This is a genomic window from Achromobacter sp. NFACC18-2 (genome assembly GCF_900108985.1).
Classification (GTDB): domain Bacteria; phylum Pseudomonadota; class Gammaproteobacteria; order Burkholderiales; family Burkholderiaceae_B; genus Achromobacter.
The window spans coordinates 57,672-112,256 of sequence record NZ_FNYM01000010.1; the positions used below are offsets into that span (position 1 = coordinate 57,672).

A 54,585-nucleotide genomic window follows, 5' to 3' on the forward strand; every position below is an offset into this window, starting at 1 on the left:
GGCGCTGGGCGGCGCGCTGGCTGCGCCCACCACCTCGCTGGTCCCGGGCGCGGGCACGGACATGACGGTGCTGTCGTTCGCCGTGGTCGCCACCGCCGGGCTGGGCCAGATCACCGGCGCGCTGATCGCGGCGCTTCTCATCGGCATCATCCGCGCCATCGCCGTGTACACCGCGCCCGAACTGGAAGTGGCGATTCCCTACATCATCATGGTGCTGGTGCTGATCATCCGTCCGCACGGCCTGTTCACCGTTGCCCAAGCGAGGACGATCTGATGAAAGTCCCCGTCCTCAGCCTCCTGGCCGCGCTGTTCACGCTGTTCCTCGGCTACACCTATTCCTGGACCATCACGCCCATCGTCATTGGGCTGACCTATGCCATCGCCGCGCTGGGCGTGTCGGTCATGGCGCGCGCCGGGCAGATTTCCTTCGGCCACGCCATGTTCGCCTGCATCTCGGCCTATACCGTGGCCTTCCTGGCCAAGGCCATGCCCGGCCTGGACGCGCTGGTTCTGATCCTGGCCGGCGTGGCCGCCAGCTTCGCCGCCGCTGTCGTCATCGGCCTGTTCGTGGTGCGCTACCGCGGCATCTTCTTCGGCATGCTGAATTTGGCGCTCAGCATGGTGCTGTTTGCGCTGCTGGGCAAGCTCTACACGCTGACGGGCGGCTCGGACGGCATGCGCATCGTGCGTCCGACCCTGGCCGGCATCGCCATGGAGCGCGAATCCTTCGAACGCGCGCTGCTGGTATTGACGCTCGTCCTGTCGCTGGCGCTGGGCTGGTGGGTGCAGCGTTACTTCCGCTCAGGCAGCGGCCAGGCGCTGTCGGCCATCAAGACCAACGAAACGCGCATCGAATACCTGGGGTTCTCCGCCTACTTCATCATGTGGAAGGGCTACCTGCTGTCGGCCGTGGTCGTGGGCTTCTCGGGCGCCATCCTGGCCCTGATGCAGGGGCTGGTCACGCCGGAAATCGGTTCGTGGCTGCGCTCCGGCGAGTTCGTCTTCATCACCATCCTGGGCGGCGCGGGCCATGCCGCCGGCGCATTCCTGGGCGCGGTGGGCTTTGAATCCGTCAAGCTGATCTCCGCCGCGTATTTCCCGGGACTGTGGCAGTTCCTGCTGGGCCTCACGCTCATCCTGGTGATTTTCATGTTCCCCACGGGCTTTGTCGGCCAGATCACCAAGCGCATCAAGTCGCGCGAGCGCGCGCAGCGCCGCGCCCAGGCTCCCGTGCAGGTCGCGGCAAGGAACTGACGATGAAACCCCTCATTCAAACCACCGACCTGTACCTGGCCTTCGGCGGCGTGGTGGCCGCCGACAACATCAACTTCGAACTGCACGAAGGCGAACGCCTGGCCGTGATCGGGCAGAACGGCGCGGGCAAGACCACCTTCATCAACATCTGCACGGGCTACCTCACGCCCTCCAAGGGCAAGGTGTACTTCGACGGCAAGGACGTCACCGCCATGGCGCCGCGCAAGATCGTGCGGCTGGGCATGGGGCGTTCGTTCCAGCTTCCGCAGCTCTTTACCGAGCACACCGTGCGCCAGTGCGTGCAGATCGCCGCCGCGCGCCGCAACAAGGAACTGAGCTGGTTCCGCTCGCTGGAAAGCACCATCGACGGGCGCGAGGTGGACGCCACCCTGGACCTGGTGGGCCTGTTGCCCGACGCCGACGAGGCCTGCATCGAGCTGCCCGAGGGCAAGCGCAAGCTGCTGGACGTGGCCATGGCGCTGGCGCTGCAGCCCAAGCTGCTGATCATGGACGAGCCCACCAGCGGCGTGGCGTCCGAAGACAAGTTCGGGCTGATGGAAACCGTGATGCATGCGCTGGACGAACGCCGCGTGACGAGCTGGTTCGTCGAACACGACGTGGACATCGTGTCGCGCTACGCCACGCGCGTGGCGGCCTGGATCGCGGGCAAGGTGGCCGCGGACGGATCGCCCGACGAGGTCTTGAACAATCCGCAGATCAGAAGCGAAGTGCTGGGGGCCTGAACCATGTTGAATCTATCGGCCATCAATGTCGACCTGGCGGGCAATCGCATCCTGCGCGACGTCAGCGCCAACTTCGAATCCTCGCGCACCATCGGCATCGTCGGGCGCAACGGCGCGGGCAAGACCACGCTGCTGCGCACCATCATGGGCCTGACGCGCATCCGCTCCGGCACGATCGCCTTCGACGGCGCCGACCTCACTGCCTTGCCCGGCCACAGGCGGGCTGCCATGAAAGTGGGCTACGCACCCGAAGACCGCGTCATCTTCCCGACCATGACGGTCGAGGAAAACCTGCATCTGCCCTGCGAGGTGCAGGGCCAGTCCAAGGCCGAGATCCAGGCGCGCATGGACACGGTGCTGAAAGTGGTGCCGCAGATCGAGCCCATGCTCAAGCGCTCGGGCTCCGCGCTGTCGGGCGGGCAGGGCAAGATGGTGGCGCTGGCGCGCGCGGTCATGGTCGGCACCCGGCTCCTGATGCTGGACGAGCCCTTCCAGGGCCTCGCGCCCAAGCTGGCGCGCGACTACACCGAGGCGCTGGGACGGCTGAAGGAGATGCAGCCCGACCTGTGCGTGGTGATCACCGAATCCAACGTCAAGTTGCTGGGCGACATTCCCGACCAGATATGGACGATCGAGCGCGGCTCGATCACGCTGAACTGAACTCCACGGAGACATTCCATGACGCAGATGATTATCGGCGGCCGCCAGGTCGACGCCCAGGACGGGCGCACGATCGAGGTCGTTTCCCCCGTAGACGGTGACGTGTTCACCACCATTCCGCGCGGCCAGCAGGCCGACGTTAATGCCGCGGTGCAGGCGGCGCGCGACGCGCTGGAGGGCGCCTGGGGCGACATGACGGCGCTGGAGCGCGGCCGGCTGCTGATGCGCCTGGGCGAAAGCGTGCTGGCGCATCACGAGGAACTGGCGCAGCTCGAATCGCGCGACACCGGCAAGCCCATGTCCACCGCACGCGGCGACATCACCGTGCTGGCGCGCTACTTCGAGTTCTACGGCGGCGCGGCGGACAAGGTGCACGGCCAGACCATTCCGTTCCAGAAAGACTATTCGGTGCAGTTGATCCGCGAGCCGCTGGGCGTCACCGCCCACATCATCCCGTGGAACTATCCCGCGCAGATGTTCGGCCGCAGCGTGGCGCCGGCGCTCGCCATGGGCAACGCCGCCGTCGTCAAGCCGGCCGAGGACGCCTGCCTGTCCATCATCCGCGTGGCGGAACTGGCGCTGGAAGTGGGCTTTCCGCCGGGCGCGCTGAACATCGTGACGGGTCTGGGCGAAGAGGCCGGCGCGGCGCTGTCGCGGCATCCGGGCATCAATTTCATCACCTTCACCGGTTCCAACGAGGTCGGCGTGCTGGTCCAGCAGGCCGCCGCGCTCAACGCGGTCAAGTGCGTGCTGGAACTGGGCGGAAAGTCGGCGCACATCGTCTTTGACGACGCCAACTACAAGCTGGCCATTCCCGCCATCGTCAAGGGGATCGTCCACAACACCGGGCAGACCTGCACGGCGGGCAGCCGCCTGCTGGTGCAGAAGGGCATCTACGCGGACTTCATGAAGGCGCTGGGTGAGGAGTTCTCCAAGGTGCGCGCCGGCACGCCGGACATGGACCTGACCTGCGGGCCCGTCGTCAACAAGGCGCAGTACGACCGCGTCAACGGCTACATCGCCAAGGGGCTGTCCGAGGGCCTGACGGTGGCGGCCGAGGGCGGCATCGCCGACGGCGTGCCCAAGGGCGGCTTCTTCGTCAAACCCACGCTCTTTGCCGCCACCAGCCACGACAGCGACCTACTGACGCAGGAGATCTTCGGGCCGGTGCTGGTCGCGCTGCCGTTCGCGGACGAGGCCGAGGCCATCCGCCTGGCCAACGCCACCGATTACGGCCTGCTGGGCGCGGTCTGGACCGAGAACGGCGGACGCCAGCAGCGCGTGGCGCGCGGCATCAAGTGCGGCCAGGTCTACATCAACGGCTTTGGCGCGGGCGGCGGCGTGGAACTGCCCTTCGGCGGCGTGAAGAAGAGCGGCCATGGCCGCGAGAAGGGCTTCATCGCGCTGGAAGAAATGAGCACGACCAAGACCCTGATTCAGTTCTATGGCGAGTGATCGCCGCGCATCATACGGAGACAGAAAATGAGCCAGTTGCAAGGCAAGGTTGCGATCGTCACGGGCGGGGGCAATGGTTTTGGCGAGGGCATCGTCAAGCTGTACGCCAAGGAAGGCGCCAAGGTGGTCATCGCCGACATCAATAAAGAAGCCGCCGACCGCGTGGCCGCGGACATCGGCGACGCCGCGCTGGCCGTGAAGGCCGACGTGTCCAGCCGCGCCGACATCGACAATGTCGTGCGCGCCGCGCTGGACAAGTTCGGGGCCGTCGACATCGTGGTCAACAACGCCGCCATCACCCATAAGAACCAGCCGATGCTGGACGTGGACGAGGCCACCTTCGACCGCATGTTCGACATCAACGTCAAGTCCATCTATCACATGGCGCAGGCCGTCGTGCCCGTCATGCGCAAGCAGAAGCGCGGCGTGATCCTGAACATCGGCTCCACTGCCGGCATCCGTCCGCGTCCGGGCCTCAGCTGGTACAACGCGTCCAAGGGCGCGGTCAACGTGCTGTCCAAGTCCATGGCCGTCGAACTGGGCGGCGAAGGCATCCGCGTCAACGCCATCTGCCCGGTCATGGGCGTCACCGGCATGTTCGAGCTCTTCATGGGCCTGCCGGACACCCCCGAGAACCGCGCGAAGTTCGTGTCGACGATTCCGCTGGGCCGCTTCTGCCAGCCGTCCGACGTGGCCGCGGCGGCGCTGTTCCTGGCGAGCGATGCGGCCGAGTTCATCACCGGCGTGGAATTCCCGGTCGATGGCGGCCGCACCGTCTAGGCAAGGGGCTGCGCATGAAAATCAAAGCGGCGCTATTGCGGAACGTGGGGGTCGAAGGCCCCTACGCGCAGACCCGGCCCCTGACCATCGCGGACATCGAACTGGACCCGCCCGGGTTCGGCGAAGTGCTCGTCAGGATCAAGGCGGCGGGGCTCTGCCACTCCGACCTGTCGGTCATCAACGGCGATCGGCCGCGCGGCGTGCCCATCGTGCTGGGCCATGAATCGTCGGGCGAAGTCGTCGAGACCGGTCCCGGCGTCACCGACCTGAAAGCCGGCGACCACGTCGCCATGGTCTTCGTGCCAAGCTGCGGCTGCTGCAACCCCTGCATGGAAGGCCGTCCCGCCCTGTGCGAGCCCGGCGCGGCCGCCAACACCCAGGGCACCTTGCTGGGCGGCGAACGGCGCCTGCACATCGGCGACGAATACATCAACCACCACACCGGCGTGTCGTGCTTTGCCGAGTACGCCGTGGTGTCTCGGCGCTCCTGCGTCAAGGTCAACGTCGAACTCAGCCACCGCGAGGCGGCGCTTTTCGGCTGCGCGGTGCTGACTGGCGCGGGCGCGGTCATCAACCGCGCGCGGATCAAGATGGGCGACACCGCCGCCATCGTCGGCCTGGGCGGCGTGGGCCTGAGCGCGCTGCTGGCCGCCGTGGCGGCGGGCGCGCGCCGCGTCGTCGCCATCGACCTCAGCGACGACAAGCTGGCGCTGGCCAGGGAACTGGGCGCCACCCACATCGTCAACCCGAAACAGGTCAAGACCGACGACGACCTCATGGACCTGGCGGGCGGGCGCGTGGACTTCGGCTTCGACATGGCCGGCGCGGTGCCTGCCTTTGAAACCGCCTACAAGCTGACGCGCCGCGGCGGCGCAACCGTCACCTCCGGCCTGCCCAATCCCAAGTTCAGCTTCCCGCTGTCGCTGTCGCAGATGGTGGGCGAAGAGCGCGAGATTCGGGGCAGCTACCTGGGGTCGGGCGTGCCGGCCATCGACATCAGCCGCTACATCGACCTGTACAAGGCCGGACGGCTGCCGGTGGACCGGATGATGGGCCGATCCTTTTCGCTGGACCAGATCAACGAGGGGTTCGATCACCTCGCCACCGGCGGCAGCCTGCGCGACGCCATCGTTTTCTAAGGGCACAGACCCGACTACAACACTGGAGACAACACCATGAAGACCTCACGACTGGCGGCCCTGCTGGGCGCCACCCTGCTGTCGGGCCTGGCCACGCTGGCGATTGCCGCCGACAAGCCCAAGGAACTGAATATCGGCATCTCGACCTTCCTGTCGGGATCGGCCTCGGTGTTCGGCGTGCCGGCGCGCGACGCGGCCGACATCCTGATCGAAGAGATCAACGCCAACGGCGGCATCGACGGCGTGAAGATCGTGCCCAGCTACATCGACGAAGGCGGCGGCGGCGAAAAGCTGCTGTCCGAGTACCGACGCCTGGCGGAGGGCGGCACGCGCGTCATGCTGTCGGCCATTTCCAGCGGCCACTGCAACATCGTCGCGCCCGTGGCCGAGGACCTGAAGGTCCTGAACGTGATGTGGGATTGCGGCACCGAAAAGGCGCTGGAAGGCAAGAACTACAAATACGTCGTGCGCACGCAGGCCAACGCCACCACCGAAATGGTCGCGCAGGTGCTGTACCTGATGAAGGTCAAGCCCGACTTCAAGACCATCGCCATCGTCAACCAGGACTACGCCTGGGGCCGCGATTCGCGCGACATCTTCCTGGCCGCGCTCAAGAAGTTCAAGCCCGACGTCAAGGTCGTGGCCGAGATGTTCCCCAAGTTCGGCGCGGCGGACTTCTCCACGGAGATCAGCCGTCTGCAGGCCTTGCGGCCGGACGTGATCGTCTCCACCTCGTGGGGCGGCGACCTGGACAACTTCGTGCGCCAGGCCTCGCAGCGCAACCTCTTCAAGAACTCGACCTTCGTGCTGTCGCTGGCGGAAAGCTCGCTGGAACGCCTGGGCAACGCGCTGCCCGAAGGCGTGCTGGTCGGCGCGCGCGGCGACCACTACTTCCTGCATCCGGAAACCAAGGACGACCCCAAGCACCAGGCCTTCGTGAAGAAATTCCACGACAAGACCGGCGCCTACCCGATCTATTCCGTCTACCACATGGTGCAGGGCATCAACGGCCTGAAGGCGGGCTACGAGAAGGCCATCAAGGAAAACGGTGGCAACTGGCCCACGCCCGAACAGGTGGCCGCCGCCATGCATGACGTGAGCTTCAAAGGCTACGGCCGCGAAGTGAAGATGCACCGCGCCGACGGCCAGGCGCTGGAAGCGCAGCTCTTCGGCGTGACCAAGAAGAGCGACAAGTACCCGTTCAAGGTGCTGGCCGACATCACCATCGTGCCGGCCGAGCTGGTGACGCCGGGGGTGTCGGACACGTCGATGGCCTGGATTGAAAAGAGCCTGACCCCCGACGTCCTGAAGAGCGACCAGATCAAGGTGTTCCCGAACTGATCGGGAAGGATTGAGCAAGCAGCAGTGTGTGGTGCAGGGATGGCCCCGGCGTGAATCGCCGGGGCGTTTTTTTGTGCGCACTTCAGGTGTCTGACACCCCTGAAGCACCGCGACACACCCGAAGCCAACGCTGCCGGGTGTCAGACACCGTCTACAGCTCCAGCACGACCCGCTTCCCTCCGCAAGACCGCGAGCAGCACGCCATCATCTTGTTATTGGCGTCGCGCTCCGCGCGCGTCAGCACCACGTCGCGGTGATCGATGTCGCCTTCCAGCACGCGCACCTCGCACGATCCGCACAGGCCTTCCTCGCAATCGCTCTGCACGTCGATGTTGGCCCCGCGCAGCGCCGTCAGCAGGGTCTGGTCGGCGGGCACCGTGATGACGATGCCCGAATCCTTCAGCACCGCCTCGAAAGGCTGCTCCTTGGTCGGGTCCAGCGTGCCCAGCGTCGAGTGGAAGTGTTCCACGCGCAGCGCGTCCTCGGGCCACGCCGCGCAGCAGCCCGCCAGCGCGTCCAGCAGGCCTTGCGGGCCGCAGGCGTACACCTGCGCGCCCGGCGTGGGCTGGGCGAGCAGGGCCGCATAGTCCGCGCGCCCGCCCTCGTCCTTGATGTGCAGGTGCAGGCGATCGCCGTGCAGCGCCGCCAGTTCGTCCACCAGCGCCATGGAACGCCGCGAACGCCCGCTGTAGTGCAGCGTGTAGTCCAGGCCCAGTTCACGCGCGCGGCGCGCCATGGCGCTGATCGGCGTGATGCCGATGCCCCCCGCGATCAGGATGAGCCGGGCGGCGGATTCGTTCAGCCGGAAATGATTGCGGGGGCCGCGGATGCGCAGGCGCGCACCCGGCACGGCATGCGCATGCATCCAGGCCGAGCCGCCCCGGCCGTCGGCTTCCCGCAGCACCGCGATCTCGAACACGCCGGTCTCGGCGGGGTCGCCGCACAGCGAATACTGGCGCGAAAGGCCGGTGTCGCCGCATTCCACGTCGATGTGCGAGCCCGGCGTCCAGCGGGGCAGGGGCTTGCCGTCGGGCGAGGCCAGACGCAGACGCAGGATGCCCTCGGCGGCCAGCTCCGCCTGTTGCACCACCATCGGCCGGGTGATGGCGTGCGAGGACGGCTCGCCGATGCGCACGGGATGCATGCCGTCCAGCAGGGCCGGATTGGCGCGCTCCGGATTTTGCGCGGGATCCCATTCCACCCACAGGTGTTCGGGGCCGCGGAATGACGTGTTGGGCACATACGTGAAGGTCTGCTCGGACAGCTTCAGGTGCGGCAGGCGGCGCGTCAGCTCTTCCAGGAATATCTGCATCTCCATGCGCGCCAGGTTCTTGCCCATGCACTGGTGCGATCCATAGCCGAAGGTGAGCTGGTCGCTGGCGTTTTCGCGGCGGATGTCAAAGAGGTCGGCGTCGGCGAACTGGCCTTCGTCATGGTTGGCGGACGAGGTCACGATCAGCAGCTTGGCGCCGGCCGGAATGGAAACGCCCGCGATCTCCACGTCGCGCGTGGCCAGCCGCCGCCACGCGGCGACCGAACCGTTGTGGCGCAGGCATTCCTCGACCGCATTGGGGATCAGGTCCGGGTCCTCGCAGATGTCGCGCCAGGCTTGCGGGTGCTGCAGCAGCAGCTTGATCGCATTGGCCGAGGCATTGGCCGTGGTCTCGTGCGCCGCGACGATGCCGGCCATCATCATGGAATGCAGGTACGAATCGGTCACCACGTCCGGATGGGTCTGCTGCTTGCGCAGCCCGTATTGCATCCAGCCCGGGCCGGACGGGTCCTGCCGCATCTTGTCCAGGATCTTGCCCGCGAGCTGCCAGAAGTTGCCCACCGCGTGCGCCACCGCCACCTGCTCTTCGGGCTTGGGACGGCCCCAGGTGTTGACGGTGTGCGCGATGGAATACTGGCGCAGCAGGTCCATGTCCTCTTCCGGCACCCCCAGGAAATGCAGCGCCACGGTCAGCGGCACTTCCCACAGCATCTGGTCCACCAGATCGGCGCGGCCGTCGTCGATGAAGCGGTCCACGTATTCGCGCGTGAGGCGGCGCACCATGGGTTCATGGTGCTTCAGCTCCTCGGGCGTGAACGGGTCCATCAGCACGCGGCGGCGCGGCATGTGCGCCGGCTCGTCCTCGTTCACCAGGGTGCGGTTCATGGCGTAGCCATACGATTCCAGCACCGCGTTGGCCTCGGGCCCGGTCGGCGTGATCTTCTCCAGCGCAATCGACGGGCTGAACGTGATGTTGTCACGGAAGATCGCCTTGATGTCGTCGTAGCGCGTCACCACCCAATAACCCAGTTGCGGGCTGTAGAACACCGGCTCCTGTTCGCGCGCCCAGCGCACGTACTCCGGCGGATCCTGCTGATAGCCGTCGCCGAAGGGATCGAAGGCGGCGGCGCGCGCGCTGACCGGACAGCCGGTGGGGCTCTGCGCGGCGGCCAGCGCGGCGTGGTCGATGGGACAGCTCGTCGGGCGCGGGGAGGCGGTTGCTTGGCTCATGGCGATGTTCCGTGTGTTCGTCTTGCGGGCCCGCCGCGCGGGGCAACGCGCGGCGGGCGGGCGATGCTCAATCCAGCGTGATGCCCAGGTCGCTGATCAGTTTCTGCCAGCGGGCGCGTTCGCTCGTCAGCATCTCGGCGTATTGGGCGGGCGTGTTGCCCACCGGCTCGATGCCGAACTCCACCAGGCGCTGGCGCGTTGCGGGATCGTTGATGGTGGCGACCACCTGCTTGTTCAGCGCGTCGATCACCGGCTTGGGCGTGCCGGCCGGGACCACCACGCCCACTTGCGCGGACGCTTCCACGTTCTTCAGGCCCAGTTCCGCGAAGGTCGGCACGTCGGGCAACTGGGGCAGGCGCGTCGGGTTGGCGACGGCCAACGCCTTCACCTTGCCGCCGTTGATGAAACCGGCGCCCGCGGCCAGGTCCACCATCATGGCGGGAACCTGTCCGCCCGCCACGTCCGCCAGCGCGGGCGATGCGCCACGGTACGGCACGTGCGTCATCGTCAGGCCCGCCTCGACCTTGAGCAATTCCATGGCCAGGTGATGCGGGCTGCCGGCGCCGGCCGAGGCGTAATCCAGGCCTTCCTTGCGGCTTTTGGCGTCCGCAAGGAATTCCTTGGCGGTATTGACCTTCATGGCGGGGCCGACCACCAGGATCATCGGGAAGCGTCCCATCAGCGTCACGGGCGCCAGGTCTTTCGCCGGGTCGTACGACAGCTTCTTGTAGAGCGCGGGGTTGAACACCAGCGTGCCGTTGTCGGCGGACAGCATGGTGTAGCCGTCAGCCGGGGCGCGCGCCGTTTCCGACGCCGCGATGGCGGTATTGCCGCCCGGCTTGTTCTCGATCACCACAGGTTGGCCCAGGCGGCCGGTCAGCCCCTGTCCGATGCTGCGCGCCAGGAAATCCGACCCGCCGCCCGCGGCGTAAGGCACGATCCAGCGCACGGGCTTGGAGGGATAGTCGGCAGCCGGCTGCTGGGCGAACGCGCTGGCGCCGGCCAGCAGGGGCAGGGCCAGCAGGCCGGCCAGGACATGGTGTTTAACACTGCGCATGGGAAGTCTCCTTGTTGAGGAATGTCAAAACTGCATTCCTTGTTTGCGTTTGCGTAAATCATATACGCAATGCGTAATTTTTGAAGAGGGGTTAACCTTGATGCCGCTCCAGGCTCTGGGTCTTGTCGACCGCCTGCGGGCGCCGTCCTGAAGTCCTGGAGTCGCATCCCTCATGAGCAAAACCCACTCCTCTGAATCCGGCCTTGAACCTGTCCCCGATTCGTCCGCCCGCCCGCGCGAGCGCCGTCAACGGGTGCAGGCCGCGGAAACCGGCATGTCGGTGCTCAAGGGCCTGGCCCGCCTGGGCGGCCGCGCCAGCCTCACCACCCTGGCCGCCCACGTCGGCGAAAGCCCGGCCAAGGTGCACCGCTACCTGATGAGCCTCATCGCCGAAGGCCTGGTCGATCAGGAAGTCGCCACTCAGCAATACCACCTGGGCCTTGAAGCCCTGTACGTCGGCGTGGCCGCCATGCGCCAGGCCGACCCCCTGCGCATCGGCGAACCCGCGCTCGTACGCCTGCGCGAAAGCCTGGCCGTCACCTGCTTCATCGCGGTCATGGGCAACAAAGGCCCCACCATCGTGCGCTTCGAGGAACCCGGCCTGCCAGTCACCGTGAACGTGCGCGTCGGGTCGGTGCTGTCGATGCTGTGGTCGGCGACGGGCCGCGCGTTCCTGGGGCTATTGGACGAAGCGTCCGTGCAGGCGCTGGCGCAAGCCGAACTGGCCGACGCCCCGCCCGAGCAGCGCGCGCTATTGGACCGCGACGACCCCATCGGCGCCCTGCGGCGCGAGGTACGGGCGTCGGGGTGCGCCACCGTCAAGGACACGAATCTGCGCGGCATCAGCGCGGTGTCCGCACCGCTGTATGACCATACCGGGCGGGTCTGCGCGGTATTGACCGCGCTGGGTGCGACGGGCGGGTTTGATGTGTCGGCGGATGGGGCGGTGGTCGAGGCGGTGAAGCGGGAGGCGCTGGCGGCCAGTGTGGCGTTGGGGTATGTGGCGGGGTGATCGTCCGCTGAAGTCGTGCAGATTCGGACCGACCTGATGCGCGATGTCGGGATCTACGTCAACGACAAGATAGATGTCCCTCTTGTCCGTGTTGGCTGCCGTGTGGAGCTTGTCTATGCTCTTGATGAGCTAAAAAAGCAGTCTGCATCAAATGGGGTCAACCATACCAAAATGGCGATGGAAATGGCCGTGTCGTCGCAGTCTGTCGATGCTTTATCAGCGTGAAGCAGGTCAGGGCACGGGCCGCTCGTTATGCAGCTTAGTCCTTCCTATCTTCTTTACGAGGGGGGCAAATCTCGTGGGCGCAAGATTAGCGCCATGCTAGTTTGCGTCGATCGGGCAGGCCGTCGATCGACATATTTAACAGATAAGGAAGAAAGTTGTGTCCACATACGATGACCTAGCGGCGAAAAAAGGGCGAGGCACCCCATTTGATGGTTTGGTTGCGGTCGAGTTTGCAGCTGATTCAAATCCTTTCATGCTAAATCCGCCGAAAGATTATATTGATTTTTTATTGGAAATCGGTGCGGGGGAATTGGGAAACGCGAGTTATATGATTTATAGTGGGTTAATAGAATCCGTTGAGTTATATGGTGAGGACCTAGCTGGAGCGGGTGGTGTGTTTCTCTTTGGCGACGATTTTCAGGGTTACTGCACTGGATTTCGAGGTGGTGATTGGAAGGTCGTGGAGGTGGATCCTGTTAGCAAAATAATCGAGGAAATATTCCCTACCTTTCAAGATTTTATACGAGATAAAATATCTCAAATTTCTTGATGCGCAAAGTATGCGATTGTGGCAGCAGGTAATGACCAGGTTGCAGTAATCTCAGATTTGTCGCATTAGCGCCAGTCGAGGAAAAAGCGGCATCGCCTCATTTTGCGGGTAGGTGTGGAGGCGCCTCGGTTTTCATAACCGACTTCTTGTCTTCTTCCGATCTTGGCGTGCAGGTGCTCCAGCCGGAACAATTGCAGCAAGACTTGGAAGTTGCTGCCGTGAAACCGTTGCTTGCAGAAAGTGGGGGGCATGGATCCAATCGTCGGGGGGTGATGTCATCAACCCAAAAAATCCCGGTGGTGTAAAAAGCTCAGAGCAGGTCATCATGACTACTAACCCGAAAGATATCGACGAGTTCCTGTTCGGAAATGGGGGCCGCTTGGAGGATTACTTCATTCGGCTAACTCCCGTCTCGGAGACGCTCTGCTACACAAATGAAGCAGGCCGGGAGTTCTACTTGCCTATCAGTGATGACGCGCTGGCAGATGCTGCGATTCGGCGACTGAAAGATCTTGGTGTTCGCATCGTCTCGATCAGAGTTTGATGTCGCCTTCCACCTTCATGCTCATCGTCAATTCCCTCGAAATTGACATTTCGCTTGAAGGCTTTGATTGGGCACTGCCCCACAGTTGTCAAAGCCACCCTGACGAATCGATGAGCAAAGAAGAATGGCAGCACGCAAAGGAGAACGCCCCTGTGCGCGCCCAATGGGATCCAGAGCGGGGCCTGCTGCTACAACCATTGCCAAGCCGAGCCATTCAGATCGGCCTGAGTAAGCAAGCGGTCGATCTCCATGTGAAGGAATGGATACTGCAAATCACGGATGCGACGGAATTGGCACATGGCATCCACGCGCTGGTTATCGAGAAGAAGCTGGATGCGGCCAAGTCCCTCTTGCCAGTGGAGCCGTATATCCGTTGGTATTGGATCAGATCAAGCGCTATGCCAACGGGAGGCTGTCTAGCCAGTAAACCCCGCGAACGGACCGAAGAACACCTGCCCCGCCTTTACCACGTCGGGTAACTGAGCCGCAGTTGGCATTTGATCGAGGTAATCAGGCCAGACCTTGATCAGATATTCGGCGCACGACGCAAGAGGTATTTCTCTCACCTCATTCCTCAGGTCGTCGAATTTATATCCCATCTGTGTAATAGCCAATACTCCCTTCCTCACCGCTGCTTGGTAGTCAGGTGCTGCAGCGTAGCAGGTGACATAGGCGCCCGTTCGCTCCTCAGGCAGCTCCGTGGAATCCCAACGGAGAATTTTCATAGTGAACTCATAAAGGTTATTCATCTACGCATCCGTCAATGGCCCGGCACGGGGCTCGCATCAGCCACAAGATTTCGCAGAAAAACCGGACCGATATCAAATCGCCAGGATGAGCAATCTCTTGGAAGAAGATCACGCTTAAGCTGCTCGTACTGGTAAGCGCTATGGGCTGGATCACTTGCTACCGCCCTTCCTCTGCTTGGAACAACGGCGCGTCGTTAAGGCGCGCCGCCTCTATTTACGCGTGAACAAGAATCTATCGTCCCATCCGTACTCCTCGTCCTGCTCAGCAACGTTATTGAAGAGCTTTACATACTTCGAGAACGTTGCATCGCCCAAAGCGATGCGACTGCTCTCTGAGTCTTCCCAAACGATGTGAACTGGTCGCTCAACATCTGTCGTTAGACGATCCCATAACGCAGCCGAGTTGCAGCCGTAGAAATCACCCAGTTGGAGCTGAGTCTTCAAGGACTCGTGCAGATCGCGCTCGCTGTGGATTGCGCTTCCATTGATGACAATGATCACGGATTCATTCAGTTCGGGAGTTAGTACGGACGTTCGTAATGGTCGGGGGGCAAGAATCCCATGCCATCGTTGGAATCGAGTAAGCGCGTGCCAGGCTGATTGGCTCGACTCATTGTACTGCTGAGTCCGATATATGCTTCGTACCAGATTCGATTGGGAGCTTCAGGCAAACCAATCGCTCCCGTATCTCTCTAAACCTATCCCTACCAAATTGGCCGCCCGGAACAGAATTGTTCAGGGCTTTGCCTGGCTTCCAACCTGCTTGCATAGCCTCGGCTTTGGTCACGAAGTGTGCGGGGAGTCGACCGGTTTCCCGAAGACTGTCGACAAGATTCGGACCAATCTGATCGACAGCAAAGGCGTGACTCGCGACAGTGTCCCTCGTCAGCAGCTTAGGGAACGGCGCCAAGTTCTCCGAGACGGTCCAGGTGCTGCATTGCTTTCAAAAGAAATTGCATAAGACCCGACAACCAGACTTGGGCCTGTCTGCAACGCGATACCGGGATTCGTCGAGGGAACTGACCTGATGAGAAACTCACAGTACGACAGCGTGTGGGATGCCATCGAAGACTGCCCTGCGCAAGCAGAGAACATGAAGCTGCGTTCCGTCTTGATGATGGCGTTGAAGCACCACATCACGCAGTCAGGAATCAGCCAGGTGGAGGCCGCCCGCCTGTTCGGCGTTACTCAGCCTAGGCTATCCGAACTGATGCGGGGAAAAATCGACCTGTTTGGACTGGATACGCTGGTGAAGATGGCGGCGGCCGCAGGTTTGCAGGTGGAAATGCGCGTGCACGGGGCCGCGTGACAACTCGTTGTCCCTGAGTTGATGGCTCTTACTCCGCGGCCGCAAAAATCCTGGACTCCGTCACCGGTATAAGGCCCCCCATCATGTCTCTATCGAGTAGGCGATCGGTTTGCAGCGGGGCGAAACGAAGGGAATGCAAGTTGCATTCTGGAGACGTTGGCCGCGGCCGAAGATCTCGAAAATCTATTACGCTTGCGCCCAGCCAAAATCTTGCCGTAGCCACATTTTCGCGAGCGTCGCCATGCACCAGGCTCCGCCCCAATTGATGAAATCGAGAAAGCAATCCTTCGAGCTGCTACGCCCCATGCAAGCTCTACGGCTCCAATTGATCTGGAGGCTCAATGTTATTTCCTGAAAATCCAGAAAAGTGTCCAACTCTTTGGGATGCCATCGCCAAGCAGCTAAGGCAGGAAGCAATGTGCTTTGTTATCACAGAGGGTTATGGTAATCCGCGCGCAGAAGCACAAAGGCCAACTGACGATCTGGCGCAGCAGGTAATCACCAGGTTGCAGCAATCTCAGCTTTGTCGCATTAGCGCCAGTCGTGGAGCTGCGGTATCTCCTCATTTTGCTGGCATGCGTGATGGCGCCTCGGTTTTCATAACCGACTTCTTGTCTGCTCCCTTTGTTGGCATGCAGGTGATCCAGCCGGATCAATTGCAGCGAAACTTGGAAGTTGCTGTCGTGAATCTGTTGTTTGCAGAAAGTGGGGTCAGTAGGGTGGTGATACCGCTGCATCTAACCCCATGGGCCATGAGGGATGCGAAGGTGCACCCGACGGCCGGTGGGCTCGTATTTACGAAAAGGGCGTAGCGGTACGTGGCGGAGGTCATGCCGCCGCTACCGGAGCGATCCGCACTTATCACCCTTTCCTCCCTCCAGAAAAAGTTGGACCTCGATCCAATCGTCGGGGGCGATGTAATCCGCCCACAAAATTCCGGTGGTGTGGAAAATCTGAGCAGGTCACCAGGCCATAAGAATGAAAAAATAAAGATAAGTACCCATTGATTCGCCGCACGCTAGAAGGAATCTTTGGCGTCCAGGCTGGAATGGATGTGGATTCAGCTATGGAAGCCTTCGGGAATTATCTGAAACACCTGCCGCTTCCCGAAGGAATTCCGAGGGAACTGACTGAAGCATTCTCTGACGGAGAATTGTCTTGGCAGAAACTGCTTGATGAATGTGATGTGGGTGCCTTTGGATGTGAGAAGGAGGCCGAAGAGTTTGTTCGACGAACCTTTCTGCGTACGATTGATTCGGCCTTGGTCAATAGTTGATAGGGTGCCAGGGCCAATCAGTGAGCCTCCTCAATTGTTGTTCCATATACGGTTGGGGCTGAATCTAGCGCCGCGGCGTTCAATGGCGCGCTATATCCCGCTGAAAAGCTACGCCAGCTGCGCGATACCTTTAAAGGCAAGGGGTGTTGGTTTACGGCACAGAAGGCAATCCAAGCTTCATTGCGCGTGCGCACGGGACTAGGATGAAGCAGCTTCCAGTCAATCCGACAGTCCTTCAGGTTAAGCATGAGCTGTCGCGCTACTCGGATTTCAAGAGGATGGGATTCCAAGCCTGTCGGGAGATGGGGCGGACGGCGCGCGGTTGATCGGTGATGTGACCTTGGACGAGTGGCCTATTAGCTTCGACTACTTGATCGGTGACGGCTACAAGAAGACTTCGCTGACCTATGGTGAATCGTACTCAGCTCAGGTTTGGTTTAGGAATGGCCAGGTAAATACGGCATTCCCAATTTGGGGGAAATGATGAAAGTGAAAAAAGACATGTTGGATTTGCTCAGTTTGCTTAAGGTTTTTGACGCTAATTTTGTAAGCGATGCGGACTGTGAACAGCTTCATGGACTGGATGTGAATAGCCCTAACGGTGTAGCCAGTGCGGTTCAAGCGCTTCTTTTGCCTGAGTTCCATACATACACAAAGACTGCGCAGGATCGAAGAAGAAATCTGCTAAGCATGTTTTTAGCCGATCCATCTGAGAAATTTTGCGCTCTCTTTGAAGGTGTGGAGCTTGTATTTGACGATGAAATCACCGATCGGCGCGCTTTTATGGCCGCTTTATTGGCAGAAATTGAAGGCGAATAGTCGCAGGTAGAAAAAGTGCTCTGTCGGGGGGGCTTTAATTTCGAGCGGTTAGTTAAAATAGTACAAGTGTTTTGGATTTGAGTAAGCTGCCGTTGGGTCTTAGATACACCGTGTCCAATGTTCTAAATGATATTAGAAGGATGCGCCGAGATGGGGTATTTAAAGCCCATCCTGAATTTACGAGATATTCTGCTGAAACTCATAAAATAATATCGACCGACGTTCTCGTGGAAGTCGGCGCGAAATTGGCGGATAGTTTTCCGGGGGAAAATAAAATATGTTGGATGGTTTGGCGCGAAAGCAAGGACTCGCTCTTGGCGTATTGCCAGACGAATCGAAGTTTTTTGTCGCGGTGGTGAGGTTTCCAACACGACAATGCCAGCTAATGAAATATTAGATGATGCCAGAAACGTCTTTTCCAAAGATTCCCCATACGTGCATCGCTACGACCCAAGCTTTCCCGTTCTGCCTGATCCTAAATATTCTATTGACTCAATGGCCTTCAGAAATGCGGCAGGGCATAACGCAGAAGGCTTTCCGCGCGATGCTGGAGGATTTTGGAGAAAATGGCTTGAGCTGGAGCCGAGCTCTATTGGTAAAAATAATAGAATGTTGATTGAAAGCTACGATCGCTTGAAAGTCTAGCCACGCGTTGACCAGACTTGGGCTAATAGTTTTCCTGAACATGGGGGCTACTTCGGAGATTTGCTGATGCATCACCATGTGAATCGTGGGCAATTCACAATTCCAGTTCCGGGGAAAACGCAAGTGGGCTCTGGCGGGCCGTGGCATAAGTAGGGGAATTAAGATGACGTTGTTAACTCTTGATGAGATTGAAAAGGGGCTGGATCAGGAGTTCCGTTCTCTTGAACCAATGCTCACAGGGCTTCGCTTGATTAAAGGAGGCGTTTCAGAGGAGTCGTTGAATCATGCAGAAAATTTGTTTGCGGTGGCATTTCCCGATGCATTTCGAACACTGATAAAAACCTATGATTTTGGGTGGCTAACGATAGGTCCTATCCTTTTCTGCAACACAGGCGACTATCTGCATGAATTGTGGGAGCTCAATACGCAGGTAAGGTGGTGGGGAGGCGATACTCGTCCTGCGAATTTGCTGATGGTGGCTAACTCAGACCCTTACTCAATTCTTTTGGATTTGAAATCAGGTTGGGTAATGGCCGCAGATGTTGAGATCGGATGGCAACGAGCTACGGTAATAGCCAAAGATTTTGAGGTGTATTTGCGAGGGGTCGGTACAATTATGCTGCACCGCAATCAATGGCGCGATACGTCGCCTCTTGGACAGGCCGTCGCAGTCGACGTCGGTGCACTGGACATTTGCTACTGGTCACAATTGGCGAAATAAAAGAATTTACCGCTTAGGTCCCGGTCGAATGTCGTGCCACTTCGGATCCCGCACCTGGCTTGGGCGCATCGTTCAAAACGCATTCTGAAAAATCCATCACAGGCAAGTGCAAGATAATTGTTTTTTTCATATGGAAAGCGTAATAGTATGATGCGAGAGATTCCATATTCTCAAATTAAGTTGTCAGACTGCAATTCTCTGTCGAGTTAACGAAAATGTAGTCTGATACCTTATTTCATTGTGGGTGGAAATTTACCGGCCCGTTCAAGATCGTTGCCAATTGCCGCGCCTAATCTGCAGCCTTGACGCGCACAGCGTCTGCGGGCTGCCATTTTGATGTCCCGCCGTGAAAATGAGCGCCGATCATCCCGCAATTTCAGACACGTCTGATAGACGAGGTTTTCGATCTTTCCGATATTCATTGCTCTATCACTGGACGGGGTAGACGGATAACCGAAGATTCAAGCATCACCATTGTGCTCACGCCAGAGGTGAAGTTAAACCTTGGCAGAGTCCAATCATGGGGGAAAACTTCAATCAGCTACCAGATTCTTTGCGCGCGAAGACGGCATTGGGAAGCATGCACGAAGGGGTTGCGGACGTTATGCGAAATAATAACGTTGAGTTCGGCAAGAAATACGTCAGCCAAGATGGTGGGAAATTATATTTGCACCGCCCAGGAGGTCTGGGGAATTGCCTGCTATTAAGCATGCGAGAAGGTTAGGGGGTAAATATGTACGTCAAATATGCGCTGGGGCAGGAAAAGCCTATTAACTTTATATTTGATCAGTACGAGGTCTTGACTGTTCAGATCGGAAAGCCTGGGCCGATTTTAAACTGGCTGAGATGCGTTTCTGATTACTCGCTGCTTGAATTTGGGGTTTCTGCTGTCGATGGCGCGCTTAATTTAATTAAGGTGATTCAGGCTGCGGGTCTAGCGCAGATGAGGGTGCCGGATAAGTTTCCTGTTGTTGAGGTAGGGGTGCCGCAGTTTGATATTCATCGCTGGGGCGGTAAGAGGCTGCTTGATTTGGATATTCCGGTCAAGCTGTCTCTTGATCGCGATGCGATATTGTTGATGATTGATGAAACCAGGGCCATAGATAGGACGATACTTAATCGGAATCTGAGCTTCGCAACTTCTGAGGGTTATCCATGCTGGGTTTTACTGAGTGGCATGACAACGGAGCAGATCAGGTTGATTAGAAGTGCGGTTGAACACGATGCCTCCGGCGGTTATTTGTAGCCCTTCAAGTCGAGCATTCAGGCGCGGGCACTGACGTGCCCCCGGAATATCCGTACAGGTCAAAACTAGAGGTATGGTTGCTTCTGACCTTCCCCCGCAAATTGGACAGTTCAAAACTGGAGAGTGGCTGCCTCTTTTGGTTGCACTGACCACCTTTGGACGTACTCACACGGGGTCAGATGGCCGAGTGAGCCGTGGGGACGGTGATGGTTATAGTCGTCCTGCCAAGCCTGAAGTTTTTGCCGCAGGTCGTGCAGCGTGATGAATTCGTGCAGGTTGAGGAATTCGTCACGCAGTCGACCGTTGAACGATTCGATCAGCCCATTATCGGTCGGCTTGCCTGGACGCGTGTAATCGAGCTTGATGCCGCGTCGGTATGCCCAGTCGTCCAACGCCCGAGACGTGAATTCCGTTCCGTTATCCACGGTGATTGCCTTGGGCCAGCCCCGCAGAACCGCAGACCGGTCCAGCGCCTGGCCAACGCACCGGCCAGTCTGCCGAAAGTTGGCCTCTAGGCACACACTCTCGCGACTCCATTGATCAATGACGGTCAGGATGCGAACGCTGCGTCCGTCTAGCATCTGATCATGAACGAAATCCATGCTCCAGTGCTGGTTCGGCCCGGTCGGCACCGGCGGCTTGCCCCGAAGTAGCGCAATGCGTTTACGGCGCTTGACCTTCATCGGCAATTGCAGGCCTTCCAGGCTATAGAGACGATAGACGCGTTTCTTGCCTACGTTCCAGCCCTCGCGTTGCAGCATCACCAATAACACGCCGGTAGCCGAATCTCGGACGACTCAGAGCGATGTCGCGAATGCGCTGGCGCAGCACGCTTTGGTCTCGCACATGACTCTTGGCGTACCAGGTCGACCGTTGCAGCAACGCCAGTGCGCAAGCGCGCTGCACGCTGATCTGGAAGCGCTCATGCATCCAAGCCGCCAGCTCGCGCCGCTTGGCGGCCTTCAGACTTTTTTTCGCACCACCTCCTGCAGGATCTGCTTGTCCAGTGTCAGATCAGCGACGATGCGCCGCAGCCGTGCGTTCTCATCCTCGAGCTGCTTGAGCTTACGCAGTTCGCTTACACCGAAGTCGGCGTACTTCTTCTTCCAGGTATAGAAGGTCGCCTCGGACACACCAAGCTGCCGACAGACGTCGACCACAGGCGTACCGCTATCTGCCAGTCGCAGCGCATACGTGATCTGCTCTTCGGTAAATCTCGACCGTTTCATGGCTCCTCCTCGCTCCGTTCGGGGCGCTGAGAAGCAACCATACCTCTAGTTTTGACCTGTACGGATATTCCGGGGGCACGTCACCCTTGCCGCGGGCGGGCGCCCCTAACTCCCCACCTTCAGCTTCCCCAATTCCTCCCTGAAATCCGGAAACTCCCTCAAAAACGCCTGATTCCTCTCGAACCGCCGGACCAGCCGATCATCGATCGTCAGATTCAGCACTGTCTCCTTATCCCACAACCTCGGCACCTTCTTCACCGGAATCGGCACCTTCTCCGTAAATTCCTTGTACGAGTCATGCGGCTCGCATTGCTCGTAATCGGTCGAGATCCGCTGCACCGTCCCCGCCTCCAACCCCGCCTGCCGCGCCTTTTCCTGCAGCCATGACGCAGGCAGCGTCTGCAAGCTCCCATCCTGATATCCCCCGCCCACATCGGAGTGCGCCCCGATGAACCAGCGCTGTTCGACGGGCAAATGTGCTGGGCGGGGCGGGGAGCCGGCGCGGCGGGTCCATAGGGTTGGGAAGTAGGGCTCGCGGTATTCGTTGGTGGCGATGGCGTGGTACGCGTTCAGGACGTGGTTGCTCAGTTCCGTGTCGTGGAAGTTGTAGAAGCCGGAAAACCCGGGAAAGGAGATGCCGCCGACGGGAATGCCCAGGCTGCCCACGGTGTCCCAGACGCCGACGAAGTGCAGGTCGGTGTCGCGCGAGAAGCGGTCTCGGAAGGCGGCCGCTTCCAGGGACGACGGGGTGCAGTCGTCGCGGTATAGCGCGTAGGCCTCGGAGACGTTGTCTTCGGTGGGCTGATTCAGCAGGCCGCATTTGCGCACCATGCCCGCGAGGCTGCGGGCGGAGTACGCGCCGCGGCTGAAGCCGAACAGGAAGATGCGGTCGCCGGGGGTTTGGCGCTGGCAAAGCCAGCGGTAGCCTTGCCGGATGTTGGCCGAGAGGCCGGCGCCGAAGGCGCCGCCCACGAATTTGTCGATGGCGGCCCACAGGCCCTGGCCTTGGGTGCCGACGCCCTCGATGTAGAGCGTTTCCTGCGTGCTGGTCTCGGGCGCTGCCTTGTAGAGCTCGTAGACGTTGGTGCGGTCGTTGGGTTCGTTCCACGTTCCGTCGAAGAATACGGCGAGGTTTTTCATCATGATCGTCTCCCCACACACAGATAAAGTCTGGCGATACCTATGCTGCCGGCTGGGACTACACCTCTGTGAGGCAAGCTAGCACGCGGGGACTTTGCCGCAGGGCGCGGGATTTCCCTGCTGCATGGATGTACACCATCTTTTTGCCTAGCCAGCGCCGACCGAGAGGGCGATCCTGCTGGGCGGAAGCAACAGAAGCAAGGCGTGGGAGTACGCCTTTACTACAGCATCAGCAGCAATCCGAACTTCCATCGGTTGGTATCTGAAAAGGGCAGGAAAGCGGCTCGCTGCAACAACCCCGAAGCTTGGGTCCATTCCGACTTCCGGGGTCGGTTCAGCGGGGCGCTTTCCTGAACGCGCCGGAAGTGGGACGTCAGACGATCTCGAACCGCACGTCGATGTTGTCGCGGATGGCGCGCGAATAGGGGCAGAGCTGGTGCGCCGATTCGACCAGCAATTGCTTCTGGTCGGCGGTCAGGCCGGGCAGCGAGACGGCCAAGGTGACGCCCAGGGCGAAATTCTCGCCGTTGTCGACCTTGCTCAGCGACACGCTGGCGTCGATGGCGATGTCGCGCGGCACGGTGATGCCGTGGGTGGCGCCGGCGCGCTTGATGGCGCCCATGAAGCAGGCGGAGTAGCCCACGCCGAAGAGCTGTTCGGGATTGGTGCCGGGCTTGCCCGATCCGGGCGTGCTGAGCGTCACGTCCAGCGCGCCGTCGCTGCTGCGTCCCGCGCCCTCGCGGCCGGCGGTGGTGTGGGTGTGCGCGGTGTAGAGGACCTGCTCAAGTTGCTTTGCCATGATGACTCCAGGATATCGGCGCGGCCGGGCTGCGCCAGTGGGTTGAGAGCCTGGATTGCAACAAGGCGCTGTATCGGCCATGTGTCCGGGACGCGGCGGGATGGCATCGCGACGTGTCGAAGGGGCCGCCGGATACGCTGCGATACAAACCGCGACTGCGTTGGCGGACGCGATGGCAATGGAGTATGTTGCGCGCTGGCGGCGCGAGGCCGCGCATCAATCACGTAAGAAGAACATCATGGGACGTCTCGCCATCCTGGGCGCGCTGCACGAAGAAATCGCCGACCTGCTGGCGGCGATGGATCCCGGCGCGCAGACCCGCCGCATCGCCATGCGCGATTTCCAGGTGGGCAGCCTGTGGGGCACGCCCTGCGTGATCGCGCTCAGCCGCATCGGCAAGGTGGCCGCCGCGGCCACGGCGTCGATCGTGATCCAGGAATTCGGGGTGTCGCGGGTGATCTTCACGGGGCTGGCGGGCGGCCTGCATCCGCGGGTGCGGGTGGGCGACGTGGTCGTGGCCGACGCGCTGATGCAGCACGACATGGACGCGCGGCCCCTGTTCGGCCGGCATGAAATCCCCCTGCTGGGCCGCGAGCGTTTCGATGCCGATCCGGCCCTGAGCGCGCTGCTGCTGGAAAGCGCCCGGGAATTCGCGGGCAACGGCGGCCTGCCGTCCGCGTCCGCGCCGCCCCAGGTCCACCACGGCCTGATCGCGACCGGGGACGTGTTCGTCAACGACAACGACCTGGCCCACGCGCTGCGCGAACGTCTGCCCGAGGCGCTGTGCCTGGAAATGGAGGGCGCCGCCATGGCGCAGGTCTGCCATGAATTCGGCGTGCCGTTCGCCGTGATGCGCATCATCTCCGACAGCGCCGACCACGCAGCGAAGGCGGACTTCACGGATTTCCTGGTGAACCTGGCGCGGGTGTATTCGGCCGGCATCTTGAAGCCACTGCTGCAGTCGGGCGCGCTGCGCGGCGCGTAACGCGGCCCCGGCCGGAAACTACAGGCCGATCGCCGCGATCCTGACTTCGGCTGACAAGCCGCCGCCCTCGCGGTTGCTCAGGACCAGCGCGCCGCCCAACGCCGCCGCCAGTTGGTGCGCGATGGCCAGCCCAAGGCCGGTGCCGCCGGTATCGCGGCTGCGGGAGCTTTCCAGGCGGTAAAAAGGTTGCAGCACCGCGTCCAGTTCCCCCGCCGGGATGCCCGGCCCGCGATCCAGCACGAAGATCGACAGGCGTCCGCCGTCCCGCGCCGCCACACGCACTTCGGCCGCGCCGGCGAATTTGAGCGCGTTGTCGATCAGGTTGCCCAGGATGCGCCGCAGCGCATGCGGGCGCGTGGACAGCGCCGGCGCGGCGTCGCCCGTCAGGCTGACGTTCTTGCCGGTGTCCTGGTAGTCGCACACCAGACTGTCCAGGAAGGCGTTCAGGTCGATGCGCGCAGGCGGCTCGGCCTTGCCATGCGCGCTGCGGGCATAGTCGATGCCTTCGCGCACCAGGCGTTCCACCTCGTTCAGGTCCTGCGCCAGCTTGTCGCGGTCGGTGGACGGGTCCATGAATTCGGTGCGCAGCTTCATGCGCGTGATGGGCGTCTGCAGGTCGTGCGAGATCGCGCCCAGCATCTGCATGCGCTCGGCGACGTGGGCCGCGATGCGGTCCTGCATGGCGTTGAAGGCGACGGCGGCATGCGCGACCTCGGCGGGTCCGGCCTCGTCCAGCAGGGGGCTTTTCTGGTCGGGATCCAGGTCCTCGGCCGCGCGGGCCAGGCGCGTCAGGGGGCGGACGACCAGGCGCACGGCCAGCCAGGCGCAGCCGGCGAGCAGCAGAAGCTGTACGCCCAGCACGCCGAACAGCCACGGGGCCGGCCGCATGCGGGATAGTTCGATGTCCAGGATCGCCGGCTGGCCGTCTGACAGCACGACGCGGGCCTGGATGTGGCGCGGATCGTCGGCCATGGCGCGCACCGTCACCGGCCGCTCCGGCCTCAGCGCGGCCTCGATCGATTGCGCGGCGGTGCGCGCCGCGTCATCGGACAGCGGCTGGTCGGCCTTGCCGTCGCCCAGCAGGTACTGGCGGTTGCTGCTGGACAGGCGCGGCAGCCACGCGGGGCGTTCGGCGGCGGGCAGCCGGTCCAGGATGTCCATGGCGATGGCGATGTCGCGCTCCAGGTCGCCGAGCATCATGTTGCGGGTGGCGCTGTAGCGCTCATAAAAGAGCGACGCGAACGACAGGCCATAGGCCAGGACCAGGCCCGCCAGGAAAATCAGGAACAGCCGGGCGACCAGCGTGCGGGGCCAGGCGAACGGGCGCGGCGCGGCGGCGTTCACTGGCTGGAATCCGAGACGTCGACGGCGGCGGAGAAGACATAGCCTTCGCTGCGCACGGTCTTGATGTACATGGGCTCGCGCGCGTCCTCGCGCAGCCGCTGGCGCAGTCGGCTGACCAGGAGGTCGATGGAGCGCCCGAAGAAATCGGCATCGCGGCCCTGCGTCAGGTTCAAAAGCTGGTCGCGGTTGAGCACGCGCTGGGGATGATCGAGGAAGACGCGCAGCAGCCGGTATTCCGCGCCGCTGAGCGACACGATGGTGCCGTCGGCGTCCAGCAGGTGTCGCGCGGTGGTGTCCAGCCGCCAGGCGCCGAAGGCGATCTCGCGGCCCGGTTCGGTCACCTGGAAATTGGGCGGCAGCATGCGCGTGCGGCGCAGGATCGCCTTGATGCGCGCCAGCAGTTCGCGCGCCACGAAGGGCTTGACCAGGTAGTCGTCCGCGCCCATCTCCAGGCCCAGGACGCGGTCCATGTCGTCGCCGCGCGCCGTCAGCATCAGGATGGGGATGCGGCGGTGCTTGCCGCTGCGCAGTTCGCGGCACAGCACCAGGCCGTCGTCGCCGGGCATCATGAGGTCCAGCACGATCAGGTCGACGGACAGGCTTTCCAGCAGGGACCGCATCTGCCGTCCATCGGCGGCCAGCGTGACCGTCAGGCCGTTCTTCCTGAGGAAGCCGCCGGCAAGCTCACGGATTTCCCGATCGTCGTCGACGATCATGACGTGGTCTATGTGATCCATCTGCGGGTGCCTTCTATTGGGTGGTGAGGGCGCGGCAGCCGCGCCCGTCCGGTTCAAGAATTCTAGGTCCTAGCGCTCGTCCGGGGGCAGGGGATCGCGGCGCGGGCGGGTGTTCGAGATGAGCTGGCACTGGAAGGGCTTGGCGGCTTCGGCGGTGAAGCCGCCAAAGAGCAGCAGCAGTACGGCAAGAAAGCGCTTCATGAGGGGCTCCGCTTATGGGGTCGAACGCTTTATAGCGCCGCCCCGGCCGGCAAGTGTGTCGTACTGTATACGCCCTGGCGGCGGATACACGCGCTTGAAAAAATGCCCCGATCCGGCACATGGCGGATACGTGCGGCGGGTGCAATGGGGTCACTTTCCAAAGGACGATCCCCATGGACCTCATCAACACTCCCATCGCTCTGCTTGCCGGCATGCTGACCATCGCGTCGCCCTGCGTGCTGCCCCTGTTGCCGGTGCTGCTGGGCACCTCGCTGGAACGCGGCGACCGGCTGCGCCCCGTGTTCGTCGTGTCGGGCTTCGTGCTGGCGTTCGCCGGTCTGGGGATCGCGCTCAGTCTTATCTCCAACCTGAATGAACATGTGCACGAAGCCGTGCGCTCGACCTCCATCGTGCTGCTGGTCCTGTTCGGCCTGGCGCGAATCTGGCCCCAACCCTACGACCGCCTGATCGCCTATGTGGGCGGCCCGTTGCAGCGCCTGGCGGCCGCGGGCGGCACGGGCAGCGGCAATGCCGGCGGCTTCGTGCTGGGCCTGTCGCTGGGCGCCGTGTGGACGCCGTGCGCCGGGCCGGTGCTGGCGTCGATCCTGGTACTGGCCGCCAAGGCGCAGGACCTCGTGCAGTCCAGCACGCTGCTGCTGGTGTTCGCCATCGGGGCGGGTGTGCCCATGTTGGTGATCGCCTATGGCGGGCAGGCCATCGCCACCCGGGTGCGCGGCCTGTCGCGCCACACGCACCGGCTGCAGCAGGGATTCGGCGTGCTGCTGGTCCTGACCGCCATCGCCATCCATTTCCAGTACGACGTCCTGGCCTATGCCTGGATCGCCAACCTGTTCGCCTGACCGACAAGGAGTCAACCATGTACGCCACATTCAAGAAGATTGCCCTGGGCGCGCTGATCGCGACGGCCCTGATGCAAGGGGCCGCGCAGGCCGCGCCCCAGGCCCCGGAATTCACCGGCATCGAGACATGGCTCAATAGCGAGCCGCTGACAATGGAGTCGCTGCGCGGCAAGGTGGTGCTGGTGGATTTCTGGACCTACACCTGCATCAACTGCATCCGCACGCTGCCCTACGTCACGAGCTGGTATCAGAAGTACAAGGACCAGGGCCTGGTGGTGGTGGGCGTGCACACGCCGGAGTTTCCCTTCGAGCGGTCCACGCCCAATGTGGAAAAGGCGCTGCAACGCTACGGCATCACCTATCCGGTGGCGCAGGACAACCGCTACGCCACGTGGACCGCCTACCGCAACCAGTATTGGCCCGCGGCGTACCTGATCGACAAACAGGGCAGGATCGTCTACAGCCACTTTGGCGAAGGCCGCTACAAGGAAACCGAGGCGCAGATCCAGCGGTTGCTGGCGGAGCCGGGCTGAAGGCCGTCGCCGTCCCACACGGGTATCCGGCGGGCGGGCGCCACCAATCTGGTGCCCGCCCGCGCCGCATATCGCACCAGCCTGGTGCGCGACTGCCCAGCGTGTTCCCCTTTCCCCACGCAAACCAGTTGGCATGAAACTTGCTTGATATCCATGCAAGTGACTTGCATACAGTGCGAGTGACTTACATGGCCGGGCGCCTGCCCGGTCCGGATACTCAGACACAGGGGAAATGTCATGCTGCTACGCCGCGTACTCGCTGGAGCGATGTCTTTATTCATGGCCGGCGCCGCGCACAGCGCCGATCTGCTGGACACGATCAAGAGCAAGAAAGAGATCGTGGTGGGCACCGAGGCGCAATTCGCGCCGTTCGAATTTGTGCAGGACGGCAAGATCGTGGGCTATGGGCCGGACCTGATGAACCTCATCCTGGCCGATGCGCCGGGCGTGAAGGTCAAGCAGTTCGACGTGCCGTTCCAGGGCATCCTGCCGGGCTTGGCGACCAAGCGCTTCGACTTCGTGGTGACGTCGGTCACCATGACCAAGGACCGCGCCGCCAAGTTCGCCTTCACGGTGCCGATCGCCGACGCCACGACGGCGCTGGTCAAGCGCAAGGACGACGCGGCGCTGACCGACCCGGCGGGCATCGCGGGCAAGGTCGTCGGCTCGCAGGCGGGGTCCGCGCAGTTGAAGGCCCTGCAGGACTATGCCAAGAAGCTCCAGGCCGACGGCAAGCCTGCCGTCACCATCCGCGAATACGTCAGTTTCGATGAGGCCTACGCCGACCTCGCGGCCGGCCGCCTGTCGGCGGTGGCGCAATCGCTTGCCAACCTGGCGACGCTGGTGAAGACCCGTTCGGATGTGTATGCGGTGATCGACCAGCCGATCGGACCCAAGACGTACTTCGGCTGGGTCGGGCGCAAGGACGCGGACAGCGCGTCGCTGGTGAAGTTCTTCTCCGACGGGATCGCGCGCGCGGCCAAGTCCGGCCAGCTGCAGGCGCTGCAGACCAAGTGGTTCGGTTTCACGATGGACGTGCCCACCGACTCGGTGCCGGCGCCGGAACTGTGATTCTCGTCCGTCCCGGGAGCATCGCGCGATGAACGCCGACACTTTTGCCGACCGCCTTGCGGCGTACCTGCCCGTGCTGCTGCACGGCGCCGGCATGACGCTGATCGTGGCGGCGCTGGCCATCGTCGCGGGCTTTGCGCTGGGCGCGGCGCTGCTGGGCCTGTCGCTGCACCGCCAGGGCCGTGGGCCGCTGGCGCGCGCCGTGGCGCTGTACGTCAGCTTCTTTCGCGGCACGCCGTTGCTGGTGCAGCTTCTGATGCTGTTCTACCTGCCCAGCGCGTTCGGCGTGGACCTGCCGCCGCTGCTGGTGGCCGTGCTGGCCATGAGCCTGAATTCCGGGGCGTTTCAGTCGGAGATTCTGCGCGCGGGCCTGGCTGCGGTCCCCAAAGGGCAGATCGAAGCCGCCGCCATCTTCGGCCTGTCTCCGCAGCAGGTCTTCCGCTATGTGCAGTTGCCGCAGGTGGCGCGGGCCGTCTGGCCAGCCCTGGTGTCCGAGGCCATCGACGTGGTGAAGAACTCGTCGATCGTGTCGGTGATCGCCGTGGCGGAACTGGCGCGCGGGGGCCGGCAGATTGTGGCGGCGAATTTCCGTCCGCTCGAGGTCTACCTGACCGTGGGCGCGACCTATCTGCTGATGACCGGCGCGATCTTCGCGCTGGGCGCCTGGCTGGGCAAGCGGATGGGACAGGGGCGGCGCGCCAGCGCCGCAGTGATGAACCGCATCGCCATCAACAAGACATGATCGACCTCACTCTGCTGGGCCAGTTGCTGCCCGTCTTTGGCACTGCCGCATTGCGCACGGTGGCCCTGGTGGCCGCCGGGCTGGCGGGCGGCCTGGCGCTGGGTTTTCTGATGCACCTGCTGCGCGAAACGCGGGTGGCGGCGCTGGCGTGGATCTACTGGGCGTACACGGCCATCTGGCGTGGCGTGCCGTTCCTGATTCATCTCTTCATCGTGTATTTCGGGCTGCCGGCGGTGGGGATATCCATGGACCCCTTTGTTGCCGCGGCCGTGACGCTGTCCGTGTATGGCGGCGCGTACTTCGCCGAGATTTTCCGGGCCTGCTGGCAGACCATCCCGCGCGGGCAGATCGAGGCCGCGCGCTGCATGGGCCTGACCCGGCGCCAGGTGTTCCTGCGCATCGAGTGTCCGCAGGCCCTGCGCGCCAGCGTCCCGCTCATCGTGAACCAGACCATCCTGCTGATGAAGGAGTCGGCGCTGGCGTCGGTGATCACCTACCCGGAACTGACGATGACCGCCGGCAAGGTGGTGTCCGAACAGTTTGTGTACATCGAGCCCTATCTGCTGCTGGCGCTGAGCTATTGGGCGCTGTCGTTGCTGATCAACCGCCTGGGCAGGCTGCTGGCGCGGCGCGTGGCGCTGTGAGGAATTGCGAACCATGAATACACCCCAACCCGTTCCCATGCTGTCGCTGCGCGGCGTGGGCAAATCGTTCGATGGCCACCCGGTGCTGGCCGGCGTGGACCTGGACGTGATGCAGGGCGAGGTCGTGACCTTGATCGGTCCTTCGGGCTCCGGCAAGACCACGCTGCTGCGCTGCATGAACTTCCTGGAAGCCTACGACGAAGGACAAGTGCAGGTGCGCGGCGCCTTGCTGGGCTACCGCCGCGGTCCGTCGGGCCAGTTGCTGCCCGAATCCGACCGCGTCGTGGCAGAGGTGCGCGCGCCGCTGGCAATGGTGTTCCAGCAGTTCAATCTGTGGCCCCACATGACGGCGCTGGCCAACGTCATGGCGCCGCTGACCCTGGCCAAGGGCATGCGGCCGGACCGCGCGCGCAAGGTGGCCGCCGACGCCCTGGACCGGGTGGGCATGGCCGCGAAGGCCGACTCCCTGCCGGCCAACCTCAGCGGCGGCCAGCAGCAGCGCGTCGGGATCGCCCGCGCGCTGGCGGTGGGGCCCGAGGCGATGTTGCTGGACGAGCCGACGTCGGCGCTGGACCCCGAACTGGTGGACGAAGTGCTGGAGGTCATCAAGTCCCTGTCGCGCGAGGGCATGACGATGGTGATGGTGACCCACGAAATGAGCTTCGCGGCCGAGGTGTCCGATCGCATCGTCTTCATGGAAAAGGGGCGCGTCGTCACGATCGGCACGCCCGACCAGATCATCCGCCGGCCCGAGCATCCGCGCGTGCAGGCGTTTCTGCAGCCCTGGATCCGGCGCAGCCTGGGCGACACCGCGCGGCGGGACGCCATCGCGGCGGGAGCGTCGCAATGAACCTCAACCGATTCGATGCCGCGGCCGGCGCGCTGGCGCAAGCGGTCCAGGCGCAACGCCTTGCGCAACGCCTGCACGGATTGGCGCGGCACGGCGGCGTGCCGACCGGCGGCGTGGCGCGGCAGGCCCTGACGCACGAGGAGCTGGCGGCGCGCCGCTGGCTGGCGCAGGACTTTGCCGCCCGGCCGGGCTATCGCGTCGGCATCGACGCGGCGGCCAACGTGTATGTGCGCCGGTGCGGCGTGGACGCCGGGGCCGCGCCAGTCATGACGGGCAGCCATGTGGACACCCAGCCGCTGGGCGGCTGGCTGGACGGCGCCTTTGGCGTGGTGGCGGGCCTGGAGGTCTTCGACGCCCTGGACAGGCTGGGCGTCGCGACGCGCCGGCCGCTCGACGTCGTCATGTGGACCAACGAGGAAGGGTCGCGCTTCGCGCCGGGGCTGATGGGCGCGGTGTCGTTCACCGCCCCGCAGCGGCTGGCTGACTTTCTGCCCGTCGCCGACAGCGCGGGGGTGGCGTTCGAGACCGCGCGCGACCAGGCCGTCACGGACTTCGAGACGCACGCGCAGCGCCATGGCTGGTCCTGGATGGACCGCCCGCTGGGCGCGCCCGTGCACGCCTACGTGGAAGCCCATATCGAACAGGGCCCCGTTCTGGAGGCGCAGGGCCTGCAGGTCGGATGCGTGACGGCGATCCAGGGCGTGCGCTGGTACCGCGTCAGCGTGCCCGGTCGCAGCGCCCATGCGGGCACGACGCCGCTTGCCAACCGCGACGATGCGCAGGCCAAGGCCATCGCCATGGCGCATGCCGTGCTGGGCCACGCCAGGGACTGCGGCGATGAACGGCTGCGCGTGACGATCGGCCGCTGGGAATGCCTGCCGGGTTCGATCAACACGATTGCCGACCACGTGAGCTTCACGGTCGATGCGCGCCACCCGGATGCCGAGGCGCTGGACGCGATTCGCGCCGTGATGGACGCGGCGCTGCCCGACGGCGCGCGCATCGAGGTCTTGCAGGACAAGCCGACCGTGCAGTTTGCGCCGGATCTGGTGGCCCTGGCCACCGCGGGCTGCGAGGCCCTGGGCATGCGGCACCGCCAGATGCTGTCGGGCGCGTTCCACGACGCCATGCCGATGGCGGGCTTCTGCCCCACCGCGATGCTGTTCGCGCCCAGCATCGCGGGCGTCAGCCACCACCCGGCCGAAGACACGCCCATTGAGGACCTCGCCGCCTGCACCCAGGTGCTGGCCTGGTGCCTGCTCAAGCTGGCCGAACCCGCGCCTGCCGTCGGGCCGGGCCAGCCGATCTAGCTATTCCACCCCGAACTTTTTTCACCTTTCACTGAAGGACTCGAACCATGGACCAAGCCATCGCCCAACCCGCCGTCGCCGACAACGGCGAACCCGTCGGCCTGAACAACACGCACCGCGAGCCGATCTCCCCGGACGGCACGCCCGAACTGGGCAAGGTCTACGAAGTGCCGGCCCGCCACGGCCGCGCCGTGCGCGTGGCCAAGGGCCAGGTCATCCGCATCATCAACACGCACGGCAGCCAGGTCTGCGACACGTGGGCGTTCAAGAGCGACGACCTGAGCGAGTTCATGTCGATGGAACATGCCCGCGCCGCGATCGACCGCATCATTCCCCAGGCCGGCGACCCGCTCTTCAGCAACCGCCGCCGCAGCATCATGACCATGACGGCCGATACCTCGCCCGGCGTGCACGACACGCTGATGGCCGCGTGCGACGCCTACCGCTACCGCAACCTGGGCGTGGAGCACTACCACGACAATTGCGCCGATAATATGCGCCTGGCGCTCAAGGCCATTGGCCTGCGGGCTCGCGAAGTGCCCCAGCCCTTGAATCTGTGGATGAACATCCCGGTCGGCAGCGATGGCGGCGTGCAGTGGCTGCCGCCGGTGTCCAAGGCGGGCGACTACGTCGATCTGCGCGCCGAGATGGATTGCGTCGTGGTGCTGTCGGCCTGCCCGCAAGACATCGTGCCGATCAACGACAACCGTCCGGTCGAGGTGCATTTTTCGGTGCGCGCCCAGGCCTGACGATTCTTCCCGACGACAACGCGGTATACGCATATGGCAAAGAAAAGCAGGGAAACGGCGGCCGAGCCGCACGACGCGCACGAGGGCGAAGCGGCCCTGTCCACGCTGGGTCCCCGGCTCAGGCATGCGCGCATGGTGCATGGCCTGACGCTCAAGGCGCTGGCGCAGGCGGCCGAATGCTCCGAAAGCCTGTTGTCGCGCGTCGAGCGCGGCCAGGCCATGCCGTCGCTCGCGAACCTGCATCGCCTGGCCCGCGCGCTGGGGACCAACGTGGCCGAGCTGACGGCGGCGCATGCGCCGCCCGCTTCGCCCGTGATCCGGCAGGCGGACCGGCCCATCATCGAGTTCACCAGCCAGCGCGGCCGCAAGCCGGGCGTCAAGCTGGAGCGGGTGATCGTCCCCATGCGCGGCCAACTGCTGCAGGCCGACATCCACCAGCTTGCGCCCAAGGCAGAAAGCCTGGAGCAGATCGCGCATGCGGGCGAGGAAATGGGCTACGTGATCGAAGGCGAATTCGAGCTGCGCCTGGGGTCCGAGGTCCATCTCATGCAGGCGGGCGATTCCTTCTACTTTTCCAGCGATGTGCCGCATAGCTACCGCAATCCGGGCCGGACGGTGGCGCGCGTGTTGTGGGTGAACACGCCAGCCACGTTCTGATCCGGGGAACATCACCACGGAAACAGCAATGAGCACCGATACCTCGATGCAGGGGCTGCCGCGCTACAGCGGCATTCCCACTTTCATGCGGGTCCCGCTGGCCCGCGGGCTGGAGGACTTCGACATCGCCCTGGCGGGCGTACCGTTCGATGGCGGCGTGACCGCCCGGCCCGGCGCGCGATTCGGCCCGCGCGAGATCCGCAACATGTCCACCATGATGCGCGCCATCCACCACGTCACGGGCTTCAACCCCTTCGCCGCCTGCAAGGTGGCCGACGTGGGCGACGTGCCGTTCACGGACGTCTTCCACCTGGAACGCGCACATGACGATATCCGCCGCTTTTTCGAGCCCATCTTCGCGGCAGGCAAAAAGGCGGTCATCGCGGGCGGCGACCATTCCATCACCTTTCCCGTCTTCCAGGCGATCGCGCCGGCGCAGCCGCTGGGCATGGTGCACATCGACGCGCACACCGACACCTGGGACTATTACGTGGGATCCAAGTTCAGCCACGGCTCGCCCTTCCGGCGCGCCGTCGAAGCCGGGCTGCTGGATCCCGCGCGCACCATCCAGATCGGCATCCGGGGCGCGCAGAACACGGACGAGGGCTGGCGCTATTCGCTGGAAAGCGGCATGCGCGTGGTCTTCATCGAAGAGTTCGAGGCGGCCGGCGTGCAGGCCATCATTGCCGAAGCCCGGCGCGTGGTGGGCGACGGCCCGGCCTATCTGTCGCTGGACGTGGACGGGCTGGACCCGGTCTATGCGCCCGGGACCGGCACCCCGGAGGTGGGCGGCCTGTCCACCCGGGAAACCCTGGCGCTGCTGCGCGGACTGGAAGGGCTGGACTTCGTCGGGGCCGACGTCGTCGAAGTGTCGCCGCCCTATGACCCCAGCGGCAACACGGCCCTGCTGGGCGCCACGCTGATGTACGAATGCCTGTGCCTGCTGGCACGCGGCCGGGCGCCCTGACGCCGGGCTGAGCGCCGGCGGCCCGTCCGGCCGCCGCGCAAACCAGATATGCGATCCCGCGCATAGCCCCGGCCGGCCCGCGCGCCTACCATTCTCCAAACACAAAAACGATGTTTGGAGACAGCATGAAAATGACAAACGCGCTGACCGCGCTTGGCCTGTGCCTCGGCATGGGCCTGGTTTCCGCGGCCGCCGCCGCGGACGGCTATCCCGACCGGCCGCTGCGCATGGTCGTGCCCTTTCCGGCGGGCGGGGCCACTGACCTGATGGCCCGCGCCCTGGCGCAGGGCCTGGGGGAAAAGCTCGGCCAGTCCGTCGTGGTGGAGAACCGTGGCGGGGCAGGGGGCTCGATCGGGGCCGAGGCCGTGGCCACCGCGGCGCCCGATGGCTACACGCTGCTGTATTCGACGATGGGCGTCTTGACGATCAACCCGTCGCTCTACGCCAAGCTGCGCTACGACCCGCAAAAGAGCTTTGCGCCGGTCTCGCTGACCAACCTGACGTCCAATCTGCTGGTGGTCGATCCGGCGCTGAAGGTCGATTCCGTGGCGGCACTGGCGGAGCTTGCCCGCCAGCGGCCGGGGGAGTTGACCTTCAGCTCCTCGGGCAATGGCACGACCAGCCATCTGGCGGGCGAGATGTTCAAGTCGACCGCCAAGGTGGACATCCGTCACATTCCCTACAAGGGCACGTCCGGCGCCATCAATGACTTCATGGCCGGCCGCATTTCGATGATGATCGACACCTCGTCCAATTTCATCGAACAGGTCAAGCAGGGCAAGATCAAGGCGCTGGGCGTGACCAGCCGCAAGCGGCTGGCGGCGTTGCCGGACGTGCCGTCGATCTCGGAGACGCCGGGTTTCGAGTCGTACGAGGTGAGCCTGTGGTCGGGCGTGCTGGCGCCGGCGGGAACGCCGCGTCCGATCATCGACCGGCTGAACGCCGACATCAAAAGCGTGATGACGTCGCCGCAAATGGTGGAGCGGATGGCCGGCTACGGCATCCAGACCACGCACAGCACGCCCGAGGAATTTTCCGAACGCATCCGCGCCGATACGCAGAAGTGGGCCCGGATCATCGAACAGTCCGGCGCGCGGGCGGACTGAACGCCGGCCCGCCCAGCCATCGCCTCTTCTAACGGACGGAACTCCCATGCCTTCGATGATCCGAACCCTGCTGGCGGCCGCCGCCGCCCTGTCCGCCCTGTGCGCGTCCTTCCCGGCCGCGGCGGCCTATCCGGAGCACCCCATCACCCTGATCAATCCGTACGCAGCCGGCGGCCCGGCCGACGTGGTGGCGCGCAGCCTGGCGCGCGCGCTGGAAAAGCGCCTGGGCCAGCCAGTCGTGGTGGAAAACAAGCCCGGCGGCGGCGCGTCCATCGGCACGGGCTTTGTGGCGCGCGCCAAGCCGGACGGCTACACGCTGCTGCTGGGCACGGCGGCGGGCCACGTGGTGACGCCGTTGATGCAGAAGACCGCGTACGACGGCGTCAACGGCTTTGCGTTCTGCTCGGTCGTGGCGGTGCAGCCCATCATGCTGGTCGTGAACCCGTCGCGCGGCATCAAGACGGTGCAGGACCTGATCGCCCGCGCCAAGGCCGAACCCGGCAAGCTCAGCTACGGGTCGGCCGGGGTGGGCGGCGCCACGCACCTGGGGGCCGAACTCTTTCAGCAGGCCGCGCACGTGCAGCTCAATCACATTCCGTACGCTGGCGCGGCGCCTGCGATCAACGATGCGGTGGGCGGGCAGATCGACCTGGCCATGTTGAACCTGTCCGCCAGCCTGCCGTTCATCCGGCAGGGACGGCTGGTGCCGCTGGCCTATGCGGCGGACAAGCGCTCGGCGCTGCTGCCGGACGTGCCCACGCTGGACGAGGCCGGGGTGCATGGCGCGCAGGCGGCCACCTGGTACAGCCTGGCCGCGCCCGCCGGCACGCCGGCCGACATTGTGCAGACGCTGAGCGACACCGTTCGGCGCGTGAACGACGATCCCGAGTACCAACGCGTCATGCAGGACCAGGCAATCGCGCTGATGGCGCTGTCGCCCCAGGACGCCACGGCGTACGTCCAGAAAGACCGCGCCGACATGCAGCGTCTGCTCGGCACGCTGGGGCTGCTAGCCAAATGATGACGACGCCCACGCCATGAACTTCGACTTCAGCAAGCTGGCCCCGGCCGACGCGTTCAAGCTGCTTTCCAGCGTGGTGGTGCCACGGCCCATCGCCTGGGTGGTCAGCCAGTCGGAAGCGGGCGCGCGCAATGCCGCGCCGTTCTCGTTCTTCAACGTGGTCAGCAGCGATCCGCCCATCGTCGCGCTGGGCATCGGACCGCGCGCAGGACAACTTAAGGACACCTCGCGCAACATCCTGCAGACGCGGCAGTTCGTGATCAACCTGGTGTCGGCGGAACTGGCCGAGCAGATGAACCACACCAGCCTGGACTACGATGCCAGCATCGACGAACTGGCGCGCGCGGGCCTGGCGATCGAGCCATCCCTGATCGTGGCGCCGCCGCGCATCGCGCAAAGCCCGGCGGCGTTGGAGTGCGAGGTGTGGCAGGTGCTGGAAGCGGCGCCGCAGCGGTTGATCGTGCTGGCGCGCGTGGTGGCGCTGTACCTGCGCGATGATGCCTTGCTCGATGCCGGTAAATGCTATGTGGACACCCCGGCGCTGCGCCTGCTGGGCCGCATGCATGGCGCGGGCTGGTACGCGCACACCAGCGATCTTTTCCAGATGCGCGCGCCGGAAGTGGCCAATGACCCGGCCATAACGCCCGCGCAGGGGCACTGAATGCCCCGCATGACCTTGAATCCCTTGGGAGCTTATCGATGAAACTGCATTGGTCGCCGCGTTCGCCCTTCGTGCGCAAGGTGATGATCGTCCTGCACGAAGCGGGCATCGCGGACCGCGTGACGCTGGTGCGCACGCCGGTCGCGATGGACAAGCCCAATCTGGACCTGCTGCCCGACAATCCGCTCATCAAGCTGCCGACGCTGGTGCTGGACGACGGCACGCCGGTGTATGACTCGCGCGTCATCTGCGCCTATCTGGACGGCCTGACCGGCTGCGGCCTGCTGCCCGCCGAACCCGGGGCGCGCCTGCTGGCCGAGCGCCGCCAGGCGCTGGGCGACGGCTTCCTGGATGCGCTGCTGCTGTTCCGCCAGGAACGCAACAAGCCCGCGCAACGGCAGACGCCCGCGTGGCTGGACGCCTTTGCGCTGAAGACGAAAGCGGTGCTGGCCGCGCTGGAAGCCGAGGCGCCGGCGCTGCAGGCGTCGCGCTTCGACCTTGGGCTGATCGCCATCGGCTGCGCGCTGTCCTATATGGACTATCGTTTTCCGGACCTCGCCTGGCGCGACGGGCATCCGGCGCTGGCCGCCTGGCACGAGCGCTTTGCCGCGCGCCCGTCGGTGGCGCGCACCCAGCCCGACGAAACCCCTTGAAGAAAGGACGATGATGAGCCGCATCCCGCTGCCCGACCCCGACAGCATGACCGATGACCAGAAGCGTGTGTACGAGAAGATCGTCTCGGGGCCGCGCGGCCGTCTGGTCGGCCCCTTGCGCGCCGCGCTGCACAGTCCCGAACTGGCCGAGCGCTGGCAGGCGCTGGGCGCGCTGCTGCGCTTTGGCACCAGCCTGCCGCCCCGCGTCAGCGAACTCGCCATCGTGGTGACGGCGCGCCGCTGGAACAGCCAGATCGAATGGCACATCCACGCGCAGGCCGCGCGCGCCGCCGGCATTTCCGATGCGGTGCTGGACGCGATCCAGGCGCGCGCCACGCCGGTATTCGACAACCGCGACGACGAAGTGGTCTACGAGTTCGCGCGCCAGCTCCAGGAAACCGGACAGGTCGAGCCCGCCCTGTATGCACAGGCGTTGGAGCGTTGGGCCGCCGTGGGCGTGGTGGAGCTGACGGCCGTGATCGGCTACTACACGATGGTGTCCATGACGCTGAACGCGCATGAGATCCCGATGCCGGACGACGCGCCGCCGCCGCTGGACACGCCGCGGCAGGACGGCGGGCCGGCGCTCAGCCGGCTGGCGCCGCTGGGCAAGCGGGGGCAATCATGAGCGCCGCCGCCAGCGGGGACCGGAAAGCCAGCCCTTACATGCCGGACAGCGTCGAGACGCCGCGCATGCCGGTCGCGCCGAAGCAGGCGCTGCCCGCCGGCGCGTGCGACACGCATTGCCACGTCTTCGGTCCCTACGACCGCTTTCCCCTGCAGCATCCGTCGTCCTACGCCGCGCCGGACGCCGCGGCGCCGCGCTACCTGCGCATGCTGGACACGCTGGGCGCGGCGCGCGGCGTGCTGGTGCAGCCCGCGCCCTATGGCACGAACCCCGATGCGCTGCTGGACGCGCTGGCGCAGGGCGCAGACCGCCTGCGCGGGATCGCCGTGGCCGATCCGTCGGTCACCGATGCGCAACTGCGTGACCTGTACGAACGCGGCGTGCGCGGCCTGCGCTTTGTCGAGGCGCGCGACCCCGCGGGCAATCTGTTTCCCGGCAGCGTGGGATTCGACCAGGTCGCCGCGCTGGCGCCCCGCATGAAGGCGCACGGCCTGCACGCGCAGCTCTGGGCGCCTTGCGACACCTATCTGCGCCACCTGCCGGCGCTGGCGGGGCTGGACCTGCCAATCGTCATCGATCACCTGGGCAGCCTGGTGCCGGCGCGCGGCGAATCGGATCCGGTGTTCCAACTGCTGCGCGGATTGCTGGCCGAAGGACGGATCTGGATGAAGCTGACGGTGTGCCGCGTCGGCACCGCGCCGGACTACGAGAACGCCCGCTTCATTCACGATGCCTGCACCGCCGCCAACCCGGACCAGGTGCTGTGGGGCTCGGACTGGCCCTTCGTGCGGATGGGCGCCGTCGCGCCGTCGGCCGACGCGCTGGTCGACCTGGCGCACGGCTGGCTGGGCAGCGACACGCTGCGCAAAAAGGTCTGGGTGGATAACCCGGCGCGGCTTTACGGGTTCAAGTGAACGGCGGCGCGCCGGCCCGCTACGGGCTGGCGTGCCAGACGCCTTCGCCGCCGATCTCGCGCACCAGCGCCTCGATCTGCGCCGCCACTTCCATGACGGTGCGGCCCGGCCCCTTCGAGCGCGAGAACGCCATCGAGATGATGCGGCTCATGGTCGGATCGCGCAGGGCCGCGATGCTCAGCCGCCCTTCCTGCACTTCCTGCCAGACCGCGTGCAGCGGCAGCACGGTGTACATCTTTTCGTGTTCGACGATGGACTTCATGAGCGGCAGGGAGTCGGCCTCGATGAGGGGCGCGATGGTGATCTTGCGCGCCCGCGCCAGGCCGTCCAGCGCGTTGCGCAGGCCGTTGGGCGCGCCGGGCAGGATGAAGGGCAGGCCATCGAGCTGGTCGAACGTGATTTCGCCTGCCTGCGTGCGCGCATCGCCCGCCGCGCCGACGAGATAGGAGTCGACGTAGGCCAGCGCCTGCTCGCCGGGCGGGCATTTGTCGCCATAGCGGTAGAGGATGGCGATGTCCACGCGGCTGTCCGTGAGCCATTCCTCGATCTGGCCGCTGGAGCCTTCCAGGATCTTGAGGTGTACCTTGGGAAACTGCTGGCGCAGCCGCGAGAACAGCCGGCGGATCAGCGGATGCGCCGTCGACGGCAACAGGCCCAGCGTGACCTCGCCGGCGGGCTCGCGGGCCTCGCCGTTGAGCTCCAGTTCCAGCCGCTCGGCGTCGTGCAGCAGCGTCTGCACCAGCGGGAAGAGGCGTTCGCCCACTTCCGACAGGTTGACGCCGCGGCCGGTGCGGTTGAAGAGCCGCGCATTGCACTCGCGTTCCAGCGCATTGATGCGGCGGCTCAGCACCGATTGGTCCTGGTCCAGGTACAGCGCGGCGCGCGTGATGCTGCCCAGTTCCGCGATGGCCAGGAAGGCCCGCCATTTGTGCAGGTCGGCGGTCAGGTCCAGGCTCAGGCCCGTGGCTTTTGCGGTTGGCATGGTCGATGGCGAAGGGAGGCAAACGGGGGAATCGGCATAAGCGTACGGCAAAAGCGCGCGGGCATGGCGTTATTGCAGGCCGAGCTTGCCGCGTTTGATCACCTCGCCCCATTTTTTCGATTCCGCCTCCATCAGCGCGCGGTATGCGTCGGGCGTGGTGGCCATGGGGATGGCGCCCTGGTCGATCATTTTCTGGCGCAGGACGGGGTCCGCGAGCGACTTGGCGATCGCGTCGGCCATCTTTTCCACGATGTCTTGCGGCGTGCCGGTGGGCGCGATGATGCCGTAGTTGGACTCGACGATGATGCCGGGAAAACCCGCCTCCTGGGTGGTGGGCACGTCGGGCAGGCCTTCGAAGCGTTGGGGGCTGGCCACCGCCAGCGCGCGCAGCTTGCCGGACTTGATGAAGCCCAGGGCGGCCGATGCGTCGCCGGGGAACATCTGCACCTCGTTGGACAGCAGCGCCGTCACCGCGGGCGCAGCGCCCTTGTAGGGCACGTGCATGATGTCGATGCCGGTCTGCTGCTTGAGCAGCTCGCCGCCCAGATGCGGGGTCGTGACGTTGCCGGCGGAGCCGTAGTTGTACTTGCCGGGCTGCTTCTTGGCGCTGGCGACAAAGTCCGCCAGCGTGGCGTCCGGCAGCGAGGGGTTGACCATGATGACCTGCGGAATGCGCGCCACCAGCGACACGTACTGGATCTTCGACACCTCGTACGGCACTTTCATGACGTGCGGCAGGCCGGTAATCGCGCCCGGCACGCCGAAGCCGAAGGTGCTGCCGTCGGGCGTGGCGCGCACGGTCGCGTCCACGCCGATGGTGCCGCTGGCGCCGGCCTTGTTCTCGATCACGATGGTCTGTCCAAGGCGCTGGCCCAGGGTCGGCGCGAGCAGGCGGGCCAGGTTGTCGACCGAGCCGCCGGGCGGGTAGGGCACGATCAGGCGGATCGGCTGGCTGGGCCAGGGCTGCGCGGCGTGCGAGGCGGGCGCGGCGACGGCGCCCAGGATCATGGCCGCCACCGTCAGTGCGGTTGCTTTTTTCATGTGTCTCTCTCCGGATGCGCCGGCTCGGGCTGGCGCGTTGTCGTTGATTTTTCGCTGCTAGGCGCCTTGCAGGCCGAGGACCTGTTTGGCGTAGATGTTGCGCTGGATCTCGTTGGTGCCGCTGAAGATGGTTGCCGCCAGCGCGTTGACGTAGGGCGCCAGCGCATGGACGTTGCCGTTGCCGTAGCCCAGCCGCATCGCCGCGCCGCCGTATTCCTCGGCGATCTGGATCAGCAGCGCGCCCAGGCGCTCGTGCGTTTCGGTCGCCCAGATCTTCAGCAGCGACAGCTCGGGCGGCAGCGGACGGCCCGCCCTGGCCAGGTCCGCGAAGACGCGGTACATGGCGGTCAGGTCGGCGCTGTCCAGCCGCAGCTCGGCCAGCCGGTCCGTGAAGGCGGGATCGGCCAGCAGGCCCCGCTGGCGCGCGATGCTGAAGATCTGCTGCAGGGCATGGCTGGCGTGCTTGGGGCTGCCGCTGAACAGGCGCTCGAAGCCCAGCAGCGCCTTGGCGATGTCCCATCCGGCGTTCAGCTCGCCGACCACGTTGTCGCGCGGCACGCGGACCTGGTCGAAGAACACCTCGCAGAACTCTTCGTGGCCCGACAGCGTGCGGATTGGCCGGCGGCTGACGCCGGGGCTGGCCAGGTCCACCAGCAGGAAGCTGATGCCCGCCTGTTTCTTGACGGTCTTGTCGGTGCGCACCAGCATGAACATGTGCGTCGCGTCCTGCGCCAGCGTGGACCAGGTCTTCTGGCCCGTCACCACCAGTTCGTCGCCGTCGATCACCGCCTCGCAACGCAGCGAGGCCAAGTCCGAGCCCGCGTTGGGTTCGGAGTAGCCCTGCGCCCACACCGCTTCGCCGGACAGGATGCCGGGCAGAAAGCGCGCGCGCTGCGCCTCGGTCCCGTAGCGGATCAGGATGGGGCCCAGCATGACCAGGCCCTGGTCCGGCGCGCGCGCCACGCCGTAGCGCTCGGCCTCTTCGATGAAGGCGATCTGCCGGGCCGGGGACAGCGCCATGCCGCCATGCTCGCGCGGCCAGGCCGGCGCGATCCAGCTCTGGCGCGACAGCGTGAAGTACCAGTCCTTGATCTCGTCCCAATGCAGCCGCCATGGCACGTGGCGCAGGTGCTCGGGATAGTGGGCGCGGAAGAACCGGCGCAGCATCGCGCGGAACTGCGCTTCGGGCATGGCGTTCCAGTCGGCTTCGCGCGGGAATTGCGCGTCGCTGGCGTCGTCCACGCCGTTGTCATCGTCGGCCGGCGGGGCGGGATCGGGCGCCAGCGCGCCGTAACGTTGGCGATGCGCCGTGGCGTTGCCCAGCCAGGCGCCCAGGTGCAGGGCGCTGCGGAAATACAGGCTGACGTCGCATTCGTCGGTGTAGCCGATGGCGCCGTGAAGCTGGATGGCCAGCCGCGACGCCTCGATGCCGGCACGCGCCGCGCGGGCCTTGACCCGGCTGGCCGCGGCCTTGCGCGTCTTGGCGTCGCCGGGCGCGGCCGCGATGGCGTTCAGCGCGTCCAGCAGGCTGTTGGCGGCCAGTTCCACCTGCATCGCCGCGTCCACCAGCCGGTGCTGCAGCGCCTGGAATGACGACAACGGCCGGCCGAACTGCGTGCGCGTGTTCAGGTAGGCGACCGAATCGGCCAGCACCTGGCGCGCGATGCCCACCAGTTCCGCCGATTGCATCAGCCGGCCGTAGTCGATGGCTTCGTCCACGGCGTCCAGCACGCCTGCGCGCGCCAGCAGCGCGTCCGGCGCGAGGACGGCCGATTCGATCGCAAGGTGGCAGGCGGGCGAGCCGTCGGCGCGCTCGTGGGCGTGCACCGTGACGCCCGGCGTGCCGGCCGGCAGGTAGAAGAGCGCGGAGCCCGCTTCGCCGTCGGCCGTGACCAGCCAGCCGTCCACGTCCGCGCCGGGGATGACGTGACGCTTTTCGCCGTTCAGCACGTAGGCGCCTTCGCGCGCGGTGACGGTGACGCCGAAGGCGCCGGCGGCCTCGCCGGCTTCGAGCTGGCCCTCGGTCTCCTGCCACGCCAGACCCACGACGCGCTCGCCCCGGCAAATCGCGTCCAGGAGCCGGTCGCGCGGACCGGCGTCGCCCGCCGGCGCGATGCGGGCCAGCAGCGTCGTGGCCAGCACGCCCGCGCCGACGAGCGGCTCGGGCAGTTGCGCACGGCCGGCCTCTTCCAGCACGGCGGCCATCGCATGCCAGCCCAGGCCGAGCCCGCCCAGCGCTTCGGGCACGCTCATGCCCAGCCAGCCGACCGAGGCGATTTCCTTCCAGTATTCGCGGTCGCCCGCCGCCTTGCGCTTGCGTTGGCGCTGGTCGCGGCGCTGCAGAAAGTCGCGCGCGCTGTCGCGGATTTCTTCGATGAACTCGTGGTCGATGGCGTTCATACGATGCCCTCGGCTTGCAAGCGTCCGATCGCGTCGTCAGACAGGCCCAGTTCCGCGCGCAGGATGTTGGCGGTGTGTTCGCCCAGCATGGGGGGCGGCAGGCCGACGGCGATGGGCGTGCCGGAGAAATGGATGGGATTCCGGATGACGGGCATGGCGCCCAGGGCGGGATGCTGGACGCTGCCCAGCACCTCGCGGTGCCGCACCTGCGGATCCTCGAATACCTGGTCCATGGTGTAGATGGGCCCGCAGGGAACATTGGCGCCGGCCAGGGCCAGGTTCCAGTCGGCCACCGTGCGCGCCCGCATCGCCGGTTCGATCAGCCGGGACAGGTCCGCCTGCGCGGCCGCCCGCTTGGGGTTGGTGTCAAAGCACGGATCCTGCGCCAGCGCGGGCAGGCCGATGACGCGGCAGAAGCTGCCAAACTGCGAGTCGTTGCCGACCGCCACCATCAGGTGTCCATCCGCGCACTCGAAGGCGCGAAACGGCGCGGTGATCTGCGAGGCCGAGCCCATGCGGGCGGGCAGTTTGCCGCTGGCCAGGTAATTCATGCCGATGTGCGAAATGGCCGCGATCTGCGCATCCAGCAGCGCCAGGTCGATGTGCTGGCCCACGCCCGAGATCTGGTCGCGGTGCCGCAGCGCGGCCAGGATGGCCGACACCGCGTAAAACCCCGCGGTCAGGTCGGACACCGAATAGCCGGCCTTTACCGGCCCCGCGCCGGGTTCCCCGTCCGGCACGCCCGTCACGCTCATCAGGCCGCTCATGGACTGGAAGATGGGGTCGTAGCCCGGCAGATGGCTGTAGGGGCCGGTCTGGCCGAACCCGGTGATCGAGCAATACACCAGGCGCGGATTCAGGGCCGACAGCGCGGCGTAATCCAGCCCGTAGCGCCGCAGGTCGCCGGCCTTGAAGTTCTCGATGAGAATGTCGGCCTTTTGCGCGAGCTGGCGCACCAGTTCCTGGCCCTCTGGCCGCGAGATGTCCAGGGTCAGGGACTTCTTGCCGCGGTTCATCGCGACGAACGAGGACGTCTCGCGGCTGGGCTGCCCGTCGCGGTCCGGCATGGGATAGCCCTGGTGCCGCACGTCGTCGCCGCGGCCGGGGCGCTCCACCTTGATGACCTCGGCGCCGAAATCGGCCAGCATCTGCGCGGCCCACGGCCCGGAGAACACGCGGCTCAGGTCCAGGACCTTCACGCCTTCCAATGCACTGCTCATGGCGGCCTCTCCTTATCGGCCCTGGAACACGGGGGCGCGCTTCTCCAGGAACGCGCGCCGCGCTTCCTGCGCGTCCTCGGTCTTGCCAATGGCCGCCGTCATGTCCTGTTCGTAGCGGTAGCCGTCGCGCAGGCTCATGTCTTCGATGGCGTTGAGCGTCTGCTTGGCCAGCACCGTGGCCAGCGGACTCTTGGAGGCCAGCTCGCGGGCCAGTTCCATCGCGCGGTCCATCAGCGCGTCGGCGGGCACGGCGGCTTCGACGATGCCCAGCCGGTAGAGCTCGTCGCCATCGACGCGCAGGCCGGTCAGCATCATCCGGCGCAGGCGCGAATGGCCGAAGAGCCGCATGCCGTGCCGACCGCCGCCCAGCAGCCCCACGTTGATCTCGGGCAGGCCCACGACCGCATCGGAGGCGGCCAGCAGGATGTCGCACGAGGCCACGATCGCCAGGCCGGCGCCCAGGGCCGCGCCGTTGATCGCGCCCACCACGGGCTTGGCGCATTCGCGGATCGCATGAAAACACTCGCGCGTGCGGCGCGAGTGCTGCGGCAGGTCGCCCGGCCCCTTGATGGTGGCGGCGCGGTTCTTCAGGTCGGCGCCGGCGCAGAAGGCCTTGCCCTGGCCCGACAGCACCACGGCGCGCACCTCGGGCGTCTCCGAAATGCGGTCCAGCACCCAGGACAACTCGTTCATCATCTCGGTGCTGAGCGCATTCACGGGCGGATTGGCCAGCAGGATCGTCGCGACGCCGTCGGCAATCTCTACCTGCAGCGCGGTGTAGGGGCCTGCCAGGTTTTCCGGCATGTTCATGTCTCTCTCCTTGTTGTTCAGATGATCTTGCGGTCGCGATAGTCCTGGATCTGTTCAGCCGACAGGCCCAGCTCCGTCAACACGTCGGCGGTGTGCTGGCCCAGCAGCGGCGGCGCGGCATCGGCGCGCAGCGCGGCGTTGCCAAATCGCAGCGGGTTCATCACCTGCGGCACCGAACCGGCGACGGGGTGCGGCAGGCGCCGCAGCATGGCGCGGTGCACCACCTGCGGGTCTTCGAACACTTCGGGCACGGTATTGATGGAGCCTGCCGGAACGCCGGCCTGCTTCAGGGCCGCCAGCCAGTGCGCGCGCGGCTGCGCGGCGAAGATCGCGTCCAGGATCGGGTCCAGCGAATCCTGGTTCTTCACGCGCTGGCTGTTGGTGAGGTAGCGGGGATCCTGCGCCAGCTCGGGCGTGCCCAGCACGCCGCACAGCGTGGCGAACTGCGCGTCGTTGCCGACCACGATCACGATGTCGCCGTCGGCGCAGGCAAAGGTGCGCTGCGGCTGGATGTTGGGATGCGCGGTGCCGGTGCGGCGCGGCACCTTGTTGCCCAAGAGGAAGTTCATGGCCTGGTTGGCCAGCAGGCCGACCTGCACGTCCAGCATCGCGACGTCGATGTATTCGCCCTGGCCGGTCTGCGCGCGGCGCAGCAGCGCCGCCACGATGCCCAGCGCGGCGTAGACGCCGGTGGTCAGGTCCACGATCGGCACGCCCACCTTCTGGGGACCGCCGCCGGGCTTGTCGTCGCGTTCGCCGGTGACGCTCATCAGGCCGCCCATGGCCTGGATCAGGAAGTCGTACGCCGGTTCGGCGGCGCGCGGTCCGGTCTGGCCAAAGCCCGTGACCGAGCAGTACACCAGGCGCGGATTGATCTTGGACAGCGATTCGTAGTCCAGCCCCATGCGCGCCAGGGTGCCGACCTTGTAGTTTTCGAGCACCACGTCCGCGTCGCGCGCCAGTTCCTTGACCAGCGCCTGGCCTTCGGGCGTCTGCAGGTCCAGCGTGATGGAACGCTTGCCCCGGTTGGTGGCGATGAAGTAGGCGCCGTCTTTCGTGTCCTGGCCTTGCTCGTCCTTCAGGAAGGGCGGTCCCCAGGACCGGGTGTCGTCGCCCTGGCCCGGCCGCTCGACTTTGATGACGTCAGCGCCCAGGTCGGCCAGGATCTGGCTCGCCCACGGACCGGCCAGGATGCGGCTCAGGTCCAGGACTTTGAGGTTGGATAACAGCGGCTGCAAAGCCTTCTCCTTGACTGCGGTGATGTGAAGGCAGTCTAGGATTCGCCGGGCTCCGGAGGAGGAGCCCGGGGGCGCAAAGCTGTTATGCGGTTCGGGCTGCGCCCGGGGGGCGCGGGGAGGGGGCCGCGCTTACCTTCCGGTGTCCGGGTAATTGGGGCCGGGGTCGCGGAATCCGCCGCTGCTGTAGGGATTGACCGCGCCGGGATGGGGCGGTCCGCCCGGGCCGGAGGTGCATCCGGCCAGCAGCAGGGCAACGGCAAGGAGGGAAATCAGGTGATTCAGCGGGGCTTTCATGTGGGTCTCCTGCGTCTGCCCCTCAGCAGGCGCGCTTGCAGCGAATGAAGCGATTATAGGGCGGCGCATGCAGGGCAGCGCGTCCGGGGGGCGGCGCGCAAAAGCAAACCGGGCGGCATCCCATGCAGGATGCCGCCCGGCGGGTTCCGGCGCGTGGCGCTCAGTTCTTCAGCGTGGGCGAGAACAGCGCCAGGACCTTGCTGTAGTCCCGGCCGCCGCCCGACAGCATTTCAGCCACGGACACGCCGTTGCGCGGATTCAAGGTCAGATGGATCTCGCGGTCTTCGCCGCTGGCGAAATTGGCCGCCGCCGAGCAAGCGTCGTCGTTGTCCTCGAAGCCCGCCATCGCCTGGCGCTGGATGCACTGCTTGCGGGCGTCGTCGATGAACTTGTCGAACAGCTTGGCGCGCTGCTTGTCCGGGTTGCCCTCGCCGGGGACGGCGGCGATGTTGTACCGCTTGTAGAGTTCGATGCTGCGCTTGACGTAGCCGTCGTCCTTGAGCGACAGGCTGCCCTCCGTGATGCGGACTTGCGCCAGGGGCGCCAAAGCGCGGTCGATCCGGCCCAGGCCCATGATGCCCATCATGCCCAGCGCGCCAAGCGCCGCGCCGTCCTCGGCCAGGGCGGCGGCACCGTTGACACGCTCCAGGCCCAGCATCAGCTCGGCGTCCAGCGCGTCGGGTTGCTCGAGGTTGAGGTGGATCGACGCGTTGTCGTCGTCCCGCTGGTAGTCCCAGCGCACGCGCAGGTTGGCGGGGGGCAGGTCGGATTTGCCCGCCTGGCGGATAAGGTCCGTCTGGCTGAGCACGCTGTTGCCGTTGGGCAGCGCGGCGCCTTCGATCGTCACGTCGCCGCTCTGGCGGTCGTACGAGTTGCGCAGGCCGCTGATCTTGACGGTCTCGATGCGGGCGATGGGCGACGCCGCCGAGCCGATCGTGACTTCCTTCAACTTGGCGGAGCCGAACGGCGACGCCGAAATGCTCTTCCAATGCACCATGTCGCGCTGGCCGGTCTTGTCCAGCAGCGCCAGCAGTTCATCTTCGGCCTTGCCGGACGCATAGACGCCCAGCCCCCACCAGGCGCAGGCGAGCGCCGCCACGACGCCGCCCGCGATCAGGGATTTCTTTTGTTTGATCATTGCGTTGCTCGTCCGGCTATCAGGGTTGGGTGGCTTGGTCGATCACGGCCTGGGCCTGTTCTGGCGTCCAGTCGGGCAGGCCCAGCATCATGCGCGCGCCCACCAGCGGATCGTTCAGGTCGGCGCAGCCTTCTTTCTTGCACGCGTGGGGCGCGCCCTGGCCCAGCGTCAGCAGGGTCAGGGGCAGGCCGCGGCCATCGACGCGCTTCGGGTCCAGCGTGATGTCTCCGGGGACCAGGTACCAGCCTTCCTTCAGCGACTTCTGGCCGGGCAGGCGCATTTCGTACGGCCAGTCGGCGACGGCGTCGTTGTCTTCGTGGTCGTCCACGTGGACCACCATGCTTACCGTGGCCTTGCGGCCGGCCATCAGGCCGCCGTAGCTGCCGCCGGTCAGCGGCTGGTAGCGCACGTCGCGCACCATGCGGCCCAGGATGCCCTGGGGATCGTTCTTGGCCTGCTCGACCAGGTTCTGGTACTGGCGCAGGTTGTCGCGTTCCTTGTTGGCCAGGCGCATCTGGGCTTCGCGCTTTTTGCGGGCCAGGATCTCGTCGCGCTTGAACAGGTAGTTCTGCGCATACTGCAGGTTGTAGCGCCATTCGCTCTTGGGCTTGCCGGTGCGCCAGTCGGTGGCGCGGTTGGCGTTGATGGCGTAGAGCAGATGCTCGGTCTGCCCGCCGATGGCCCCTTCCTCGAAGCTGTCCGAGAACACGATTTGCGCGTTGGCGGCGTCGGGGACCGACGTGCGCTCCAGCACGCGCAAGGCGGCGTCCACAGCCACTCGGATGTCGGCGGCGTTGCGGAACGCGTCCGCGCTTTCCGTGACCACATCGATCCGGTTGTAGCGCCAGGACTGCAGCGCGTCGTTGTACGACGCGTGTTCAGCGCGCAGCAGATAGTGCGAGCGGCTTACCGGGTCGCTGTCCATGTGGAACCACAGCGTGCCGTTTTCGCCGACGTGGGCCAGGCGCGCCGCGTTTACGGGCGCCGCAAAGGGAATGCCCGACACCAGCCAGACGTCATCCGTATGCGCGATGCGGGCGCCGTCCGAGCGTTCCAGCCGCAAGCGGCCCTTGCCCGTCGCGAAGCCGTCGGGGCCGCAAGCCAGGCCGTCTGACTTCAGCGTGATGTACTGCGCGCCGTCGCCCAGTTGGAAGGTCGAGATCACCTTGCAGCCGTTCTGGTCCTGCATGACCTTGAGTTGCTTGGTTCCGGCCATCGCGGCGGCCGCCTGCGGGGGCGCCCAACCGTTGACCGCGAACGCGGCTTGCTGCGGAGCAGGGGCTGGAGCCGGAGCCGGGGCTGGAGCCGGAGCCGGGGCTGAAGCCGGAGCCGGGGCCGGGGGAGCGGCAGCGGGCGCCGCAGGCTGGGCGTCGGCGACCGCTGCGGCCGGCACGGGGGTAGGCGCCGGCTCGGGTGCAGGCGCCGGCGCGGCTGGGACCGCAGCCATCGCGGAAGCGGCTGGAGCGGCAATCGCGGGCGCCGGTGCTGCGGGCGCGGCCGCTGCGGCCGGCGTGGCGAAGATCGGGGCCGGCGCCATTGCGGCAGCCGGCGGCGTTGCAGGGGCGGCCGGGGCCGGCGGGATGGGTGCTTGCGGCGCAGCTTGCTCGGCGACAGGCGTGGCGGCTGTCGCGACCACGGCAGGCGTGGGAACAGCCGGCGCTGCGGCAGTTGGTGCGGCGGCAGTTGGCGATGCGGTAGCAGTTGCCGCGGCAGCCGGTGCTGCGGCAGCCGGTGCGGCGACAGCCGGGGCAGCAGCAGCCGGGGCAGCCGCAGCCGGGGCAGCAGCAGCCGGGGCAGCAGCAGCCGGGGCAGTCGCAGCCGTTGCCACCGCAGCCGGCGCTGCGGCCATCTGCATCGTCCAGCCGGAGGCCTTGGCGCTGGTGCCTTCGGCGACGCGGGCGCCGGCACTGTTGACGCTGGTCCAGCGCAGGTCGGACGCCTGCGGGCATTGCTTGTTGAGCAGCACCCCGATCTTGGGCAGCAGCCGGCCCAGCGCTGCCGCGTCGGGCGTGCCGCCGTAGACGGCGCGCAGGTTCAGTTGCGGACCGCACCAGGCCGAGCCATTGGCGTGGTCAATGAAAATCTCGATGTTTTCCGCCTTGGAATATGCCAGGCGATACGCCTCGGCGTGCGCCGGCGCACTGCCGACGCTGGCGGCAATTGCCGCGGCCACGCAAACCTTCTTCATCCTTTAAGCCTCGCCCTGTACGCTTTGGTTTACAGTATAACATTGCGTATCATTTCGACATAAATGATACGACTGTAAGAGTCACCAGTTACAAGTAAATTCTTATTTTTAATCAAGAGGTTATTGAATGATGGCGGCGAGCGTTGGTGGCGTTTTGGCGAAGATGGCAAGCAAGCCCGGCACTAGCCGTTCGGTCGGTGCAATAGTCCTGATTTCCGGCGTGGCGGCGCTGTCGGGCTGCGTCAGCACCGGCTCCGGCAAGATGGGGCTGGATTTCGGCGAAGTCCTGGCCCAGGAACAGCAGGTGTTCATGGTCAACGGCGAGCGCGCCGCGCTGCGCCGCTACTACAACGACTCCTACGACATCAAGCTCTATGGTCAGAAGAAAGTCATGGAACTCGACGTCACCGGCAACACGATGCTGGTGGCCAACGTCGCCGAGGTGCCGGGCGCCACGCTGATCACCCTGGACGTGCCGCAACCCGGTTGCAGCCACGTCTATCACGTGTACCGGGTATCAGGCACACAGTCCTCGAAGTGGGGGACCGGATATCGCAGTTGCGAAGGCCCGCTGTCCTTCAAGGTGGCCAACGGCCAATGGACCGCCCGCCAGACCGTAAAGCCCGCCGTCGGCAAACCCTACATGCTGGTCTACCAGGACGGCAATCTCTACACCCGTCCGCTTGAAGCCGCCAAGCCGCGCGTGCCGGCCAGGCCGCGCCCGAAAGCGGCGCCGAAGGCCGCGCCGCCCAAGCCCACGGCCCCCGTGGCCGACGCCGTGAACCTGGATGACGTGGCGGCGCCGGCCGCTGCGGCCAACCTGGATGAGATCGATGCGCCGCCGCCCGGCAAGATCAACACCAGTGGCTTGAAGGCCGACACGTCCAGCGACGTGAAGATGAAGGACGAGAAGTAAGTTCGCCGGCGGCAAAGGCTGCCCGCACTTTCCAGGCCGGCTGCGCGAGCAGCCGGCTTTTTCATTGCCCGATGAATCCAGTGCAGCATTTCGCGGGACTAAGGCAGGAAGGCTGCCGAGTATGGCCAGGCACGCAAGTCGGCGGACATGGTGGAGAACCGTGGCGGGCAGACAGCCCGGCCAGCAGGCCCGAGAGGACGGGCTTGGCGTGAGCTTATTCGGGCCTTGAAAACAAAAGCCCCGGCTCTAGGCCGGGGTGGGTATCAGGTCTTACATGATGGGTCGTAGGCTTGCGCCCATTGGAAGCCATCACCAACCTTGTCGCTATGGTACCGCACTTGCGCCCGCCAGCGTCAACCCCGACCGCTGGCGGGCCGCCACACTGGAGGTTCCTCGACCGTATGCCCCAGACTTTGCAATATCGGCCCGTGCTGATCGATTCGCTCATCAGCAACGAGCGTATCAACAGCTACCAGAGCGTATTCCACCCGGCCAACGACGTGGAACTGATGGGCGTGTACCTCTGGAACGCGCACGTCTGCGGCGCTCTGTTCCCTCTGATTGGCGCGGTGGAAATCACGTTGCGCAACGCCATCGACCAGGCGCTTGTCGCCGATTTGGGGCGCTTCTGGTGGGCGGGCGGAAAGCTGCACTATCGTTCCTTCGCGCCGGGCGTGGATGCGCCGCATCCGGTGCAGGCCGTGCGTGACAACTTCGCCAAGGCGACCCGAAACCATACCGCCGAGCAGCGCCGCCGCCATGCGGTGCGCGGCAAGCTCACACCGCACCATCACGGCGTGATTGCCAAGACGGAATTTTCTACGTGGGAGTTCCTGCTGGATGCCGAGTTCATGGGACGCGGGCTGATCTGGCCCAAGCACCTGTCCGGCGTGTTTCGCGGGTCGTGGCCGGTGCATCAGGCTGGTGCGATGTTGGCCCATGTGAATGATCTGGTTGCCACGTCGCGCGACTTCCGCAACCGGCTGTTTCACCATGAACCAGCATGGAAACGATATGGCGTCTTGACCGAGGCGGACGCCTTGCAGCACTTGCAAGAGAAGATCGCCAAGGTCGAAAACCTGCTGGCACTGATACATCCGGAAAGCCTGCGGCTCTTGCAGGCCAATGGGCTGTTGCGGAACGCGCACCGGGCCTGCACGTCGGCCGAGATTCGGCGCTTTCAGCATCTGGCACAAGTGCATCAGATCGGCTCGCTGGACGTGCTGGCCGAATTGCTGACGCGATACACGCAGGAGAACAGCGTTTTGACCGCCCGACTACATCCGGAATCGCAACTACGCTTCCTGATTCTGCCGCCATGAACCTACCTTGGACGGCATGGTTTACGGCCGGCGGCGCGGCATTACGCTCGTATGGGAATGGCACCGCCCGCCGTGGCTTGGCCGCATGCGCAGCGCAGTGCCGTCAGGCGCGCATTGCGCAAACCAGGAACAAGCGGCGCGCATCACGACCTTGATATGTCCTGGTTCCGATAGCGGACATTTTTCAAGTCTGTTCGCTTGACCTGGTCTTGGCCTTGATCCGCGGCCCGTCGCAGCGGTCCCGGTATGCCTGCACCGCGCTGGAACCCGACGGCTGAAAATACGGATGCGGATAGGCGGCTTCCCGTAACGCGCTGTGCATGCGCACGCCCCAGACGCATTCGCGCTGCGCCTCGTCCCACAGCCGCGTGGCGTGCTCGCGCTGGCCGTCGCGCCACAGCGCCAGTCCGTAGTCGGCCACCATTTCCTGGTCGCGCGGCAGATCGCGGTAGGCGTCGCGCATCAGGCGCAGCCCTTCTTCGGTCTGGCCGCGCAGGGCCAGGATCCAGCCCAGCGTGCCCTGGTTGTAAGGACGCGTGCCGTAGCGGTCCAGCGAGCGGCGGGCCTGTTCCTCGGCTTGCGCCAGGTAGTCCGGGAAGTCCGCCAGGTAATAGGCCGTGTTGTTGGCCAGGTCGTCGCCCGTCGGCGCGCGCGCGCCGTCGCGGCGGGATTGCCGGGCCTGCAATGCGTTCGAATCGGCCAGAACCAGTTCCGGCATGCCCAGCAGCTGTTGCACGGCCAGGCGTTCGCGCAGGAGATCCGTCTTGACGGGCTTGAGCCATTGGGGAAACGGCCGTTGCCGCGCCTGCATCAGCCAGTGGCGGGCCAGGTCGGGCTGGCCGGCCAACAGCAGCAGGCGGGCCAGGTCCAGCTGCTGCGTCGGGGTCTTTGCACAACGCATCGCGGCGATCCGTTCGCGCGCGCCGTCGGCGTCGTTTTGCGCAAACTTGCGGTTGATGGCGTCGAGCTCGCTAAAGCACGACCCGTCGGCGGTGACCCGTCCTTCGATGGACAGGGAGATCGATCCGGCCGGCACGTCATGGCTGAAGTACGCCGTGGCGCCCTGACGGGTGGTGTAGCCCAGGTCCACCCACTGTTCGCCCCAGCGCAGGTGCATGGTCATGATGTAGGGCCAGCCGGGCAGCGGCTCGTCGTCGCCGCTGCGCAGCAGCTGGAAGAAATGGCCCCACGGCCCGTCGCCGATGCG

Annotated in this window: 57 protein-coding genes and 2 pseudogenes (2 of these 59 running past the window's edge); 40 read left to right on the forward strand and 19 right to left on the reverse strand. The window is 65.1% G+C overall.

The genetic code is table 11. The features are described 5' to 3' along the window. The 8 genes in view from BMW75_RS16500 to BMW75_RS16535 are tightly spaced (at most 36 nt apart) and all read left to right on the forward strand, a layout consistent with a single transcriptional unit that may run on beyond the window. On the forward strand, positions 1-274 hold the 3' end of the coding sequence (locus BMW75_RS16500) for a branched-chain amino acid ABC transporter permease (protein WP_076516974.1). 632 nt of this gene lie to the left of the window's left edge; 274 of the gene's 906 nt are visible here — the last part of the coding sequence; its start codon lies off the left edge, out of view; its stop codon occupies positions 272-274. Beyond that, the gene (locus tag BMW75_RS16505; RefSeq protein WP_092580899.1) at positions 274-1,254 is read left to right on the forward strand and encodes a branched-chain amino acid ABC transporter permease; all 981 of its coding nucleotides are present in this window, start codon (positions 274-276) and stop codon (positions 1,252-1,254) included. Before BMW75_RS16500 ends, BMW75_RS16505 begins: the two co-directional genes overlap by 1 nt. Positions 1,255-1,256: 2 nt before the next feature. Next, positions 1,257-1,997: an ABC transporter ATP-binding protein gene (locus BMW75_RS16510; protein ID WP_076516970.1), complete on the forward strand. Its 741-nt coding sequence runs from the start codon at positions 1,257-1,259 to the stop codon at positions 1,995-1,997. 3 nt (positions 1,998-2,000) lie between these two features. After that, on the forward strand, positions 2,001-2,657 hold the full coding sequence (locus tag BMW75_RS16515) for an ABC transporter ATP-binding protein (RefSeq protein ID WP_092580901.1): 657 nt from the start codon (positions 2,001-2,003) through the stop codon (positions 2,655-2,657). Positions 2,658-2,675: 18 nt separating this feature from the next. Continuing rightward, positions 2,676-4,112: an aldehyde dehydrogenase family protein gene (locus tag BMW75_RS16520; protein ID WP_092580903.1), complete on the forward strand. Its 1,437-nt coding sequence runs from the start codon at positions 2,676-2,678 to the stop codon at positions 4,110-4,112. Between the two features lie 27 nt (positions 4,113-4,139). Further along, positions 4,140-4,892, forward strand: a complete 753-nt coding sequence (locus tag BMW75_RS16525) for a glucose 1-dehydrogenase (RefSeq protein WP_076516964.1) — start codon at positions 4,140-4,142, stop codon at positions 4,890-4,892. A gap of 14 nt (positions 4,893-4,906) precedes the next feature. Continuing rightward, on the forward strand, positions 4,907-6,031 hold the full coding sequence (locus BMW75_RS16530) for a zinc-dependent alcohol dehydrogenase family protein (RefSeq protein ID WP_092580905.1): 1,125 nt from the start codon (positions 4,907-4,909) through the stop codon (positions 6,029-6,031). Positions 6,032-6,067: 36 nt separating this feature from the next. Further along, positions 6,068-7,372 (forward strand): ABC transporter substrate-binding protein, encoded by a 1,305-nt coding sequence (locus tag BMW75_RS16535; RefSeq protein ID WP_092580907.1) that lies wholly within the window; start codon positions 6,068-6,070, stop codon positions 7,370-7,372. 151 nt (positions 7,373-7,523) lie between these two features. On the opposite strand, the gene BMW75_RS16540 is transcribed toward BMW75_RS16535, so the two are convergent. Next, complete coding sequence (locus BMW75_RS16540; RefSeq protein ID WP_092580909.1) at positions 7,524-9,875, reverse strand: cytochrome P450/oxidoreductase; 2,352 nt, start codon at positions 9,873-9,875, stop codon at positions 7,524-7,526. 67 nt (positions 9,876-9,942) lie between these two features. Further along, a complete protein-coding gene (locus BMW75_RS16545) occupies positions 9,943-10,932 on the reverse strand; it encodes a Bug family tripartite tricarboxylate transporter substrate binding protein (protein ID WP_092580911.1) in 990 nt (329 codons plus the stop codon). Positions 10,933-11,104: 172 nt separating this feature from the next. Here BMW75_RS16545 and BMW75_RS16550 point away from each other — a divergent pair, with 172 nt between their 5' ends. From BMW75_RS16550 to BMW75_RS16560, 5 genes are all read left to right on the forward strand, one after another. Further along, positions 11,105-11,944, forward strand: a complete 840-nt coding sequence (locus tag BMW75_RS16550) for an IclR family transcriptional regulator (protein ID WP_175493197.1) — start codon at positions 11,105-11,107, stop codon at positions 11,942-11,944. A 15-nt stretch (positions 11,945-11,959) separates the two neighbouring features. Next, on the forward strand, positions 11,960-12,169 hold the full coding sequence (locus tag BMW75_RS29165) for a hypothetical protein (RefSeq protein ID WP_139208548.1): 210 nt from the start codon (positions 11,960-11,962) through the stop codon (positions 12,167-12,169). Positions 12,170-12,326: 157 nt separating this feature from the next. Next, the gene (locus tag BMW75_RS29170; RefSeq protein WP_139208549.1) at positions 12,327-12,719 is read left to right on the forward strand and encodes an SMI1/KNR4 family protein; all 393 of its coding nucleotides are present in this window, start codon (positions 12,327-12,329) and stop codon (positions 12,717-12,719) included. Between the two features lie 325 nt (positions 12,720-13,044). Next, on the forward strand, positions 13,045-13,263 hold the full coding sequence (locus BMW75_RS16555) for a hypothetical protein (RefSeq protein ID WP_092580913.1): 219 nt from the start codon (positions 13,045-13,047) through the stop codon (positions 13,261-13,263). Then, positions 13,263-13,742, forward strand: coding sequence for a DUF4291 family protein (locus tag BMW75_RS16560; protein ID WP_092580915.1), 480 nt, complete (start codon positions 13,263-13,265; stop codon positions 13,740-13,742). Before BMW75_RS16555 ends, BMW75_RS16560 begins: the two co-directional genes overlap by 1 nt. A gap of 480 nt (positions 13,743-14,222) precedes the next feature. Here BMW75_RS16560 and BMW75_RS16565 read toward each other — a convergent pair whose 3' ends face one another. Continuing rightward, positions 14,223-14,513: a barstar family protein gene (locus tag BMW75_RS16565; protein WP_175493198.1), complete on the reverse strand. Its 291-nt coding sequence runs from the start codon at positions 14,511-14,513 to the stop codon at positions 14,223-14,225. Between the two features lie 526 nt (positions 14,514-15,039). Between BMW75_RS16565 and BMW75_RS16570 the strand changes: the two genes are divergently transcribed. From BMW75_RS16570 to BMW75_RS16590, 8 genes and pseudogenes are all read left to right on the forward strand, one after another. Next, complete coding sequence (locus tag BMW75_RS16570; protein WP_092580919.1) at positions 15,040-15,321, forward strand: helix-turn-helix domain-containing protein; 282 nt, start codon at positions 15,040-15,042, stop codon at positions 15,319-15,321. A gap of 341 nt (positions 15,322-15,662) precedes the next feature. Then, the gene (locus tag BMW75_RS29175) at positions 15,663-16,133 is read left to right on the forward strand and encodes a hypothetical protein (protein ID WP_139208551.1); all 471 of its coding nucleotides are present in this window, start codon (positions 15,663-15,665) and stop codon (positions 16,131-16,133) included. Positions 16,134-16,324: 191 nt separating this feature from the next. Beyond that, complete coding sequence (locus tag BMW75_RS29180) at positions 16,325-16,597, forward strand: hypothetical protein (RefSeq protein ID WP_139208552.1); 273 nt, start codon at positions 16,325-16,327, stop codon at positions 16,595-16,597. A gap of 480 nt (positions 16,598-17,077) precedes the next feature. Next, entirely contained in the window at positions 17,078-17,416 is a 339-nt protein-coding gene (locus BMW75_RS16580; protein ID WP_217646950.1) for a hypothetical protein, read from the forward strand. A gap of 375 nt (positions 17,417-17,791) precedes the next feature. Further along, the gene (locus BMW75_RS29975; protein WP_139208553.1) at positions 17,792-18,061 is read left to right on the forward strand and encodes a hypothetical protein; all 270 of its coding nucleotides are present in this window, start codon (positions 17,792-17,794) and stop codon (positions 18,059-18,061) included. Between the two features lie 12 nt (positions 18,062-18,073). Next, positions 18,074-18,214, forward strand: a pseudogene (locus tag BMW75_RS29980) (hypothetical protein); the annotation flags it as partial. 10 nt (positions 18,215-18,224) lie between these two features. Beyond that, positions 18,225-18,782, forward strand: coding sequence for an SMI1/KNR4 family protein (locus tag BMW75_RS29195; RefSeq protein ID WP_139208554.1), 558 nt, complete (start codon positions 18,225-18,227; stop codon positions 18,780-18,782). A 733-nt stretch (positions 18,783-19,515) separates the two neighbouring features. Continuing rightward, entirely contained in the window at positions 19,516-20,028 is a 513-nt protein-coding gene (locus BMW75_RS16590; RefSeq protein WP_092580925.1) for a hypothetical protein, read from the forward strand. Between the two features lie 110 nt (positions 20,029-20,138). Here BMW75_RS16590 and BMW75_RS16595 read toward each other — a convergent pair. From BMW75_RS16595 to BMW75_RS16605, 3 genes and pseudogenes are all read right to left on the reverse strand, one after another. After that, positions 20,139-21,257 (reverse strand): annotated as a pseudogene (locus BMW75_RS16595) (IS3 family transposase). A gap of 105 nt (positions 21,258-21,362) precedes the next feature. Beyond that, a complete protein-coding gene (locus BMW75_RS16600; protein WP_092580927.1) occupies positions 21,363-22,400 on the reverse strand; it encodes a DUF2235 domain-containing protein in 1,038 nt (345 codons plus the stop codon). A 370-nt stretch (positions 22,401-22,770) separates the two neighbouring features. After that, positions 22,771-23,196 (reverse strand): organic hydroperoxide resistance protein, encoded by a 426-nt coding sequence (locus tag BMW75_RS16605; RefSeq protein ID WP_092580929.1) that lies wholly within the window; start codon positions 23,194-23,196, stop codon positions 22,771-22,773. 238 nt (positions 23,197-23,434) lie between these two features. Between BMW75_RS16605 and BMW75_RS16610 the strand changes: the two genes are divergently transcribed. Next, entirely contained in the window at positions 23,435-24,181 is a 747-nt protein-coding gene (locus BMW75_RS16610; protein ID WP_092581145.1) for a 5'-methylthioadenosine/adenosylhomocysteine nucleosidase, read from the forward strand. Positions 24,182-24,199: 18 nt separating this feature from the next. Here BMW75_RS16610 and BMW75_RS16615 read toward each other — a convergent pair whose 3' ends face one another. The 3 genes from BMW75_RS16615 to BMW75_RS29875 form a co-directional block, all read right to left on the reverse strand. Continuing rightward, positions 24,200-25,525: an ATP-binding protein gene (locus tag BMW75_RS16615; RefSeq protein WP_092580931.1), complete on the reverse strand. Its 1,326-nt coding sequence runs from the start codon at positions 25,523-25,525 to the stop codon at positions 24,200-24,202. Beyond that, entirely contained in the window at positions 25,522-26,262 is a 741-nt protein-coding gene (locus tag BMW75_RS16620; RefSeq protein WP_092580933.1) for a response regulator, read from the reverse strand. The genes BMW75_RS16615 and BMW75_RS16620 overlap by 4 nt, the downstream gene beginning before the upstream one ends. Before the next feature lie 69 nt (positions 26,263-26,331). Further along, a complete protein-coding gene (locus BMW75_RS29875; protein ID WP_256381724.1) occupies positions 26,332-26,463 on the reverse strand; it encodes a hypothetical protein in 132 nt (43 codons plus the stop codon). A 173-nt stretch (positions 26,464-26,636) separates the two neighbouring features. Between BMW75_RS29875 and BMW75_RS16625 the strand changes: the two genes are divergently transcribed. From BMW75_RS16625 to BMW75_RS16700, 16 genes are all read left to right on the forward strand, one after another. Continuing rightward, a complete protein-coding gene (locus BMW75_RS16625) occupies positions 26,637-27,323 on the forward strand; it encodes a cytochrome c biogenesis CcdA family protein (RefSeq protein ID WP_076516926.1) in 687 nt (228 codons plus the stop codon). A gap of 17 nt (positions 27,324-27,340) precedes the next feature. Next, on the forward strand, positions 27,341-27,856 hold the full coding sequence (locus tag BMW75_RS16630) for a thioredoxin family protein (protein WP_092580935.1): 516 nt from the start codon (positions 27,341-27,343) through the stop codon (positions 27,854-27,856). Between the two features lie 267 nt (positions 27,857-28,123). Beyond that, positions 28,124-28,927: a transporter substrate-binding domain-containing protein gene (locus tag BMW75_RS16635; protein ID WP_254792045.1), complete on the forward strand. Its 804-nt coding sequence runs from the start codon at positions 28,124-28,126 to the stop codon at positions 28,925-28,927. Between the two features lie 28 nt (positions 28,928-28,955). Next, positions 28,956-29,669, forward strand: a complete 714-nt coding sequence (locus BMW75_RS16640; RefSeq protein ID WP_092580939.1) for an amino acid ABC transporter permease — start codon at positions 28,956-28,958, stop codon at positions 29,667-29,669. Then, positions 29,666-30,313: an amino acid ABC transporter permease gene (locus tag BMW75_RS16645; RefSeq protein ID WP_092580941.1), complete on the forward strand. Its 648-nt coding sequence runs from the start codon at positions 29,666-29,668 to the stop codon at positions 30,311-30,313. The genes BMW75_RS16640 and BMW75_RS16645 overlap by 4 nt, the downstream gene beginning before the upstream one ends. 13 nt (positions 30,314-30,326) lie before the next feature. After that, complete coding sequence (locus tag BMW75_RS16650; protein WP_092580943.1) at positions 30,327-31,163, forward strand: amino acid ABC transporter ATP-binding protein; 837 nt, start codon at positions 30,327-30,329, stop codon at positions 31,161-31,163. Next, positions 31,160-32,473, forward strand: coding sequence for a M20 family metallo-hydrolase (locus BMW75_RS16655; RefSeq protein WP_092580945.1), 1,314 nt, complete (start codon positions 31,160-31,162; stop codon positions 32,471-32,473). Before BMW75_RS16650 ends, BMW75_RS16655 begins: the two co-directional genes overlap by 4 nt. 47 nt (positions 32,474-32,520) lie before the next feature. Next, positions 32,521-33,222 carry a DUF1989 domain-containing protein gene (locus BMW75_RS16660; RefSeq protein ID WP_076516912.1) on the forward strand — a complete coding sequence of 234 codons (702 nt, stop codon included), beginning with the start codon at positions 32,521-32,523 and terminating at the stop codon, positions 33,220-33,222. A 33-nt stretch (positions 33,223-33,255) separates the two neighbouring features. Then, positions 33,256-33,879 (forward strand): cupin domain-containing protein, encoded by a 624-nt coding sequence (locus BMW75_RS16665; protein WP_092580947.1) that lies wholly within the window; start codon positions 33,256-33,258, stop codon positions 33,877-33,879. A gap of 28 nt (positions 33,880-33,907) precedes the next feature. Next, a complete protein-coding gene (gene speB / locus BMW75_RS16670; RefSeq protein ID WP_092580949.1) occupies positions 33,908-34,846 on the forward strand; it encodes an agmatinase in 939 nt (312 codons plus the stop codon). A gap of 125 nt (positions 34,847-34,971) precedes the next feature. Then, positions 34,972-35,952 (forward strand): Bug family tripartite tricarboxylate transporter substrate binding protein, encoded by a 981-nt coding sequence (locus BMW75_RS16675; protein ID WP_092580951.1) that lies wholly within the window; start codon positions 34,972-34,974, stop codon positions 35,950-35,952. 55 nt (positions 35,953-36,007) lie between these two features. Further along, positions 36,008-36,973: a Bug family tripartite tricarboxylate transporter substrate binding protein gene (locus tag BMW75_RS16680; protein ID WP_092581146.1), complete on the forward strand. Its 966-nt coding sequence runs from the start codon at positions 36,008-36,010 to the stop codon at positions 36,971-36,973. Between the two features lie 16 nt (positions 36,974-36,989). Continuing rightward, positions 36,990-37,634, forward strand: a complete 645-nt coding sequence (locus BMW75_RS16685; protein ID WP_092580953.1) for a flavin reductase family protein — start codon at positions 36,990-36,992, stop codon at positions 37,632-37,634. 38 nt (positions 37,635-37,672) lie between these two features. Next, complete coding sequence (locus tag BMW75_RS16690) at positions 37,673-38,287, forward strand: glutathione S-transferase family protein (protein WP_092580955.1); 615 nt, start codon at positions 37,673-37,675, stop codon at positions 38,285-38,287. A 13-nt stretch (positions 38,288-38,300) separates the two neighbouring features. Further along, positions 38,301-38,915 carry a carboxymuconolactone decarboxylase family protein gene (locus tag BMW75_RS16695; protein WP_092581147.1) on the forward strand — a complete coding sequence of 205 codons (615 nt, stop codon included), beginning with the start codon at positions 38,301-38,303 and terminating at the stop codon, positions 38,913-38,915. Continuing rightward, on the forward strand, positions 38,912-39,829 hold the full coding sequence (locus BMW75_RS16700) for an amidohydrolase family protein (protein ID WP_092580957.1): 918 nt from the start codon (positions 38,912-38,914) through the stop codon (positions 39,827-39,829). Before BMW75_RS16695 ends, BMW75_RS16700 begins: the two co-directional genes overlap by 4 nt. A 19-nt stretch (positions 39,830-39,848) precedes the next feature. Here the strand turns inward: BMW75_RS16700 and BMW75_RS16705 are convergent, their stop codons facing one another. From BMW75_RS16705 to BMW75_RS29485, 9 genes are all read right to left on the reverse strand, one after another. Continuing rightward, positions 39,849-40,811: a LysR family transcriptional regulator gene (locus BMW75_RS16705; RefSeq protein WP_092580959.1), complete on the reverse strand. Its 963-nt coding sequence runs from the start codon at positions 40,809-40,811 to the stop codon at positions 39,849-39,851. A gap of 69 nt (positions 40,812-40,880) precedes the next feature. Beyond that, positions 40,881-41,852 carry a Bug family tripartite tricarboxylate transporter substrate binding protein gene (locus BMW75_RS16710; protein WP_092580961.1) on the reverse strand — a complete coding sequence of 324 codons (972 nt, stop codon included), beginning with the start codon at positions 41,850-41,852 and terminating at the stop codon, positions 40,881-40,883. Between the two features lie 57 nt (positions 41,853-41,909). Further along, complete coding sequence (locus tag BMW75_RS16715) at positions 41,910-44,252, reverse strand: acyl-CoA dehydrogenase (RefSeq protein ID WP_092580963.1); 2,343 nt, start codon at positions 44,250-44,252, stop codon at positions 41,910-41,912. Further along, positions 44,249-45,472, reverse strand: coding sequence for a CaiB/BaiF CoA transferase family protein (locus tag BMW75_RS16720; RefSeq protein WP_092580965.1), 1,224 nt, complete (start codon positions 45,470-45,472; stop codon positions 44,249-44,251). Before BMW75_RS16720 ends, BMW75_RS16715 begins: the two co-directional genes overlap by 4 nt. Before the next feature lie 12 nt (positions 45,473-45,484). Beyond that, positions 45,485-46,282 carry an enoyl-CoA hydratase/isomerase family protein gene (locus BMW75_RS16725; RefSeq protein ID WP_092580967.1) on the reverse strand — a complete coding sequence of 266 codons (798 nt, stop codon included), beginning with the start codon at positions 46,280-46,282 and terminating at the stop codon, positions 45,485-45,487. Between the two features lie 17 nt (positions 46,283-46,299). After that, entirely contained in the window at positions 46,300-47,520 is a 1,221-nt protein-coding gene (locus BMW75_RS16730) for a CaiB/BaiF CoA transferase family protein (RefSeq protein WP_092580969.1), read from the reverse strand. A 129-nt stretch (positions 47,521-47,649) separates the two neighbouring features. Then, on the reverse strand, positions 47,650-47,814 hold the full coding sequence (locus BMW75_RS29480; RefSeq protein WP_092580971.1) for a hypothetical protein: 165 nt from the start codon (positions 47,812-47,814) through the stop codon (positions 47,650-47,652). Positions 47,815-47,974: 160 nt separating this feature from the next. Then, entirely contained in the window at positions 47,975-48,952 is a 978-nt protein-coding gene (locus BMW75_RS16740) for a DUF945 family protein (RefSeq protein ID WP_076516891.1), read from the reverse strand. A 19-nt stretch (positions 48,953-48,971) separates the two neighbouring features. Next, entirely contained in the window at positions 48,972-51,140 is a 2,169-nt protein-coding gene (locus BMW75_RS29485) for a hypothetical protein (RefSeq protein ID WP_175493199.1), read from the reverse strand. Positions 51,141-51,303: 163 nt separating this feature from the next. Here BMW75_RS29485 and BMW75_RS16750 point away from each other — a divergent pair, with 163 nt between their 5' ends. Continuing rightward, positions 51,304-52,056: a hypothetical protein gene (locus BMW75_RS16750; protein WP_139208556.1), complete on the forward strand. Its 753-nt coding sequence runs from the start codon at positions 51,304-51,306 to the stop codon at positions 52,054-52,056. Positions 52,057-52,457: 401 nt separating this feature from the next. Further along, on the forward strand, positions 52,458-53,378 hold the full coding sequence (locus tag BMW75_RS16755) for a CAAX protease (protein ID WP_092580977.1): 921 nt from the start codon (positions 52,458-52,460) through the stop codon (positions 53,376-53,378). 184 nt (positions 53,379-53,562) lie between these two features. On the opposite strand, the gene BMW75_RS16760 is transcribed toward BMW75_RS16755, so the two are convergent. Beyond that, positions 53,563-54,585, reverse strand: the 3' portion of a protein-coding gene (locus tag BMW75_RS16760; RefSeq protein ID WP_175493200.1) for a tetratricopeptide repeat protein. 546 nt of this gene lie beyond the right edge of the window; 1,023 of the gene's 1,569 nt are visible here — the last part of the coding sequence; the start codon falls outside the window, past its right edge — the gene reads right to left on this strand; its stop codon occupies positions 53,563-53,565.

What these genes read in the sequence shown, in the direction of transcription:
- BMW75_RS16710 (WP_092580961.1), bottom strand. Translation starts at nt 41,852, where the DNA reads ATGAAAAAAGCAACCGCACTGACGGTGGCGGCCATGATCCTGGGCGCC.
- BMW75_RS16690 (WP_092580955.1), top strand. Translation starts at nt 37,673, where the DNA reads ATGAAACTGCATTGGTCGCCGCGTTCGCCCTTCGTGCGCAAGGTGATG.
- BMW75_RS16515 (WP_092580901.1), top strand. Translation starts at nt 2,001, where the DNA reads ATGTTGAATCTATCGGCCATCAATGTCGACCTGGCGGGCAATCGCATC.
- BMW75_RS16625 (WP_076516926.1), top strand. Translation starts at nt 26,637, where the DNA reads ATGGACCTCATCAACACTCCCATCGCTCTGCTTGCCGGCATGCTGACC.
- BMW75_RS29485 (WP_175493199.1), bottom strand. Translation starts at nt 51,140, where the DNA reads ATGAAGAAGGTTTGCGTGGCCGCGGCAATTGCCGCCAGCGTCGGCAGT.
- BMW75_RS16640 (WP_092580939.1), top strand. Translation starts at nt 28,956, where the DNA reads ATGAACGCCGACACTTTTGCCGACCGCCTTGCGGCGTACCTGCCCGTG.
- BMW75_RS29175 (WP_139208551.1), top strand. Translation starts at nt 15,663, where the DNA reads ATGTTATTTCCTGAAAATCCAGAAAAGTGTCCAACTCTTTGGGATGCC.
- BMW75_RS16645 (WP_092580941.1), top strand. Translation starts at nt 29,666, where the DNA reads ATGATCGACCTCACTCTGCTGGGCCAGTTGCTGCCCGTCTTTGGCACT.
- BMW75_RS16695 (WP_092581147.1), top strand. Translation starts at nt 38,301, where the DNA reads ATGAGCCGCATCCCGCTGCCCGACCCCGACAGCATGACCGATGACCAG.
- BMW75_RS16620 (WP_092580933.1), bottom strand. Translation starts at nt 26,262, where the DNA reads ATGGATCACATAGACCACGTCATGATCGTCGACGACGATCGGGAAATC.
- BMW75_RS16685 (WP_092580953.1), top strand. Translation starts at nt 36,990, where the DNA reads ATGAACTTCGACTTCAGCAAGCTGGCCCCGGCCGACGCGTTCAAGCTG.
- BMW75_RS16755 (WP_092580977.1), top strand. Translation starts at nt 52,458, where the DNA reads ATGCCCCAGACTTTGCAATATCGGCCCGTGCTGATCGATTCGCTCATC.
- BMW75_RS16600 (WP_092580927.1), bottom strand. Translation starts at nt 22,400, where the DNA reads ATGATGAAAAACCTCGCCGTATTCTTCGACGGAACGTGGAACGAACCC.
- BMW75_RS16550 (WP_175493197.1), top strand. Translation starts at nt 11,105, where the DNA reads ATGAGCAAAACCCACTCCTCTGAATCCGGCCTTGAACCTGTCCCCGAT.
- BMW75_RS16580 (WP_217646950.1), top strand. Translation starts at nt 17,078, where the DNA reads ATGATGAAAGTGAAAAAAGACATGTTGGATTTGCTCAGTTTGCTTAAG.
- BMW75_RS16610 (WP_092581145.1), top strand. Translation starts at nt 23,435, where the DNA reads ATGGGACGTCTCGCCATCCTGGGCGCGCTGCACGAAGAAATCGCCGAC.
- BMW75_RS16700 (WP_092580957.1), top strand. Translation starts at nt 38,912, where the DNA reads ATGAGCGCCGCCGCCAGCGGGGACCGGAAAGCCAGCCCTTACATGCCG.
- BMW75_RS29480 (WP_092580971.1), bottom strand. Translation starts at nt 47,814, where the DNA reads ATGAAAGCCCCGCTGAATCACCTGATTTCCCTCCTTGCCGTTGCCCTG.
- BMW75_RS16680 (WP_092581146.1), top strand. Translation starts at nt 36,008, where the DNA reads ATGATCCGAACCCTGCTGGCGGCCGCCGCCGCCCTGTCCGCCCTGTGC.
- BMW75_RS16660 (WP_076516912.1), top strand. Translation starts at nt 32,521, where the DNA reads ATGGACCAAGCCATCGCCCAACCCGCCGTCGCCGACAACGGCGAACCC.
- BMW75_RS16715 (WP_092580963.1), bottom strand. Translation starts at nt 44,252, where the DNA reads ATGAACGCCATCGACCACGAGTTCATCGAAGAAATCCGCGACAGCGCG.
- BMW75_RS16560 (WP_092580915.1), top strand. Translation starts at nt 13,263, where the DNA reads ATGTCGCCTTCCACCTTCATGCTCATCGTCAATTCCCTCGAAATTGAC.
- BMW75_RS16545 (WP_092580911.1), bottom strand. Translation starts at nt 10,932, where the DNA reads ATGCGCAGTGTTAAACACCATGTCCTGGCCGGCCTGCTGGCCCTGCCC.
- BMW75_RS16525 (WP_076516964.1), top strand. Translation starts at nt 4,140, where the DNA reads ATGAGCCAGTTGCAAGGCAAGGTTGCGATCGTCACGGGCGGGGGCAAT.
- BMW75_RS16605 (WP_092580929.1), bottom strand. Translation starts at nt 23,196, where the DNA reads ATGGCAAAGCAACTTGAGCAGGTCCTCTACACCGCGCACACCCACACC.
- BMW75_RS16720 (WP_092580965.1), bottom strand. Translation starts at nt 45,472, where the DNA reads ATGAGCAGTGCATTGGAAGGCGTGAAGGTCCTGGACCTGAGCCGCGTG.
- BMW75_RS29975 (WP_139208553.1), top strand. Translation starts at nt 17,792, where the DNA reads ATGCCAGCTAATGAAATATTAGATGATGCCAGAAACGTCTTTTCCAAA.
- BMW75_RS29875 (WP_256381724.1), bottom strand. Translation starts at nt 26,463, where the DNA reads ATGAAGCGCTTTCTTGCCGTACTGCTGCTGCTCTTTGGCGGCTTCACC.
- BMW75_RS16570 (WP_092580919.1), top strand. Translation starts at nt 15,040, where the DNA reads ATGAGAAACTCACAGTACGACAGCGTGTGGGATGCCATCGAAGACTGC.
- BMW75_RS16590 (WP_092580925.1), top strand. Translation starts at nt 19,516, where the DNA reads ATGTACGTCAAATATGCGCTGGGGCAGGAAAAGCCTATTAACTTTATA.
- BMW75_RS16750 (WP_139208556.1), top strand. Translation starts at nt 51,304, where the DNA reads ATGGCAAGCAAGCCCGGCACTAGCCGTTCGGTCGGTGCAATAGTCCTG.
- BMW75_RS16630 (WP_092580935.1), top strand. Translation starts at nt 27,341, where the DNA reads ATGTACGCCACATTCAAGAAGATTGCCCTGGGCGCGCTGATCGCGACG.
- BMW75_RS16665 (WP_092580947.1), top strand. Translation starts at nt 33,256, where the DNA reads ATGGCAAAGAAAAGCAGGGAAACGGCGGCCGAGCCGCACGACGCGCAC.
- BMW75_RS16555 (WP_092580913.1), top strand. Translation starts at nt 13,045, where the DNA reads ATGACTACTAACCCGAAAGATATCGACGAGTTCCTGTTCGGAAATGGG.
- BMW75_RS16675 (WP_092580951.1), top strand. Translation starts at nt 34,972, where the DNA reads ATGAAAATGACAAACGCGCTGACCGCGCTTGGCCTGTGCCTCGGCATG.
- BMW75_RS16540 (WP_092580909.1), bottom strand. Translation starts at nt 9,875, where the DNA reads ATGAGCCAAGCAACCGCCTCCCCGCGCCCGACGAGCTGTCCCATCGAC.
- BMW75_RS16505 (WP_092580899.1), top strand. Translation starts at nt 274, where the DNA reads ATGAAAGTCCCCGTCCTCAGCCTCCTGGCCGCGCTGTTCACGCTGTTC.
- BMW75_RS29195 (WP_139208554.1), top strand. Translation starts at nt 18,225, where the DNA reads ATGACGTTGTTAACTCTTGATGAGATTGAAAAGGGGCTGGATCAGGAG.
- BMW75_RS16655 (WP_092580945.1), top strand. Translation starts at nt 31,160, where the DNA reads ATGAACCTCAACCGATTCGATGCCGCGGCCGGCGCGCTGGCGCAAGCG.
- speB (WP_092580949.1), top strand. Translation starts at nt 33,908, where the DNA reads ATGAGCACCGATACCTCGATGCAGGGGCTGCCGCGCTACAGCGGCATT.
- BMW75_RS16635 (WP_254792045.1), top strand. Translation starts at nt 28,124, where the DNA reads ATGTCTTTATTCATGGCCGGCGCCGCGCACAGCGCCGATCTGCTGGAC.
- BMW75_RS16650 (WP_092580943.1), top strand. Translation starts at nt 30,327, where the DNA reads ATGAATACACCCCAACCCGTTCCCATGCTGTCGCTGCGCGGCGTGGGC.
- BMW75_RS16535 (WP_092580907.1), top strand. Translation starts at nt 6,068, where the DNA reads ATGAAGACCTCACGACTGGCGGCCCTGCTGGGCGCCACCCTGCTGTCG.
- BMW75_RS16740 (WP_076516891.1), bottom strand. Translation starts at nt 48,952, where the DNA reads ATGATCAAACAAAAGAAATCCCTGATCGCGGGCGGCGTCGTGGCGGCG.
- BMW75_RS16530 (WP_092580905.1), top strand. Translation starts at nt 4,907, where the DNA reads ATGAAAATCAAAGCGGCGCTATTGCGGAACGTGGGGGTCGAAGGCCCC.
- BMW75_RS16725 (WP_092580967.1), bottom strand. Translation starts at nt 46,282, where the DNA reads ATGAACATGCCGGAAAACCTGGCAGGCCCCTACACCGCGCTGCAGGTA.
- BMW75_RS16510 (WP_076516970.1), top strand. Translation starts at nt 1,257, where the DNA reads ATGAAACCCCTCATTCAAACCACCGACCTGTACCTGGCCTTCGGCGGC.
- BMW75_RS16520 (WP_092580903.1), top strand. Translation starts at nt 2,676, where the DNA reads ATGACGCAGATGATTATCGGCGGCCGCCAGGTCGACGCCCAGGACGGG.
- BMW75_RS16705 (WP_092580959.1), bottom strand. Translation starts at nt 40,811, where the DNA reads ATGCCAACCGCAAAAGCCACGGGCCTGAGCCTGGACCTGACCGCCGAC.